The organism is Cupriavidus sp. GW822-FHT02D05 (assembly GCF_058802485.1).
In genome coordinates this window covers 57672-115342 of sequence record NZ_JBXAOE010000005.1, presented here as the reverse complement: position 1 = coordinate 115342, position 57671 = coordinate 57672, and the positions used below count along the sequence as shown (strand labels likewise).

The following is a 57671-nucleotide window of genomic DNA, read 5'->3' as shown; positions in this document are numbered from 1 at the left end:
CTGGTGTTCAGCATGCACGACAGCGCCGCCATCGTTAGCCAGGCCATGCGGGCCGGCGCCGCCGGCTACCTGACCAAGAGCAGCGCGCCGGAGTCCTTGGTGGATGCGGTGCGCAAGGTGGCCAACGGGCGACGGGCGCTGTCCGACGATGTCGCAGGCCTGGTCGATGCCGGCAGCCAGCTGCCACCCCACCTGGCCTTGTCGCCGCGCGAGTTCGACCTGTTCCGCCTGTTTGCGCGCGGCACGGCGATCGAGGAAGTGGCCGCGCAGCTCTATCTCAGCACCAAGACGGTGGCGAACTACCAGACGCTGATCCGCAAGAAGATGGGCCTGGCCAACCGCGTCGAAATGCATCGCTATGCGGTGGAGCACGGCTTCGGCTGAGCCTCTGTGTCAAAACGGGACAGCGCTGCCCCGCGCGCGCAAGCCGTGTTCCGTGGCGGTACAACGCTCGCCAGCGCACTGCACAACGCGCGTCCCTGCTTGATTGGCAGGTGCCCTCCAGGACGATGCGGGAGAAGGCCTGGCGGCGCACAGCGCTCATGCTGCACCGCAGATGGTATCGGCCTTGCTCCTCTAACTGGCATGAACACTTCCACCTCCTGCCACGCCATGCTTCGTCGCCTTGCTTTCGCGCTGCTGCTCTGCCTGGGGTTGTCCCATGGGCTGGCCAATGCGCTGGCCGCGCCGGCGGAGGACGCGCAACGCTTTCCGGTGCGCCCGATCACGTTGATCGTGCCATGGCCGGCGGGCGGTGCCACCGATATCTCGATGCGTGTGCTGGCGGAGCTGGCCGGGCGCGAGCTCGGCCAGCCCATCGTGGTAGAGAACAAGCCAGGTGCCGGCGGCACGCTGGTGGGTGGCGTGCTTGCCGCCGCGCGGCCGGATGGCTACACCATCGGCCAGTTGCCGCTGACGGTCTATCGCTTCCCGCATCAGCAGAAAACCGCATGGCAGCCGCTGCGCGACATCCAGCCGGTGCTGATGATCTCCGGCTACACGTTCGGCATCGTGGTGCCCGCGGACAGCCCCTTCCACACGCTGGATGACCTGATTGCCTGGGGCCGTGCCCATCCCGTGGCGCTGACGGTGGGTTCCACCGGCATCGGCACCACCGCGCACCTCGCCATGGAGGATGTGCTCGGGCGCAGCGGCGTGCGCTACGTGCACGTGCCTTACCGCGGCACCGCGGACCAGATGCTGGCGGTGGCCAATGGCTCGCTGATGGCGGGCGTGAATTCGACCGGCTTCGCACCCTTCGTGGACAGCGCTCGGATGCGCCTGCTGGCCGTGTTCAGCGCGCAGCGCTCGGCGCGCTGGCCCGAGGTGCCGACCGTCAGCGAGCTGGGTTTCGACCACGCGATCCACAACTCGCCCTATGGCATCGGCGTGCCGCGCGGCACCGACCCGCTGATCGTCAGCCGCCTGCACGACGCGTTCCGCATCGCCATGTACCAGCCTCGCCACGTGGCCGAGCTGGCCAGGTACGACCAGGAACTGACCTACCTGAGCACCGCCCGGTACGAAGCCTACCTGCAGCGCGCCTGGGACGTTGAGCGGCGCTTTGCCGAGCGGGTGGGCACGGCGCTGCCGAAGGCACACCTGTGATGGCCCCGGAATCCCAACTGGCACTGCGCTGTGAGGCCGTGCGCAAGCGCTTTGGCAACCAGCATGCGCTGGACGGCGTTTCGCTCGACGTGCGGCGCGGCGAATTCGTTGCGCTGCTGGGCCCCAACGGCGCAGGCAAGACCACGCTGTTCCAGATCCTCAGCGGCTTGTTCGTGGCCGACGCGGGGCGGGTCACGGTCATGGGGATGGATATGCGGCGCCACCCGGTGCGCGCGCTGGCCCGGCTCGGCATCGTGTTCCAGCAGCCGGCCATCGACCTGGACTTGTCGGTCCTGTCCAACCTGCATTTCCATGCTGGCCTGCACGGGCTGCCGCGCCGCGTTGCCGCCGGGCGGATTGCCCGGCTGCTGGAGGATTTCGGCCTGGCCGAGCGGGCCGGGGCGGCCGTGCACGAGCTCTCGGGCGGCAACCGGCGCAAGGTGGAGCTGGCGCGCGCGCTGTTGCACGAGCCTGCCGTGCTGCTGATGGACGAGCCCACTGTCGGGCTCGATCCGGCCTCGCGCGCGCAGCTCGTTGCCGATGCGCGCCGGCTTGCCGCGCAGGCGCAAGCCGGCGTGCTGTGGGCCACGCACCTGGTGCAGGAGGTGGAGCAGGCGGATCGCGTGATCGTGTTGCATCGCGGCGCGGTGCGCTTCGATGGCACCCCGGCCGCGCTGCGCGGCGCAGCCGAGCGCGACAGCCTGGAGCAGGCCTTCCTGGCCTTGACTACCTTCCCCGCATCGCCTGTCCGTGCCACCGCGCGCGCCACCGAGCGCGTCCCCGCATGAACAAGCCGCCCACCCTTGGCTTTATCGCCTGCGCCACCGTGGCCGCCATGCTGCTGCTGATTGCCGCCGGCGTGGCCGGTGCCGCCGAAAGCCGCAATGCCACCGGGCAGGTCTTCGTCTCCAGCGAAAAAGACGATGCCGTGGCCGCCTATAGCGCCGCCAGCAGGCAACTGATCGCCGTCTGGCGGCAATGCAAGCGCCCGCGCCACCTGCAGCTGTCGCCGGACCGGCGGCGCCTTTACGTGGCCTGCAGCGACGATAACCGGGTGGACGTGGTCGACGTGGCGAGCCGCAAGACCGTGGCCTCGCTGCCGGTCGGCGACGATCCGGAACTGTTCGACCTCAGTCCCGACGGCCGCACGCTCTACGTCTCCAACGAGGAGGACGGATTGCTGTCGGCCTACGACATCGCGTCCGGCAAGAAGGTGTTTGCCATCAAGGTGGGTGAAGAGCCCGAGGGCGTGAAGGCCAGCGCGGATGGCAAGCGGGTGTACGTCACCTCGGAAGTGGCCAATCTGGTCCATGTGATCGACGTGGCATCGCGCAAGCTGATCAAGAGTATCCAGGTCGGCAACCGCCCGCGCCGCCTGCTGCTGGCCATGGACGGCAAGGAGCTGTGGGTGACCAACGAACTGGCCGCCAGCGTCAGCGTGATCCGCACCGATACGCTGGAAGTGGTGCAGACCATCGCTTTCACGCCCAAGGGCTTCCGGGCCGAGGACGTGACCCCGGTCGGGCTGGTCGCCAGCAGCGATGGCAAGCGCGCCTATATCGGGCTGGGCCGCGCCAATCACGTGGCCGTGGTCGATGTGGCTTCGCGCCGGGTGCTGGACTACATGCTGGTGGGCCGCCGCGCCTGGGGCCTGGCGCTGACACGCGATAACGCCTTGCTCTACGTGGCCAACGGGCTGTCGGATGACGTCAGCGTGGTCGACACCGCAAGCCGCAAGGCCGTGACCACGCTCAAGGCGGGCAGGGTGCCGCATTCGGTGGCGATCGATGACTAGCCCGGCGACCGGGCTGCGCTGGCTGGCCGTGTTCGCGTGGCTGGCGGCCACCGCGCACGCGGCTGACGTACGGGTGGCCGTGGTTTCCATGGCCGACGATGCGCGCTATGCGCCCAGGCGGATGGAGCAACGCTATCCCGGCCAGCCGCAAGGCCGTCCCGTGGACGGCGCGCGCGTGGCAGCCGCGGAATCGCGCTTTGCGCTGGAAGCCGCCGGGCAGGTCTTGCGGCTCGATGCGCAGGAAGCCGGCAGCGAAGCCGAGGTGGGGCCGATGGTAGCCGCGCTGGCGCGCCAGGGCACGCGCTTTATCCTGCTCGACCTGCCGGCTCCGGCGGTCAGGCTGGCGGCGCGCGCGGTCAAGCCCGGCGAAGCGCTGCTGTTCAACGTTTCCGCCGCCGACGATGAACTGCGCGGCGCCGGCTGCGCTGCGCACCTGCTCCACACGCTGCCCAGCCAGCGCATGCAGGCGGATGCGCTGATGCAATACCTGGCACTGCGAAAGTGGCGCCGTGCGCTGTTGCTGAGCGGGCCGTCGCCGGAAGACGCGGCGCAGCGCGCCGTGCTCACGCAGGCAGCCCGCCGCTTCGGCATTACGTGGTCGGCGCAGCGCGCGTTCAAGCTGTCGAACGATCCGCGCGAGCGCGAGCTGGGCAATCTCAGCCTGCTGACCACCGGCGTGGACTACGACGTGGTGGTGGTCGCCGATGCCGACGGCGAGTTCGCGCGCGGCGTGCCCTATGCCACCCAGTTGCCGCGCCCGGTGGTGGGTGCCAGCGGCCTGACCGCTCAGGCCTGGCACTGGGCCTGGGAGCGCAACGGCGGGCCGCAGTTGAACCGGCGTTTTATCAAGGCAACGGGCCGCCCTATGACCGGCTACGACTGGGCCGCGTGGGTGGCTGTGAAGGCGATCGCCGAAAGCGTGGCGCGGCAGCCCAAGGGCGGCTTTGCCGGGCAGGCCGAGGCCCTGGTCACCGAAGCGGTGGTGGTGGATGGCTTCAAGGGGCCGCCGCTGTCCTTCCGGCGCTGGGACCGCCAGCTGCGCCAGCCGGTCCTGCTGGCGCATCCCGACGGCGTGGTCGGCGTGGCCCCGGTGGAGGGCGTGCTGCATCCGAAGAACAATCTCGACACGCTGGGCGCCGACGCCGCCGACACCGCGTGCCGGCCAGGCAAGTAAGGAGGCGACGCCCGAGCCATGACTACCACCCTGATCCACGCCTGGCGCGCCTTGCGCGCGGTGGCCGGGCGCGAACTGCACAAGTTCTTCCGGCAGCCTGGACGGTTGTTCTCGTCCCTCGTGCGGCCGCTGCTGTGGCTGCTGGTCTTCGCGGCCGGCTTCCAGAACGCGCTCGGCGTTGCCATCGTGCCGCCCTATGACACCTATGTCGAATACAAGGTCTTTGTCACGCCCGGCCTGCTTGGCATGATCGCGCTGTTCAACGGCATGCAGTCCTCGCTGGCGATGGTGTACGACCGCGAGATGGGCGTGATGCGCTTGCTGCTGACCGCGCCGCTGCCCAGGGCCTGGCTGCTGGCCTGCAAGCTGGCCGCCGGCACTTTGCTTTCGTTGCTGCAGATGATCGCCTTCTTGCTTGTCGCCATGGCCTTCGACGTGACCTTCGCGCCGGCATGCCTGCCCGGCGCGCTGGCGGTGATGGTGCTGGCCGCGCTGATGCTGGGGTCGTTGGGCTTGCTGCTGTCGGTGCATGTGCGGCAGCTGGAGAACTTCGCCGGCACCATGAATTTCGTGATCTTCCCGATGTTCTTCATCAGTTCGGCGCTGTATCCGCTCTGGAAGCTGGAGGAGTCCGGTGCCACCGTGGTCTACCAGCTCGCGCGCTTCAATCCCTTTACCCATGCCGTGGAAGCGATCCGCTTCGCCTTGTACGGGCAGGCCGCGCCGGTCAGCCTCGCGGTGGTGGCCGGCTGCACGGCAGTGTTTTTCGCCTTGGCGCTGCTCGGCTACGACCCGCAGCGCGGGATGGCGCGCCGCGTGCGCCAGGCTGGGGGGGCGGCATGAGGCATGCCGTGCCGCTGGCAGCTTGCCTGGCGTTGGCCGCAGCGGGCGCGTGGGCATTGGAGAGCCGCGATCCGTTGCAGTCGCCGCAATGGCCGCTGGTGCGCAAGGAAGCGCTGCAGCAGGCGCCGTTCGTGTTCGACAGCCGCGTCAAGGTCACCGGGCCGGCCTTTGCCGAAGATCCGATGCGGGTGCCGATCGCCTTCGATGCATCGGCGCTCGGCGAGGTGGATCGCATCGTGGTGATGGTGGACCGCAACCCGATCCGCAAGGTGCTGGAGTTCGAGCCGCTCAAGGTGCGTCCCTCGCTGTCGTTGCGCTTCAAGCTGGAGCAGGCCTCGCCGGTGCGCGTGGCGGCCCGCACGCCGGACGGCGTGTGGCATGTGGGCGGGGTGATGGTGGATGCCAGCGGCGGCGGCTGCACGGTGCCGGGCGCGACACGCCGCGACGGCTCATGGAGCACCACGCTGAACCGGGTCGAATCGCGCGTGTTCCCCGGCCTCGGCGGCGCCGGTGGCCGGGTGCGGCTACGTGTGATGCACCCGATGGACACCGGGCTGGTGGCCGGTATCCCCGCCTTCCATGTGGAGTCGCTGAACCTGCTCGACGCCACCCGGGAGGCGATGCTGCGGCTGACGCTATACGAACCGGTCGCTGAAAACCCGATCTTCTCCTTCGACCTGCGCGGGGCCAGCGAGCGCGGCATGACGGTGACCGGGCGCGATAACAACGGCAACCGGTTCGCGGCGCAGGTGACGCCATGAAGCGCGTGCTCGGCATCCTGCTATGGCTGGCAGCGCAGGCGGCGCTGGCGCAGGCAGGGGACTATCACCTGGCGCCACGCCAGGTCGCCGCCGACGTGTGGCTGCTGGAAGGGGCGAATGCGGATTTCGCGCCGGACAACGGCTGCAACATCATCAACACCGCCTTTATCGACACGGGTGATGGCGTGGTGGTGATCAATACCGGGCCGTCGCGCCAGTACGGCGAGCAGCAGCGCCGTGCCATTGCTTCGGTCACGGCGGCGCCGGTACGGCTGGTGCTCAATCTCAACCTGCATCCGGACTACTTCTTCGGCAACCAGGCCTATGCCGACGTGGGCGCCAGCGCGCTGGCCGGCACCATCGACGGCGCCCGGCGCGAAGGGCCTGCTTATGCCGACAACCTCTATCGCCTGTGCGGCAGCTGGATGCGCGACACCGAACCTGCGCCGCCGCGCCACGTGCTGACCCCGGGCCGGCGCACGATCGGCAGGCACACCTTCGATCTGATCCGGATGGACGGCCACACCGCCGACGACCTGGTGATCGTGGACCGCAGCGCCGGCATTGTGTTCGCGGGCGGCGTAGCGTTCCGCGAGCGCGTGCCGACCACACCCCACGCGGATCTCAAGCGCTGGCTGGCCAGCCTGGACCAATTGCAGGCGCTGTTGCGCGACAGCGGCGCGCGGTTGCTGATCCCCAGCCACGGACCGGCGCTCGGCAGCGCGGATGCCGTCGCGCAGACACGCGGCTACCTGCAGTGGCTGGATGCCCGCATGACCCAGGCGGCATCGCAGGGGCGCGACCTGGCCGAGGTGATCGCCATGCCGGTGCCGCAGGCCTACGCCCACTGGGGCGCCATGCCGGCGGAGTACTTGCGCAATGTGACGCACCTCTACCCGGCGTATGAGGACGCCGCGTTGGGACGCTGAGTCAGGGCACGTGTGCTGTTCAATTGCGCAACAACGGCAACGGAGTGTTCCGCGCTGGTACGCCATTGAGGTATCGGCAGGCCGCGATGGGGCCGCTGAGGGCCCGGATGCGGGTGTTTTCCATTGGCATGGGAATTGCCAAGAGTCTGTCTGGTGTGCGTGGCACACCGGCGAGGATCGACAACGATCGACAACAAGAGAGAGGAGCAGACAATGAGAACGTTACGCGTGATGATGGTGCTCGCGGCGACAACCGCGAGCCTGGTGGCGCAGGCCGCGGTGACCGATGCCATGATCGAGAACGACGCGAAGTCGCCGGGCGACGTGCTGTCGTGGGGGATGGGCCCGCAAGGCCAGCGCTTTTCCACGCTGAACCGCATCAACACCAAGAACATCAGCCAGCTGGTGCCGGCGTGGTCGTTCTCTTTCGGCGGCGAGAAGCAGCGCGGGCAGGAAGCGCAGCCGTTGATCCACGACGGCAAGATGTTCGTGACCGCCTCCTATTCGCGCATCTACGCGCTCGACCTGAAGACAGGCACCAAGCTGTGGAAGTATGAGCACCGCCTGCCCGAGGGCATCATGCCCTGCTGCGACGTGGTCAACCGTGGCGCAGCCCTGTACGACAACCTGGTGATCTTCGGCACGCTCGACGCGCAGTTGGTGGCGCTGGACCAGAAGACCGGCAAGGTGGTGTGGAAGGAGAAGATCGAAGACTATGCTGCCGGATACTCCTACACGGCGGCCCCCCTGATCGTCAAAGGCATGGTGCTGACCGGCGTCTCGGGCGGCGAGTTCGGCGTGGTGGGACGGGTCGAGGCGCGCGACGCCAAGACCGGGCAGATGGTGTGGTCCAGGCCAGTGGTGGAAGGCCATATGGGCTACAAGTATGACAAGGACGGCAACAAGACCGAGAACGGTGTGACCGGCACCCAGAACGCCAGTTGGCCCGGCGAGACCTGGAAGACCGGCGGCGCGGCCACCTGGCTTGGCGGCACCTACGATCCGCAGACCGGACTTGCCTACTTCGGCACCGGCAACCCGGGGCCGTGGAACAGCCACATGCGCAAGGGCGACAACCTGTATTCGGCCTCGACCGTTGCCCTCGACCCCGCCACCGGCAAGATTGTCTGGCACTACCAGAACACCCCGAACGATGGCTGGGACTTTGACGGCGTCAACGAGTTCGTGACCTTCGACCAGGACGGCAAGCGCCTGGGCGGCAAGGCCGACCGCAACGGCTTCTTCTACGTCAACGACGCCACCAGCGGCAAGCTGGTGAACGCCTTTCCCTTCGTCAAGAAGATCACCTGGGCCAGCAGCATCGACCTCAAGACCGGCCGACCCAACATGATCGCGGAAAGCCGGCCGGGCGACCCGGCGGCGGGCAGCGATCCGAAGAAGGGCCAGTCCGTGTTCGCCGCGCCGGGCTTCCTCGGGGGCAAGAACCAGCAGCCGATGGCCTACAGCCCGCAGACCGGCCTGTTCTATGTGCCAGCCAATGAATGGGGCATGGATATCTGGAACGAACCCGTGGGCTACAAGAAGGGCGCCGCCTTCCTCGGCGCCGGCTTCACCATCCATCCGCTCAACGAGGACTACATCGGCTCGCTGCGCGCGATCAATCCCAAGACCGGCAAGATCGAGTGGGAAGTCAAGAACTACGCGCCGCTGTGGGGCGGGGTGATGACCACTGCCGGCGGGCTGGTGTTCTGGGGCACGCCGGAGGGCTACCTGAAGGCCGCGGATGCCAAGACCGGCAAGGAACTGTGGAAGTTCCAGACGGGCAGCGGCGTGGTGGCGCCGCCGGTTACCTGGGAGGAGGGCGGCGAGCAGTATGTGGCGGTGGTGTCGGGCTGGGGCGGCGCCGTGCCGCTGTGGGGCGGGGAAGTCGCCAAACGCGTGAATTTCCTGGAGCAGGGCGGATCGGTGTGGGTGTTCAAGCTGCACAAGAGCTGAATGTTGCCGCACACCATGTAGCGTAGCTGCCCTGCGCGTGCCGGCATCGCACACCGGCGCCGGCACGCGCAAGGGCGGGTCGATGATCAAAGCATTGGGACGTAGATATGCAGAAGGCGAAAGGATTCCTGCCGTTGACGGCCACGGCCACGGCCACGGTCGCGATGGTGGCGATGGTGCTGTGTGCCACCCGGGTCGAAGCGGCGCCCGATATGCAGGCGCTGGCCGACAAAAGCGGCTGCTTTTCTTGTCACAGCATGAAGACCAAGGTAGTCGGGCCAGGCTTTGCCGAGGTAGCGGGCAAGTACAAGGGCGACGGGGAAGCACCCGAGCGGCTCGCGAAAAAGATCCGTGAGGGCGGGAAAGGCGTTTGGGGACGGATTCCCATGCCGCCACACGATCAGCTCAGTGAGACGGATGCCAGGAAGCTGGCAGAGTGGGTTCTGAGTATCGGATGAGCATTGGAGGAGACCGGTGTCAGACCTGACGGTCGGATAAAAACCGGAGACGAAGGAAGGATTCGCAAGGACGTTTCACATCGGCCCGCATGGCTGCCCAGGCACGGTGTGAAACGTCTTTGATTTTTCTGTTCTCGATTTTCTATTTACCTCTTTCACTACCAGCGCAGTCCGCTTCGCTGCTTAGCCTGAGCGAATTCCCATCGCTGCGGAAGACCATCCCGTGCTCCCGGCCGCGCGCCTGTGCCTCGGCCAGCCTGCCCTGTAGCACGATCTCCATGACCTTCCCATGGTCTCCCGACCGATCGCACACCGGATCCGTGGCGGCGGCATCGCCGGTCAACAGGAACGCCTGGCAGCGGCACCCGCCATGGTCTTGCGCCTGCGAGTCGCAGGAGCGGCAAGGCTGCGGCAGCCAGTGCGTGCCGCGAAAACGCTGGAAGGCGTCGCTGTTGCGCCATATTTCACGCAGCGATTGCGTGGTGACGTTCGGCAGGTCGAGCCCGGGCAGCATGCGGGCCGCGTGGCAGGGCAGCGCGACGCCGTCGGGCGCCACGCCAAGGAAGGTGGTGCCCCACCCGTTCATGCATTTCTTGGGCCGTTGCTCGAAGTAATCGGGCACCACGAACAGGATCTTGCACCGGTTGCCGATGCGTGCGCGGTATGCATTCACGACCGCTTCGGCTTCGCGCAGCTGCTCATGCGTGGGCATCAACGCCTGCCGGTTCTCCCAGGCCCATCCGTAATATTGGGTGTTGGCCAGTTCCAGGTATTCGGCGCCCATCTCCAGCGCCATCTCGATGATGGCGCCGACATGGGGCAGGTTATGCCGGTGCAGCACGCAGTTCATCACCATCGGATAGCCGTGCGCCTTGATCAGGCGGGCCACGCGTTGCTTCAGGTTGAAGGTACGGGTGCTGGAGAGAAAATCGTTGAGTTCGCGCGTGGAGTCCTGGAACGATAGCTGGATATGGTCAAGCCCGGCGACGCGCAAGGCGGCCAGCCGCGCATCCGTGAGGCCGATGCCAGAGGTGATGAGGTTGGTGTAAAAGCCCAGCCCGTGGGCATGTTCGACCAGTGTTTCCAGGTCTTTGCGCAGCAGGGGTTCGCCGCCCGACAGGCCCAGTTGCACGGCGCCCAGTGCGCGCGCTTGGGTGAAGACGTCGCGCCACTGGGCGGTGTCGAGCTCGGCATCATGCCGGGCATAGTCCACCGGGTTCGAGCAGAAGGCGCAATGGAGCGGGCAGCGGTAGGTCAGTTCCGCCAGCAGCCATAGCGGCGGCCCCGGCGGCCCCGGCGGCGCCATGGCTGCTGGCGGCTCAGACCAGCCAGCCGCGTTCGATGGCATGTTTGACAAAGGCGTGTACCTCTGGTGCGATGCCCTGCACGCCGAAGGCGGACTGCAGGTCGTCGATCAGCATGTCGAGAGTGTGGCTGCCGTCGCAGCGCTGCAGGATGGCAGCCGCGCTGTCGTTGAGCGTGACCATGCCTTCCGGATACAGCAGGATCCAGCTCTGCTGGGCGTCTTCCCACTGCAGGCGAAAGGTCCGGTGCAGCGTCGGCTTGGTCAGGTCGGCTTCGGTCGGGGTCATGGGTGGGCGAGTTGGATGGCGTCGAGCATCGACCACAGGATGTCGAGCTTGAATTGCAGGATGTCCAGCGCGCGCTGCTGCTGCTCCGGCGTGCGGAAGTAGCCAAGCGTCACGCGCAGGCCGTGATCGACGTCGCGCTGCGCAAGCGGAATGCGCGAGCGGAAATAATCCAGGCCTTGCGCTTCGATCCACGGATAGTGCCCGGGCCAGCCGGCCAGGCGCTCCTTGTGGATTTCCGGGGCGAACATCTCGGTCAGCGAGGAGCACACGGCCTCCTGCCAGGGCGAGCGCCGCGCGAAGTTCACATAGGCGTCGACGGCGAAGCGCACGCCGGGCAGCACGTGCCGGTGCGACCACAGCGCATCCCGCGTGAGTCCCACCGCCTGGCCCAGCCGCAGCCAGGCTTCGATGCCACCTTCCTGGGTGTCTGTGCCGTCATGGTCCAGGATGCGCACAACCCACTCGCGGCGCGTGGCGCGGTCGGGGCAGTTGGAGAGCACGGCGGCGTCCTTGAGCGGGATGCTGGTCTGGTAGTAGAAGCGGTTGGCCACCCACGCGCGAATCTGCGCCGGCGTGCATTGCCCGGCCGCCATGCGCAGGTTGAACGGGTGGTGGATGTGATAGCCCGTCTCTTTCGCGCGCAGGCGCGCTTCGAATTCGGCGGGGCTCCAGGCCGTGGCTTGTGTCATAGCGAGATTTCCATGCCGTCGTAGGCCACCTCGATGCCGTGGTCCGCCAGCAGGCCGCGCTGCGGCGAGTCGTCCACCAGGATCGGGTTGGTGTTGTTGATGTGGATCAGGATCTTGCGTGCCTTGGGCAGGCGGTCGAGCGTCTCGATCATGCCGCCCGGGCCGGACAGCGCGAGATGCCCCATGTCCGCGGCGGTCTTGGCGGAGAAGCCTAGCTGCTGCAGCTCATCGTCGCGCCAGCAGGTGCCGTCCACCAGCACCACGTCGGCGCGCTGCAGTTCGTCGAGCACGCGCGGCTCGATGCGGCCCAGCCCGGGCGCATAGAAGGCGCGCCGGCCGGTGGCGGCATCGACAATGCGCAGCCCGATATTGTCGCCACGCTGCGGCGCGTTGCGGTTGGGAGAATAGGGCGGCGCCTTGCTCTCCAGCGGCACCGCCGTGAGCATCACACTATGGAGCGGTGGCACCGTGAAGGGCGCGTCGTCCAGGGCCAGCGTGTGCGTGTCCAGCCCGCAGTAGTGCGACAGCATGCGTGTCAGCGGGAACGCTGTGCCGAGATCCTGCAGGACCGCCGCGGTGGCGTAGACCGGCAGCGCTTGCCGATGCTCGCGCAACATCAAGAGGCCGGTCACGTGATCGATCTGCGCATCCATCAGCACCACCCCGGCAATGCCAGTGTCGCGCGGCTGGCGCGCCGGCTGCAGCGCTGGCGCCTGGCGCAGCTGCTCGAGGATGTCGGGGGAGGCGTTGACCAGCACCCAGTCCTGCCCTGCGTCGCTCAAGGCGATCGACGACTGCGTGCGTGGCGTGGCGCGCAGCGTGCCGTTGCGTACGCCATCGCATTGGCGGCAGTTGCAGTTCCACTGGGGAAAGCCACCGCCTGCGGCCGATCCCAGGACCCGGAGTATTGTCATGGCGCGTATCGATAGGGTTCGTGACAGAGTCGAAGAGCAAAAAGCCCGCCAGCGAGAAAAAAGGCCCGCGGGGAGCGGGCCTTGCCAGGTTGGCGCGTTCAGGCAAAGAGGCTCAGCGGTTGGCGATGTACATCGTGATCTCGAAACCCAGGCGTAGTTCTTTGTAGGCGGGGGTGGTCCAGTTCATGTCTCCTCCTCAGGGGTGGCATAGTTAGTGAATGCATCGTGTTGTCTTGCGGCGGAGATCGCCGCGTTCTTTCCGAGGCAACATCCATGCCCGCAGCGCCCCCGCCGTCCCACTGTTCTTTCCTCTGTATGCGGGATGGCCATCGCATGCATGTGCGACAGGCTGGCCCGGCCACGGGTGATCCTTGGCTGGTGCTTCACGGCGGGCCGGGCAGCGGCTGCAGCCCGTCGATGGTGGCGTGGTTCGATCCGTTGCGGCACCGCGTGGTGATGCCTGACCAGCGTGGCGCGGGCCGTTCGCGGCCCGCCGGGACGCTGCGCCGGAATACGGCGGGCGCGCTGCTGGCAGACCTGGAGCAGCTGCGCCGAGCGCTTGGCGTCCAGCGCTGGAGCGTGGTGGGCGGATCCTGGGGTGCTGCGCTGGCGCTGGCCTATGCCGCGCGCTATCCCGACGCGGTGGCGGCCCTGGTCCTGCGGGGCGCTTTCCTGACTGGCCGCGACGATATCCATCGGCTTTTTTCTCCGCGCGGCGGCGCAATGTTGCGGCGCGTCATGGCAAGGGGCGAGCGGTCGTCCGATGCCCGGGCCCGCCTGCTCACTGTGTCGCGAGTGTTGCAAAGTGGTACGACTGTTCAAAAACTGGACACTGCCGGACAGTGGCAGCGCGCCGAACGGCGGATGCTGGGTCTTGGCCGGACGCAGCTGGTGCGCCAGCCGTGGCGCGAGCGCATGGCGACGGTGGACAAATACCGGGTCCAGGCGCATTACCTGCGCCGCCGCGCCGGGCTGGGCAAGCCGGCGCTGCTGAAGGCAGCGGCGCAGATCGGCGCGCGGGACGTGCCGGTGACGTTGCTGCATGGCCGTGCCGATGCGGTCTGCCGGCCGGCCAACGCCGTGCGTTTGCAGGCGGTCATGCCCCAGGCGCGGATGGTCTGGGTGCCTGGCGGACACTTGCCTGTCGGTGCCATGGCCGAGGCCCTGCGGGCCGCCATTCGCGCGGCGGGCCGGCAGCGGTGACGGATCCCACCCGGCGCGGATTCATGGGCGGCCTGCTGACGATGGCGCTCGGCGGCGCCGGGCCGGCCGCGGCATTTGGCCGCGTGGTGCTGGTGAGGTTGCAGCCTGGTGTGTATGTAGCCAGCGCGGCCAATGCCGAGGTAGCGCGGGCCAATGCCGCAGAGGTGGTGCCGACCCTGGTCCATGTGACCGGAGCCGGGGTGCTGGTGGTCGACCCGGGCCCGCATCTGGCCTGGGGGAACGGGCTGCTGGCGGCGATCCGGGCCGTGACGCCCGAGCCGGTGCGCTGGGTGGTCAATACCCATGCGCATCCCGAGAACGTGCTGGCCAACGCGGCGTTCGCACGCTTGCGGCCGCGCCCCGCGTTCCTGGCCTCTGCCGCCACCGCTGGCCTGATGCGGCAGCGCTGCGAGGCGTGCCTGGCCCGGCTGGCCGCGCAACTGGGGCCAGCGGCGATGCGTGGCACGCAGATCGTGTTGCCTGAACCCGGCTTGCGCCATGGCGAGCGCCTGCAGACCGGCGCCACCGCATGGGAGGTGCAGGTCCACGCGGGGGCGCATAGCGCTTCGGATACTGTGCTGTATGCGCCGCGGCGGCGGCTATTATGCGTGGGCAGCCTGGCCTACCGCGACCGCGTTCCGGAGATGCAGGAGGCTTCCCTGCAAGGCTGGCGGCGCGCGCTGCGCGCCGTGTCCGCGCTACCCGCCGATATCGTGGTGGGCACCGCGCCGGGCACGCCTGCGCAAACGCTGGCGCCCACGCTGGCTTACCTGGACGCGTTGGCCGGCGGTGTTGCCGCCGCACTGCAAGCAGGGGGCGATGCGGCGCGCGTGCTCAGCCCTGCCGCCGCCGAGCCGTACCGCCATTGGCGCTATTTCGCTTCGCGCCATCCCTTGAATGTGCAGCACGCCTGGCGCGAACTGGAAGACCTGTGGATGAACGGCGAGCCGCTGGCCTGAGCGCCAGCCGGCGCGCACGGCTGCCGTCTCAGCCATCCTGCTGCGGCAGCGCGTTGGCCTCGTCCAGCTTCCGGTAGACCGTATTGCGCGAGATGCCGAGCGCCTTGGCCGCCGCGGAAATATTGCCGTGGTGCGCCTTGACCGCGGCGGCGATGGTCAGCACCTCGACGTCGGACAGGCGGGTGGGCTGGGCGCGGGGCGCTGCCCCCGCGGCGCGCTCGCCGTCCGGTGCGGCGTCTGCCGCCACCGTGGCGTCGTGCGTGGGGTGGGTGGCCTGGCGCGCCAGCCGGTCTTCCAGGAAATCGTCGGGCAGGTGGTCCTCGGTGATCTCCGGCTCGCCTTCGGCCATCAGCCGCGCGGTGCGCAGCAGGTTGCCAAGCTGGCGGATATTACCCGGCCAGTGATAGCTGCGGAACATTGCCATGACCGCATCCTTGATGCGCGGTCCCCCGCTGGCCTGGCCCTCGCGCAACAGCTTGTTGGCCACCACATCGAGGTCGCTGCGCTCGCGCAATGCCGGCAGCCGCACCACGAGGCCGTTCAGGCGGTAGTAAAGGTCTTCCCGGAACAAGCCATTGGCGACCTGTTCCCGCATATTGCGATTGGTGGCGCAGATCACGGACACGTCGACGTGGATCACCTTGCTGCTGCCCAGCGGCGTGACCGCGCGCTCCTGCAGCGCTCGCAGCATGCGCGCCTGCAGGTGCAAGGGCATATCGCCGATTTCATCGAGGAAGAGGGTGCCGCCATTGGCCAGCAGCATCTTGCCGATGCCGCCCTTCTTGCGGGCGCCGGTGAAGGCGCCTTCCTCGTAGCCGAACAGTTCGGATTCGATCAGCGTCTCGGGTATCGAGGCGCAGTTGACCGCGATGAAGGGCCCGGCATGGCGCGGGCTGTCGGCGTGGATGGCGCGGGCCAGCAGTTCCTTGCCGGTGCCGGTTTCCCCCAACACCATGATGGGAATATCCTTGCCGATCACCTTGCGCAGCTTGGTGATGACACCTTGGATCTGGGCGTCGCCGGTGTCCAGGTCGTCCAGCCCGGGCTGGGTTGGCTGCGTGGCAGCACGGTGGGGCAGGGAGGTGGCTTCAGGCCTGCATTGGGCCTGCGCGCTGCCACGGTCGATGGCCACCGCCGGAACGGAAGCGGCGGGCGCTTTCCACTCGATGCGTGCGCTGACCTTGACGCCGCTTGGCAGCGGCAAGTGCACGACGCCCCCCTGGACCTTGCGCTCGGCGTCGAACAACTGCGACAGCGACAGGCCGAACAGCGAGGAGAAGGTGTGCGCGTGCAAGGCGCCGACCGACATCCCAAGCTGGAACTGCGCGCTGCGGTTGGCCGACAGGAAGCGTCCGCCCGGCGTAAAGGAGGCGATGCCCTCGACCAGGGTGCCGATAAACTCCGCGCGCGAGTGGAACCGGACACACACCATGTCCTGGAAGGCATTGGCGAACAGCTGGTTCTCGATCATTTGCGCCGACATCCGCACCAGCGCCATGGTGTGCTTGTGGAACCCGCGCTGGTCACCCGTCACGTCGAGCGCGCCGACCGTCTTGCCGTAGGCATCGAGGATGGGCATGCACGAGCACGTGAGGAAGCGGTTGGCCTCCAGGAAATGCTCCGCGCCGTGGACCAGCGTGGCCTTGTTCTCGGCCAGCGCGGTGCCGATGGCGTTGGTGCCCCGGCTTTCCTCGGACCACAGGGCGCCGGGCTGCAAGGCCACCTTGCTGGCCTTGGCCAGGAAATCGTCATCGCCCAGCGAGTGCAGGATCAGGCCGGCAGCGTCCGTCAGGATCACCATGCTCTGCGTGTTGACGATCTGGTCATAGAGTGTCTCCATGACCGGCAGCGCGTAGGTAAACAGCGACTGGCTGCGCTCTATCTGGGTTTTCAGCTCGTTCTGGAGCACCGGGCAGAAGTCCGGCGATTCATAGGGCCGCAAGCCATAGGATTCGGAGCGCTGGTGGGCCTGGGCGATCAGGCCGGGCCGGTCGCCCTCCGCCGGGTTGCCCGTTACCGCCGGCGAGACGCCGGGCACATGCGGGCCAGCGGCCGCTTGGAATGTCATTTTTTCTGTCTCCTGTGGAAGTCGCCCGCGATCTGTGCGCGGGTCGTTCCGGGGCCTGGCGTGATCGACATGGCCCGGAAGTGTTGCGTCATGAAGCAAAACGCTTGCCAGGGTGTTGCATTCCAGGGCACTGGTGTTGGCCTGCTGTGTCACACGCTAACCATTTGCCGGGGCCCGGCCCGGTTTTTGGCCCACTTTGCGCTTGGTATGGCTTTTGCGGAAGTCACCTTCAAAACGAGTTCAACAACTGGAACTGGAGGTGACACTGATGAAAACACCACGCCGCACACTTGCCCTGATTGCCATCTGCACGCTCCTGGCCGCAGCGCTACCCCAAGCCGCATCGGCTCATGGCGACGTCACGCCGCAAGCTGTGGACACCAAGACACTACCGCAACTCGGCGAAGAATGGCGTCCGGATAATCCATACAGGACCGGCGATGCGCAGCAGGAAGCACTGCGTATCGGCTCCTCGGCCTACAACCAGAACTGCGCGCGCTGCCATGGGCTGGAAGCGGTGTCCGGCGGCATCGCGCCGGATCTGCGCAAGCTCGATGGCGATTGCACGGCGCTGGCCAACGCGAAGAAGAAGCAGGAATGCATGGGCGAGGTCTCGCAATACTTCACCGCCACCGTGCGCAAGGGGCGTACGCGCGACGGCCGGGTCTACATGCCGCCGTTCGACGGGGTGCTGAGCCAGGAAGCCGTCTGGTCCATCAAGACTTACCTCGAATCGCGCCACGAGTAAGGGGAGGAGGGGGGCTGCCCGCGCTTGCCCGGATTCCCGTACCCCCGGATTCACAACCACAAAGATCAAAAAAACAGGAGACCTCCCATGCGCGCCAGCTCTTTCCGCGGCCTCGCTCCCTCCATGCCAGTCCCGGCTGGCCCCCGTCGCCTGGCCGGCGCACTGCTGGCGGTTGCCGCGCTCGCCTGCGCCCAGCCGTCGCTGGCCGATATGGCCAAGATCCGCCAGAGCGGGACCTTGAAGGTGGCCGTCTATAAGAGCCTGCCGCCATTCTCCACGGCGGCGGGCAACCCGTTGCCGGGCATCGACGTGGCGCTGGCGAAGGCCCTGAGCAAGCAGATGGGGCTGGCGGTGTCGCTGCTGCCGTTTGACGCTGACGAGAACATGTCCGACGACCTGCGCAACATGGTCTGGCGTGGCCATTACCTGGGCTATGGCCCGGCGGATGTGATGCTGCATGTGCCGGTGGACCGTGCGTTCATGCGCGCGAACGACAAGGCGCTGATCTTTGCGCCCTATCACCGCGAGATGTTCGTGCTGGTACACGACCGTGAGCGCGTCCCCGAGGTCCGCCAGCTAGGGGATCTGGCCGGGCAGCCTACCGGCGCGGAAGCGGGCTCCGCCGGTGCCAATGCCCTGTTGTCCGGAGCGCAGGGCGCGCTGCGCGACAAGGTGAAGATCTATGCCGGGCCAGACGAAACGCTGCGCGCGCTGTTTGCCGGCGAGATTGCCGCGGCAATGGTCACGCGCTCGCAATACGAAAGCGCGCTCAAGGCGGCTGGCCAGTCCGCCGCGCGTTTCGCCGCGGTGGACGTTGCCTCGCCGCTGCTGCCGGCGCGCGGCTGGGCCATTGGCATGGCGGTCAAGGCGCACGAGAGCGAACTCGCCGAGTCACTGCAGAACGCGCTGGACGCGATCCGCCGCAGCGGCGAGCTGCAGCAGATCTTCGCGCAGTACGGGGTGTCGCTGCAAACGCCGTGAGGTTCTCCAGCCGGAGTATCGGCATTGACCGCGATCTGCATGGTGGATCGCAGTTCGCACACTCAACGGCCATCGACATCAACGCATGGGCTTCGCCCGTCGAGCGGGATCATCCAACTGATGGTGGCGCCAGTGCATCGGCAAGCGACTTCACTCGAGCTGAATCTCGCCGTCGAACTGGACCTTGACCTGCAAGGCGGCTAGTTCCAGCGTGACCACGACCGGGAAGCGTTCGGTTCCGGTGATGGTGCCGGCGGCGATCGCCTTGGACACCGCCAGCTCGATTTCCCGCTGCGAGCTCACGCCGACGACTTTGAGGAACTTGCGGATGCTGAGGTTGAAGGTTTCTTCGTTCATTGCGCTCTCCTGGCTGCTGCCACAAGGAAAGACTAGGCGCTGGGATGCATTTTTGCTGCCTGAAGTGGATCCGGCCTGCGTGGCCAACCAGGAGACCACGTCAAAAATGGCGACTGCCTGGCGCAACGGCGGCTGGCAAAGCGGGTCTAGTGGTGCCGGCCGTACCTGTAGTGTTCCTGGCAAAATTGGCCGGCATTGGCCGGCACTGTCTCAAATTGAGACGGTGTGCCGCTCGTTTCGTGGGCGGGGAGCCGGCCTCGTGCTTGCGCGCTAGGTGAAAACCATGTTCCGCACCGTCATGCGCTTGAAAACGGGGGGTGCCTCACTTACAGTTCCTCTCCAGCGCGCGCCCCCCGCCGCGGCAGCAGCGGCAGTTAGCGCCATCAGAACAAGACCGTACGGAGACGACTGAATGAGGCATGCATCGATTGGCCCGGCAACAGACGTGCAGCTTGCGAGACGGAATTTTTTCGACGGGAAGCGCATTCCTCCCGGGACCGTATCCGACCTGATTGCCAGGAGCTGGCAACGCGCCTCTAACGCTGGCATGCGGCCCGAGGATCAGGCGCTGTTCAGCACTGCTGTCTCGCGCACGCAGCTGCAGTGGATCGAGGATGAACATCGGGTGCTGATCGAGGCCTCCGGCGAGGACATGGAGATTCTGGCGCGCGCGTTTCCCGCGCAGCACTGGCTCGTGTTCTGCACCAACGCCGACGGCATGATCGTCAGCTCCAACGCGGGCGCCCGTGCCGGGATTGGCCCGGCTGCCGCGGCCGTGCTCCGGGGCGGCAAGCGCGTATGCGAGAGTTCGCTCGGCACCAACGCGCCGGCCTGCGTGCTGATCGAAGGCGGCGGGGCGGTGGAGATTCGGCGCGGCGAGCATTATCTCAATGAGCTTGTCGACGTGGTATGCGCGGCGGCGCCAATCTACGACTGCCACGACCAGCTGATCGGCGTGATCGACATCACCGGTTTCGGCGTGGACCTGCCCAGCTACGCGCTCAGCCTCGTGCAGTCGGCCGCCATGTCGATCGAGAACCGGCTGTACGCCAGGCTGCATGGCTGCCGCATCCTGCATCTGCATCATGACCATCGCATGCTGCACACGCCGGCCGAGGGCATTGTCGCGATCTCGGGCGATGACGTGATTGTGGCCGCCAACCGTGCCGCGCGGCAGATGCTGAAACTGCGCGGCGCTGGCGGTGCCGGTACTGAGTTGCGCCAGGTCTTCGCCAGCGGTCTGCATGGCACGGTGGTATCCAGCCATGGATCGCTGAGCGCGCTCGGCGGCGAGCGCTTCTTTGTTTCGCTTGACCAGCCAACGGCGCCCAGGCGCGGGCGTCAGCAGCATGGCAGCGATGGCGCCAAGCCGGCCGACAACGGGTCATGCGTGATTGCCGATGCGGCGCTGTCCCGCACCGTCGAGAAGGCCGTGACCGTGATCCGCGAGCAGGTGCCGGTGATCGTGCTGGGCGAGACCGGTACCGGCAAGAGCATGCTGGCGCGCGCCCTGCACGAGGCCAGCCGGCCGGGCGAAGCCTTCGTCTCGCTCAACTGCTCGGCGATTCCCGAAAGCCTGGCCGAAGCCGAACTGTTCGGCTATGCCGACGGTGCATTTACCGGCAGCCGCAAGGGCGGCAGCGCGGGCAAGATAGAACAGGCAAATCATGGCACGCTCTTCCTCGATGAGATCGGCGATATGCCGCTGGCGCTGCAGACCCGGCTGCTGAGCGTGCTGCAGGAGCGCAGCCTGACCCGGATCGGCAGCAGCAAGCCGGTGCCGGTCGATATCTCCGTGATCTGCGCGACCCACCGCCATCTTCCCGACCTGGTGCGCGAGGGCACCTTCCGGGAGGACTTGTTCTACCGCCTGAATGGCATGTCGGTGCGCATGCCTGCCCTGCGCGAGCGCACGGACATGCCCGAGCTGGTGGCGTCCGTGCTGCAGTCGCTCGCGCGCGGGCGGTCCAAGCGGCTCGACGCCGATGCCATGGCCCTGGTCATGTCGCACCACTGGCCCGGCAATGTACGCGAACTCCACCAGGTGCTGCGCGCAGCCATTGCCTTGTCCGGCGATAGCGAAATCGTGCGGCGCGAGCATTTCGACGACTGCTGGGTGGCGGCGGCGGCCGGCACACCGGCGCTGGAGGCGCGGCCAGCCCTTGGCCACTCCACCGTCATGGCGGATGTGCAGAACGAGCTGATCCACAGGACCCTGGCTCAGCTCAGTGGCAATCGCTCGCAGGCTGCGCGCGCGCTGGGCATCTCGCGCGCCACCCTGTATCGCAAGCTGGCGCGCCACAACCCCGGCTGATCGCAGCCGGACTAGCATCCTCTCTCAGGGCCCCCGATGATCGCGTGCGCGGTTATCGGGGGCTTTTTCTTTTCCCTGCGTGTCTCAGTTGTGTCGAGACACCGGCGCAGTTTGAGACAGCAATACGGCGCCGCTTGCACGTACACCCACATCCATTGGGCCTGGGGAGCGGCCGCAACGCGCGGGATGGCGTGGATGCGACGGCAAGCGCGCACACGCACGATGCGCCGGGCACGCCCTTTGCAGTTAGCAGTACGAGCGCATGAGCGCTACCTGCACAGACAGAGGAGACAGACAATATGCCAAGCAATGCAGCACTGGTGATCGGCGGCAAGCTGGTCGAGGGCGGGGCCCTGCTGGACGTGATCAATCCCGCCACGGGTAAGGTGTTCAATACGGTATCCCGCGCGACCGAGCGCGATGCGCACGCGGCGGTGGCGGCGGCCAAGGCGGCCCAGCCGGCCTGGGCGGCGCTCGGCCTGCCAGCGCGCCGGGCCTTGCTGCTGCGCTTCGCTGACGAAATGGCGGCCAACGCGGAAGACCTTGCCGCGTCGCTGGTGCTGGAGCAGGGCAAGCCGCTGGCCGAGGCACGCCAGGAGCTGCAGTTCGCGCTGGCGTTCGTGCGCCATATCGCCGGCATGGAGCTGCCGGTATCGGTGGTGCAGGACGATGCGACCCATCGCATCGAAGTCCATCACAAGCCGCTGGGCGTGGTCGCCGCCATTGCCGCGTGGAATTTCCCGGTGCTGATCGCCGCCTACAAGATCGCGCCCGCGCTGCTGATGGGCAATACCGTGGTGCTCAAGCCCGCGCCGACCACGCCGCTGGCTTCGCTGCAGCTCGGCGCCATCGCCAACGGCATCTTCCCAGCAGGCGTGCTCAACGTGATCACCGATCTCAACGATCTGGGCGGCCTGCTGACGTCGCATCCCGACGTGGCCAAGGTCTCGTTTACCGGCTCCACCGCGACGGGCAAGAAAGTGATGGAAAGCGCCGGGCCCCGCCTCAAGCGCATCACGCTGGAGCTTGGCGGCAACGACGGTGCGATCGTGCTCGACGACGCCAACGTGGCGCAAATCGCGCCCAGGATCTTCGGCAGCGCCTTCTACAACTGCGGGCAGGTATGCCTGGCGCTCAAGCGCCTGTACGTGCATGCCTCCATCCATGACGCGCTTTGCGATGCGCTGGCCGAACTGGCCAGGCAGGCCGTGGTTGGCAACGGCGCCGAGCCCGGCGTGACCCTCGGGCCGTTGCAGAACGCCATGCAGTTCGACAAGGCCGGCCGCTTCCTGGCCGCGGCCCGGCGCGACGGCAAGGTGCTGGCCGGCGGCGCCGCGCTCAAGGGCGACGGCTACTTCATCGCGCCCACCATCGTGCGCGACCTGCCCGACACCAATGCGCTGGTCGCCGAGGAACAGTTCGCGCCGATCCTGCCGGTGCTCAGGTACGAAGACCTGGACGATGCCGTGGCGCGCGTAAACGGCTCGCCCTACGGCCTGGGTGGCTCGGTCTGGTCGTCCGACCAGGCGCGTGCCTATGCCGTGGCGCAGCGGCTCGACGTGGGCACTGCGTGGGTCAACCATCACCTGCATTTCGGCCCGCACATCCCCCTGGTGGGCGCCAAGGAGTCCGGCGTGGGCGTGGAGTTCGCCGCCGAGGGCCTGGCCGAATATGCGCAACTGAGCGTGATCAATATCGCGCGCCAGCAGGCAGCCTGAGCGCCTGCGGCATCCTGCCCGTCAGACCCGGCACGGCCCTCTGGCTGTGCCGCGGCATGGGCACACAACAAAAAATGGAGGAGACATGCAACAACAAGGACCGGCCATGCGCCGGAGGACGCGTTCGGCCCTGCGCCATGGCAGCGTCATCGCGGCCCTGCTGCTGGCGGCAGCGCCCGCGCACGCCATCGACGTGGACGCCGGCGACTATACCGCGCTGCCGGCGGGCACCAACCTGGGCATGCTTTACTACCAGCACGCGGAGCGTGACAAGGTCTACGCCAGCGGCAGGCAGGTGGCCGGCGGCAACCTGAACTCGGATATCGGCATCGCGCGCTATGTGCATTTCATGGACATCGCCGGTTTTACCGTCGACCCGCAGATCTTGCTGCCGTTCGGCAACCTGCGCGGGCGCGACCAGCTGAGCGGGCTCGGCAGCAGTGGCGGCATGGGCGATCCGATCCTGGCCGCGACCGTATGGCTGGTCAACCAGCCGCAGCAGAAGCGGTACTTCGGCATGACGCCGTTCCTCTACGTGCCGGTTGGCAGCTACGACAAGGAACGGGCACTCAACCTTGGCGAGAACCGCTGGAAGTTCGCCTTGCAGGCAGGCTACATCACGCCCCTGGTCGGCAAGTTCACCCTCGACCTGATCGCCGACGTGACCTTCTATGGCGACAACAACAAGTTTGGCGCGGCCTCGGCCACCCTGAAGCAAGCCCCGCTGTTCCAGGGCCAGGGCTGGCTGCGCTACAACTTCACCGACACCTTCGACATCCGCGGCGGGCTGTCCTACACGGCCGGCGGCGAAAGCAAGGTGAACGGCGTCTCCCGCAACGACAACACCAATAGTTCCAAGTTTTCACTGGGGATGGCGTGGTTCCCGACGCCGACCGTACAGGTGCTGGGCACCTATGGGCAGGACATCTCGGTGCGCAACGGGCCGATGGAAGGCAGCCGTTTCAATCTTCGCGTGCTCAAAGTATTTTGACCGGACCTGACAAGGAAAGCAGACCATGATGAGAAGAAGCAGGAGCAAGAGCAAGCAGGACAGGGCAGCCGCGCTGTGGCTGGGAACGTTCGCGGCGGTTGCGCTGGCATCACCGGCGGGCGCGGCGCTCGGCGCCGACGCCGCGCCCGCCAGGGCACTCACTGTGCAAAAGGTGCGTGCCATCACCGCAGGTATCGACGGTGCGGCGATCCGCGCCAATGAGCGCGGCACCGCCAACTGGCCTTCCTACGGGCTGGACTACGCGGAAACGCGTTTCAGCCAGCTCGACCAGGTCAACACCGGCAACGCCGCGCAGCTGGGCCTGGCCTGGTCCTATGACCTGGAATCGACGCGCGGGGTCGAGGCCACGCCGCTGGTGGTCGATGGCGTGATGTATGTGACGGCGCCGTGGAGCGTCGTCCATGCCATCGACGCGCGCACCGGCAAGCGGCTCTGGACCTACGATCCCAAGGTGCCGCGCAATCTCGGCTACAAGGGTTGCTGCGACGTGGTGAACCGCGGCGTGGCGGTCTACAAGGGCAAGGTCTTCGTCGGTGCCTTCGACGGCCGGCTGGTGGCCATCGACGCCGCGACCGGCAAGAAGGCGTGGGAGCAGGACACCGTGGCGGATCACAAGTTCTCCTACACCATCACCGGCGCGCCGCGCGTGTACAAGGGCAAGGTCATCATCGGCAACGGTGGGGCGGAGTACGGCGCGCGCGGCTACATCACCGCCTACGACGCCGAGACCGGTGCGCAGCGGTGGCGCTGGTTCACGGTGCCGGGAGACCCCGCCAAGCCGTTCGAGAACGAGGCCATGGCCCGCGCGGCCGGCACCTGGGACCCGAGCGGCAAATACTGGCTCAATGGCGGCGGCGGCACCGTGTGGAACACCATGGCCTTCGACCCCGAGCTGAACCTGATGTATATCGGCACCGGCAACGGTGCGCCCTGGAGCCGCAAGCTGCGCAGCCCCGGCGGCGGCGACAATCTCTACCTGGCCTCGGTGGTGGCGCTCAATCCCGATACCGGCGAATACGTCTGGCACTACCAGGAAACGCCGGGCGACAATTCCGACTACACCTCGACGCAGGACATCATCCTGGCCGACCTCAAGATCGACGGCCAGCCGCGCAAGGTGATCCTGCACGCGCCAAAGAACGGCTTCTTCTTCGTGATCGACCGCACCAACGGCAAGTTCATCTCGGCGAAGAACTTCGTCGACGTGAACTGGGCCACGGGCTACGACAAGGATGGGCGGCCGGTCGAGAGTCCGCTTGCCAATACCAGCCTCAAGCCGGTCGACGTGGTGCCTGGCCCGTTCGGCGCGCACAACTGGCATGCCATGTCGTTCAACCCGCGCACCGGCCTGGCCTATATTCCGGCGCAGCACGTGCCCCTGACCCTGGCGGACGACAAGGCGTGGGCGCGCAACCAGAAGGACTCTCAGGAAGCGCACAGCGGGGTAGGATGGAATCTCGGCATGCTGGTCAATGCCGAGCCACCGACGAGCAAGCCGTTTGGCAGGCTGATCGCATGGGACCCGATCGCGCAGAAGGTGGTCTGGCACCAGGACTATACGGGGCCGTGGAACGGCGGCACGCTGACCACGGCCGGCAACCTGGTGTTCCAGGGCACCGCGGACGGCCGCTTCATCGCCTATAACGCGGCTAATGGCGAAAAGCTATGGGAGGCGCCGGTCGGTACGGGGGTTGTGGCCCCGCCGGTCACCTACCTGGTCGACGGCAAGCAGTACGTGTCGATTGCGGTAGGGTGGGGTGGCGTGTTCGGCCTGAGCGCACGCGCCACCGACCGCAAGGCACCCGGCACGGTCTACACGTTTGCCGTGGGCGGCAAGGCCAAGGCCGCCGAAGCGGCAGCATATCCGATGGCCGAGTTGTTGTCCGGCGTCAAGTACAACCCCGCCCATGTGCAGGAAGGGCAGAAGCTGTACGTCAACAACTGCGTGTTCTGTCATGGCGTGCCGGGGGTGGACAAGGGCGGCAATATCCCCAATCTGGCTTACGTCGGGTCCGGCTTGATCGAGAATCTGGGCAAGATCGTGTTCAACGGTCCCTTCGTACAGCAGGGCATGCCGGATTTCACCGGCAAGCTGACCGCGCAGGACGTGGAGAAGATTCAGGCTTTCATCCAGGGTACGGCAGACGCAGTACGGCCAAAGAAGCCCTGAGCTGAATCGGGGCGCGAAAGCACCAGGGAAGGCCGCCGGCCGCAAGGCCGTCGGCAGCCTCCGGGCCCAGCCAGTGCGCGGCGTCACAGCGGCTCAACCAGCCGCCTGTTGCTGTTGCGGCAGTATTCCGCGCAGGCCGCGCGTGCCGAGGTGGCTGCGCCGTGCACGAATAGCGGCGCGTCGGCACGCCGCGACATCGACACCACGATGGACGGAGGCGCGGGCTGCAGCGGCAACTCCACGACTTCGCCGCTCTCGATCAGCTTGTCGACGAACAGGCGCGGAATCGCGGCCACGCCGAAACCATCGCGCACGAGCTGGACGATCACGGCAATCGACGGCGACCCGGTAATGCGGGTTTCCGAAAGCGGCACACCGTGGGCTCCCGCGAGTTTGGCCACGATGTCCTCCAGCGCGCGATGCGGCGCGGTCCCCCGGCCGAACGTCAGGATGGGATGTTGCAGCACCTGCCTGGCAAGCGAGCCGCGCGTGTGCGACAGCAAGCCTGCGCGCGCCACCCAGTGCACGGGATAGTTGGCGAGCGCATTGCACACCACGTTGCTTTCGTCACTGCCTTCGACGCGAATGATGAGATCGAGCTCGTCGGCAATCAGCCTGCGCTGGAGCACCACGCTCACATCGGCGGTCAGTTCGACTTCCAGCTGTGGGTAGTCCGCGGCGAGCCGTCGCATGTAGTTCGGCAGCCAGCTGTGCACCACGGTCTCGATCACGCCCAGGCGCAGGCGCCCGCGGATCTTGCTGTCGCCAGAGGCGGCGGCCTGCAGCCGCCGTGCGGCCTCTACCACTCCCTTTGCGTACCCGAGCAGGTACTCGCCATTGGGCGTCAATCGAAATTCGCGGCTCTCCCGGTCGACCAGCGCGGTTTGCAGCTCATCTTCCAGTGCCTTTATCCGTTGGGAAATGGCAGCTGGCGTCGCATGCAGCGCGGCTGCCGTTGCACGAAAGCTGTGCAATTTGGCTAGCGTGACGAAGGTTTCGAGGAATCGCGTATTCATCCGGCTGTGGAGTGAATCGGTGCAGAAGGCGCAAAATTGCTTGGGATATCCCGACAGTTGGCGTTAATCCCGGTTTGGCACCAGCTCGGTGCGGGTAGGGGGAAACCCGTAAGGTTGTTAAGAAATTCTATACATAGGTGCCAACAAAAAGTCGTTGGCGATAAAAAATTTTACTCTCTATCGTTCAAGGCAACCACGACGACGTCATAACGCCATGAGAACGCAGATGCCCGAAGACCTGATGCCTTTCGACTTTCGCCGGACCGTGCGCAGCGGGCAGTTCCGTGGCCCCACCGCAGGCTATTGCGGCGACTACGCCCAGGCCAACCTGGCCATCCTGCCGTCGGCGTACGCTAGCGATTTCCTGCGCTTCTGCCAGGCCAATCCGAAGCCGTGTCCGTTGCTGGGCGTCGGTGAGCCGGGACAATGGCATGTGCCGGTACTCGGGCGCGAGGTGGACATCCGCAACGATGTGCCGGCTTACAACATCTATCGCGACGGGCGGCTGGCCGAAGAGACCGAATCGCTGGCCGACCTGTGGCAGAACGACTTCGTGGTGTTCGCCATCGGCTGCTCGTTCTCGTTCGAGCACATGCTGGCGCAGGAAGGCATCCCCTTGCGGCATGTCGAGCAAGGCCGCAACGTGCCGATGTACCGCACCAGGATTGCGAACCGGCGCGCGGGCGTTTTCGGTGGCGAGCTGGTGGTGTCGATGCGGCCCATGCGCGGTGCCGAGGCGATTCGCGCCGTGCAGATCACCAGCCGTTTCCCTGCCGTCCATGGAGCGCCAATCCACATCGGCGACCCGGCTGACCTGGGGATCGAAGACCTGGCCAAGCCGGAGTTCGGCGATCCCGTCACGATCAAGCCGGGAGAGCTGCCGGTCTACTGGGCCTGCGGCGTCACACCTCAGACCGCGATCATGGCCGCGAGGTTGCCGCTGGCGATCGCGCACAAGCCCGGCCACATGTTGGTGACCGATATCAAGAACGCCTCGCTTGCCGTGTTCTAGTCCACCGGCGGCCAACGAAAGATCCGCGCGAGTCCGAGGGCTGCGTTCATCCATCGATGGGCGATGGGCAATGGGCCGGCCCCGGTAGCCGCGCGAAAGACCGTTCAACCCACGCGCCCAGGAGCGTTTCATGGACAACAAGACCCCCGCGGCGGCGGCCGCCGCCAATCCCGCAATGGTTTCCTCCGTTGCACCAACGGCGTCTGTCGACGCCGGCGGCAACCTGTTCTCCTGGTACGGCGATGCATCGTCTCGCCAGAAGCGCGCCTTCTGGAGCTGCAAGGTCGGCTATATGCTCGACGGCATGGATACGCAGATGCTCTCCTTCGTCATTCCGACGCTGGTCGCTACCTGGGGTATCAGCCTGGCCGACGCCGGCTTCATCGGTACGCTCACCTTGCTGGCTTCGGCACTGGGCGGTTGGGCCGCCGGCATCCTGTCGGACCGCATCGGCCGGGTGCGCACGCTGCAATTGACGGTGGTGTGGTTCGCGGTCTTTACCGGCCTGTGCGGGCTGGCGCAGAACTACGAGCAACTGCTGGCCGCGCGCGCACTGATGGGCTTCGGCTTCGGCGGTGAATGGACCGCCGGCGCCGTGCTGATCGGGGAGGTGATCCGCGCCAAGGATCGCGGCAAGGCCGTCGGCCTGGTGCAATCGGGCTGGGCGATTGGCTGGGGTCTGACGGCCATCCTGTACTCCGTGCTGTTCTCGGTCCTGCCGGCCGAACTGGCGTGGCGCGCGCTGTTCCTCATCGGCCTGCTTCCGGCGCTGCTGGTGGTGGTCATCCGCCGCTACGTGAAGGAGCCGGACGTCTACGAAAAAGAGAAGGCGGCGCAAGGCAAGGCGAGCGATCGTCCCCGTTTCACGGAGATCTTCAGCCCGAAGCTGCTGTCGACGACGGTGCGCGCGGCGCTGCTGGCGACCGGCGCACAAGGCGGGTACTACGCGATCACGACCTGGCTGCCGACGTACCTGAAGACCGAGCGTCACCTGACGGTGATGGGGACGGGGGGATACCTGGCCATGATCATCTTCGGCTCGTGGATCGGCTACCTCGTCAGTTCCTATCTGACCGACAGGCTTGGCCGCAAGCCGAACTTCATTCTCTTCGCGGTGGGTTCGATGACGGTTGCCTTTGGCTACACGATGCTGCCGTTGAGCAACGGCGCCATGTTCTGGCTGGGCTTCCCGCTCGGGTTCTTCGCTTCGGGCATTTTCAGCGGCATGGGCGCGTTCCTGACCGAACTGTTCCCGACGCGGGTGCGTGGCTCCGGCCAGGGCTTTTGCTACAACTTCGGCCGGGCTGTCGGCGCACTCTTTCCCTTCCTGATCGGCGCGCTGTCCAAGCAATATGGACTCGGCGCCAGCATCGGCATCTTCGCCGCGGCGGCCTATGGCGTGCTCATCATTGCCGCGCTGACGCTGCCGGAAACCCGTGGCCGCGAGCTCGAAGCCGCTGGCATGTAAGTCCCCGGCAACTGCCGCTCTGGCGCTCTTGAGCTGGTGTGAGGTGTCGCCGTGGATGAAGCGGGTCTCCCGCGGCGACACGACCGTCGTGTACGTCCCTCCGGTTTGCACCAGGGCCGCTTTGGCAACGGTTGCACTTACGCGCGCAGAGTGTAAACATGCGCGGGCGCCCGGCGCGCGCCTCAATCTCCTTCGGTGCCACTTTCCAGAGCCGGGCCAGCGCCGCCCGGCCGTTGAACACATAACCCGCACCTGCGGAGTACGTCAGGTCATAGGCCGGTGGCAGGCTCCATGTTGCGCCCCACTATAACGGCGCCAACGGTCTGACCGCGCATGAGGACATGGGCGCTCGCGGGAACGCCTTGTACCGGACGGGCGCGCCGCGGCGAGCGCGGCTTCCCTTGCGTCACCAAACTATCGTTCCTTGGGCTTGTAGGCGCGCTTGCGGACTTCGCCTCGCGCAGACAGCGCTTCGCTTGGTGGCAAGGTATCCGGGAAGGCTGCGTCCAGGCTGCCGATCATGCTCAGCGCTCGCATCACCTTTACCAGTGTGGATACGCGCACATCCCGTCCGGCCTCCAGGTCGCCCAGAGCGGTCCGGCCGACCCCGGCGCGTTTCGCCAGGTCCTCGATCGTGACGTTGCGTTCTATGCGCTTGGAGCGCAGGCGGGCACCGATTTCAGCAGCGATTTCATCGCCTGTCGATGTGCTTCGAATAGCAGGCATAACGTATGCTTTTGTGTCACTGCGCCCGGAAAGGCGATCATATCGTATGGTCCGGCATCCAGGGGGCATGTCAAGATACACGTCGATAAGCTTGCTATAGCAGTCGTAATATGCCTATCAGGGCTTGGTTGATCTGTTGCGCCCCCCGGCCTAGGCTTGCATGCCCTCGTTGACCATCTGCATGCGCGGCGCCAGCGTCAGGCTGCATTTCTGAATGCTGACAACTGCTTCGACAAGTGATTATCATGCTTCTTGCTGCACAGCGACGCAACGGGATAAAGACGTGTCATCGAAATTCCGGCGAGGAGGTCCCGAATGACAAATGCAGACTCCGGACGGTTTCAGATCCTGGCGCTGTCAGGCGGAGGCTTCCGAGGCCTTTATACGGCCAAATTGCTAGCTGACTTCGAAGAAGAGATTGGCGCGCCAATCGCCACTCGGTTCGATCTTGTCACGGGCACATCGATCGGTGGCATCCTGGCATTGGCCATTGCGATGGAAATCCCTGCGCAGCGCATTGTCGAACTTCTCGCCAGTCATGGGGGATTGATCTTCAAGCGGCGCTGGTCTCTGGCGGGAATCTGGCGCGCACCATTTTCTTCCGCACCTTTGCAGTCGCTGCTTCGTGACAAGATGATATTTGGTGATCAAGTCCTCGGAGCATGCAGGCATCCGGTCATCATACCGGTGATCAATTACTCGACAGGCAGGCCGCAGATCTTCAAGACGCCGCATCATCCGGATTTCAAGCGAGATCATAAATGCCGGCTGGTAGATGTCGCCATGGCGACTAGCGCGGCGCCCGCATACTTTCCACGATATACGTTCAACAACAATCAATATGTTGACGGCGGTCTGTACGCCAATGCGCCGGGCATGCTCGCGGTCCACGAAGCGCAGTCGTCCATGGGGCAACCGACAGACCGCATTCACGTGATGGCGGTCGGTACCATGTCATCGAAATTCACCGTCAACCCACGTCGAAACCGAGAGGGTGGGACATATGACTGGGGAGGCGTTAATCCGGCAAACATGCCGAAGAGAGTGTTTGGCTTGTCGATATCGGTACAGGAGGCACTGAGTGACTTCATGCTTTCGCATCTGCTCTCAAAGCGCTATTTCCTTGTCGATGACGATCTCACCGACCAGCGCGCACGGGCCGTCGCCCTTGATCGGGCCGACAGCGCGGCGAAGGAGGTATTGCTTGGCGCCGCGACGGAACGCTCCAAGATCTGCATCGGAGACGAAGACTGCCGATCCTTCCTAACTCACACAGCCCGCTCGGCAATGTTCTACTACGGCGAACACACCAATCAGAAAAGCTAGGCCGGCAAAGCGCATGCGCCGCGCAAGCAGGTCGCGGTGGCGCAGGAGCGGGCCAGCGCAATGTGGAAGAATGGAAGCATCCAATGATCCAATATTCTCAACCACGAACGGGTCCATATGAAACTCACGATCACCCTTGAGTTCACCCCAGCCGCGCAAGCCGCGGCAAGAGACATCGACTTGGATCTGACTCCCCACACCGGCGCGATAACACCCGTGATCGGCGACCTGATTCAGTTCCCAGGACAGCCAATCATCTTTGTGGTCATCGGTCGCGTTTGGCAGCCGCGCAATCCGGACAACGTCGAGCTTCGTATCATGCTCGATCTGGCGCCTTCGCCGCTGTCTGTCGTCTGAGGGCATTCTGAGTCGCGCAAGGCGTTTGCGCGATGGTCATGCGATTGCTTGATGGAGAGATCCATCGCAACGCCGCTCATGCTCGCCATTTAGAGGCCATTTCAAAAAGATTCTGGCTTGCCATGGACATGCTGTCGACGCGCGAGGAATCACACTTGCTGAAATGAACCAGGACGCGACAAGCGTCATGCCGCGACATGTTCCTGTGTGCCTCGCCAGGTCGCGCCGAACAGCACCAGCAACAGGATGCTGATCAACGCAAAAGGTGCGTGCGGCAGCAGGTCATAGAGCACCGTGCCGAGTAGCGGCGCTACCACCATGCTTAAGCCTTGCGCGGCGGACATGGCTCCGGCGCAAGCGCCTTGCTCGGAAGCGCAGACAGCATTGCTAGCCAGCGCGGCAACTGCCGGGAGCGCGGCGCCCATGCCCAGAGCGGCCACGGAATAGCTCAGGCACACGGCCATCGGCTGCGTTGGTCCGACCAGCAAGACGGATGCAAAGCCCGCCGCACCTGCCAATGCACCCCATCGCAGCCATTGCTGGGGCGCGACATGCGGCAGCCTGCCAACAATCGCTTGCATCAGGATCAAGGCCAGCCCCGCGCAGCCCAGGGCATAGCCTGCAACGGCGGCCGCTTGGTGGGCCGGGACGTCCAGGCGGTCGATAACGAAAAAGCCCAGCGAGCTGTTGGCCATCGTGATGACGCTGAACAGCGTAAAGGAACTCAGCCACGGCAGGCGGATGCGCATGTCGGTGATCTTCAGGCGTTGCGGAGCGCGTAGAGCTTGTGGTTTGTGCGTGTCTTGCAGGCGCCCCAACCATGGCAGTCCGGCGAGCGGGAGCAGCGCAAAGACGAGCAGCGCAACGGATAGGTTGTATTGACCAATCCAACCCGCCAAGGGCGGAGCGAATACCATGCCAATGGCGCCAGCTGCGCCAAATCGTGCTATGGCGGCAGCCCGTGACTCGGCTGCGGTGTGGTCGGCGATCCAGGCGGTGGCCGCTACGGGCAGGCCGGCAAAGAAGCCACCCATCGCCGCGCGCGTGAGCAGTAGCGCCGCAATATTCAAGCCCATGGCAGGAACGTGATGCGTACCACCTTGCAGTGCCCACCAGACGTAACACGCCAACAGTACGTAGGAGACGGTGAAGCCGACGATCGCCATGCGAAGCACTGGCACACGGCCCCGTGCATCCACGGCTCGGCCCCAGAGGCGGGCGGTTACGATCCAAACCAGACCGACCATGCCGATGATGGCGCCGACATGCCAGGCCTGCAGATGCATCAGGCGGGCCATCGGGCCCGCCACGGCGATAAAGGCGTAGCTGCCGCCCATGGTCGTGAGATTGGTGATCAATAGCGGCATCAACTCTGCGACGGGCAGAGTGGCTGCGGACGTTGTCTGGGTAGATTTGGTGGACATGGCGGTCCTGAAGGGAGAGGTACTGGTGGGGGAGCGATAACAAGCGAAGTCAGTCACTACGTTTTGATTGAGTGACTGGGGCGCTGACGAGATTCGGCTGGAGTCACACGCCCAACGTGGCGCCGCCGTCCACGCACAAACTGTGCAGCGTGACGTGCCGAGATGCGTTCGATAGCAGGAACAGCACGGCTGACGCGATGTCTTCGGGATCTGCAATGCGGCCCAGTGGGATGCCCGTGCGATATGCGGGCAACGAACCCGCAATGACGCCTTCCTTGCTGTTCCTATCCGTCCATAGTTGGCGCTGCATCCGGGTGTCGGTCGAGCCGGGCGCGACGATGTTGCAGCGAATGCCGTGCTCGGCGAGCTCCAGGCCAAGACATCTGGTGAACTGATGCGCAGCCGCCTTGGATGCCGCATAGGCTGCCATCTGCATGCGTGGCACGAACGCCGCGTTCGAGCCAACCGTGACGATGCTGCCCGCTCGGCGCGGCATCATCCGTTGCGCCACTGCACGCGACAAGTGGAACACGCCGTGCATGTTGACGGCAAAGCTGCGGTGCCAGTCTTCGTCGCGCAGGACGTCGACGCTCGCGACGCGCAAAATGCCCGCCACGTTGGCCAGCATGCCGATCGGGCCGATCTGCGCGTCGATGCGATCCACCGCAGCGCGCACGGCGGCGCCATCGGCGATATCTAGCCTAACAGGATGAATCCGATACCCGGCTGCGGCACCGTCGGCCGCTAGTTGTTCCAGCACTTCCGCCTGGATGTCGAGCGCGGCGACGGTCACGCCGCGCGCGCAGAGCGCGCGAACCACGGCCGCGCCTATGCCTTGGGCCGCGCCGCTTACCACGGCAACGGATTCCGGGAAATCGGAGATGGTGCTATCCATGCGATAAAACTCCTGTAGAACGAGGGGATGCGGCAGCTGTCGCCGGCCGGCCCGGCTATGCCAGGCGCGCAGCCAGCGTTGCGCCGATGGCGGCCATGGGCGCTGGGTCGGACATGCCGTCGTGCGAGCAGTCGAGCACGACGCTTTGCAAGCGGCCTGGCCGCAGATGCGGCCGCCAGCTGTCGGGGCCAGGTAAGTGGCCGGGATTAAGCGAGGCCCGGAAGAGCAGCAAATCACCGTCATACGATGGCGTCTGGCTCGCGCGGAACAACTGCATCTGGCGCAGCGTCTGCCGCGCGAACGCGTCGAGCCCGGACCGGCCCAGCGCGGCGAACGGGCTATTCGTGCGCAACAGCCGCTGACGCAGCGTTTCGTCCGCCAGTCCTCCCGTATCGAAATCGCCGTTGACGGTGAGCAGTATCTGCAACGCGTCGCGCAGGATAGGCTGCGGGTGCCCCGCCCAGGCCGAGGCGGGATAGCTGTCCATTAGCGCCAGCAAGCCAATCGCGTGGCCCTGCCGCGCTAGCCTGGCGGCGACGGCATGGGCCAGCGCGCCGCCCAGAGACCATCCCAGCAGGTGGTACGGCCCGTCAGACTGCAACGCACGCACACGCTGCATGTAGCCCTCGACCAACGCGTCGAAGTCTTGCGCCTCCAGCGTTTGCGCCATCGACATCTGCAGGCCATGCACCGTCATATCGGGCAGGTGGCGCGCCAAACGCAGATAACTCCAGGCGAGCCCGTCGGCCGGATGCAGGCAGAAGAGCGCCGGTGCGGCGGACGAGCCGGTCTGGATGGGAAGCAACGGCGCAAAGGCATCGTGCAAGGCCTGTGGCCGGTAAGCCTGCGGCGCCGCCAGCGCGTCGGCAAGCGCCTGCACCGTCCCGTGGCGAAACAGCATGGACACCGGCACGTCCCGGCGCAGCTCCAGCGCGAGCTGGCTGGCCGTCTGCATCGCCTGCAACGACTTGCCGCCCAGATCGAAGAAATTCGATGCTGTTGTCAACGGCACGTCGCCCAGCACCTGACGCCAGATCCGCATCACCTGCCGCTCGAGCGCACCCGCGCCGTCCGCATCGAGATCCGTGTCCGCGATCCGGCCTGCGGCGTGGGCCAACAGGGCCTTGCGATCCGTCTTGCCGTTGGGGTTGCGCGGCAATTGCTCGAGCACATGCCAGGCGTCCGGAACCGCGGGCGCTGGCAATGACTGGGCCAGCATCGCCCGCAGCGCCTGCACGTCGCCCGTGCCCGCCACGAACGCTGCCAGCGTGCATATGCCAGGCCCGCGCTGCACCGGCACCACGGCCGCTTCGCGCACAGCGGGTGCGCCGAGCAGCAGGTTTTCTATTTCCAGCGGATCGATGCGCAGTCCGCTGATCTTGACCTGATGATCCATGCGTCCCAGAAAGCGCAGTTGCCCGCCTTGCAGTTGCGCCAGATCGCCGGTGCGATAGGCGCGCTGGCCGCAATCGGGCAAGCGGACAAAGCGCGCTGCCGTGAGTTGTGGGTCGTGCAGATAATGCAGCGCCAGCGCGTCGCCGCTCAACACGAGTTCGCCCGGCACGCCTGCCGCCACGGGATACAGGCGATCGTCCACGATGCGCGCTTCGACGCCGGGACGAGGCAAACCGATAGGCACGGCATCGCCGGGCTCCCATGCGGCTTGCGGACCGCACAGCCGCGCGGTGGTCGCGATGATGGTGGTTTCGGTCGGGCCGTAGGTGTTCAGCAGCACCTGTCCGGGCAGCAGGTCTCGCCAGCGCGCTACCCGCTCGGGCAGGGCGGCTTCGCCGCCAATGATGGTCAGGCGCAGGCGATCCAGCTTACGTGCCGTGTCTGGATCCAGGGCATGCGCCAGCACATGCCAGTACGCGGTGGGCAGATCGAGTACGGTGATGCCGAGGCGTTTCACCGACGCGGCGAACACCGTCACCGAATCGAGCATCGCATCGTCGCGCATGACTAGCGTAGCGCCGTGGCAAAGCGTGATGAAGATCTCTTCAAGACTGGTGTCGAAATGCAGCGGAGCGAACTGCAACACCCGGTCCGCCGGCTCGATGCCGTACACCGCACGGGTGCTGGCCAAAAAATGCGCGAGCGCCCCGCGCCCGACCAGCACGCCATTGGGCTCGCCGGTGGAGCCCGACGTGTATAGCAGATACGCCGGATGTTGCGGTTGCGGCGAACAGCAACGCGCGGGGCCGTCGATCACGACGCCGGCCTGATCCAGATCCAGCACGGGCAGCGATCCGGCCAGCCCTTGCCACGGCATACGCGTCAGCACCAAGTCGGGCGCCGCGTTGGCCAGGATGCTCGCCGTGCGCTGCGCGGGCCCCTCGGGATTCAGCGGCACGAATACCGCGCCCACCCACAGGACAGCCAGCATCGCGACGATAGCGGCCGGCGAGCGCGGTGCCAGTACCGCGATCCGGCAGTGCTCGCTCATGCCGCGCTGCGCTAACGCGGCAGCCAACGCCTCGACCTGTTTCAGGAGGCTTTGGTAGTCCAGGCGAGCGCCGTTCGATTCGATGGCGATCTGGTTGGGGTAGCGCGCCGCCATTCGTTGCAGCAACGCGATCACGTCGAGTGCCGGCTTGGCCAGCGGCTCGCCCCGGCAGATCGACAGCGACGGCATATCGCCCAGCAACGGCGCCAGGGCCGCATCGGGCGCGTGGCTGGCCAGCGCAAAGAGCCACTCGGACAGACTGCCGGCCAGCGCCGTCAGCCGCGTCACGTCATAGGCGTTGGGATTGGCTTCCAGTGTCACGTGCCATGCGCCGTTGCGCACGGCCAGCGTCACGTTCAAGTCCTTGACGGGCCCCCCGCTCACGGGGCGCGTTTCGCTGGACAGATGAGCGAAGGCTACCTGCCGATCGAACGGCATCAGGTTGACGGCCTGGTTGAACAGGAACTTGTTGCTCTCCAGCAGTCCCAGGTCGCCGCGTATCCATCCGTAGCGATAGTACAGATGGGGTTTGATCGCGCGCAGCCTGCCGACAGTTTCGGCCACCAGCGCCTGCAGCGACGCCTCGGCGCGCACATGCGCGCTCAGCGGCACGATATTCATCGCCATGCACGGCACACTCAGCGCTGGCGTGCCTAGCCGGTTCAGTACCGGCAGGCCGAACGTCAGGTGCCGCTGGCCTGCCTGCTTGCCGAGCCACATGCCGATGGCCGTGAGTATCCATGCGGCCCAATCGGCCCGAGCGGCTTCGGCGGCGGCGCGCAAGACCTTGACGTGCGCCGGATCCAGCAACAACGTATGGCGGATCGCCGTGTTGCCGAAGTCTTGCTCTGGTGCCAATCGTGCGGCAGAGGGCACCTCACGCAGGTGTTCACGCCAAAATGCCCGGTCGATGTCGAACTTGCCTGTTTGCCTGTAATGCGCTTGCGCGGCCACGACGTTGTCCAGCTTCCAATCGGGCAACGGCGGCAGGGGTGCGCGCGTTACGCGGGCGTTGTAGCGGGCAGCCACGGCCTGCTGGATCAGGCTGTAGCCGAAACCGTCGAGTGCGATGTGGTGTACCTGCAAATACCACCAATGGCATTGCGCCGAGAGCCTGAACAGCGCCGTGCGATACAAGGCGTCCGACGTCACGTCGCAACAGATGGACAGGGAGGTCTGCATCCAGTCCTGTGCAGCCCGCACCGGATCGGCCTGCGCGCCGAAATCCACCAGCGGCATTTGCGTGCAGGCCGGCTGGCGGCGTTGCCACAGGATGTCGTCATCCCACTCGAAACGCATGTGCAGCGCATCGCAGTGGTCAAGCACCTCTTGCACGCTGGCCATGAACGCAGCCATGTCCAGGGTGCCGCCGAGTTTGATCGTTTCCGCCGTTAGATAGCCAGGATCGTGGGTATCGACTTGTTGTGCTACCCAGATGCCGTATTGCGCGGAGGTAGTGTGCATGCGTTGACTTGTTTGCAGCATGAGGTGGCGTCCCACGGGAGAAATGCATAGACGGCGAAGAGAGCGGGCAGGGGATCAAGCACGCTGCCAGTCGATCACGAGTTGCTTGTTGCGTGCCATGAGCGCCAGATGTTCGTCCATGACGTCCTGAATCTTCTCCAGCTTTTCCGCTGACTCGGCTTCGCAACGCATGCTCAGTACGTCATCCGTGCGCGTTATATGGCATCTGCCATACGGAAAATCGATGGCGGCGGCCTTCTCGTCAAACTTGACTCTCACCTTGATGGCGTAGTGCTTGCACATCTTGAACAGGATTCTGTCGGCTTGCGCCAAGGCGATTGCGGCGGTACTGACAAGCATGGCGTTCTCGTTCGCTCGTGAGATTGGGCGTTACGTGTATAGGAACACTCGCTTCATGCGCGCGTGTGGGTGGCGCCTTGCAGCAATCGCCACCAGGCGGCGAGCGTCGGCTCCTGCGCCAATTGCACGAAGCTGACGTCCGCGCCAGCCTGGCGCAATTCCTCGACCCAGGCCATGATGCGCACCGAGTCCAGTCCCCAGTCCATCAGGTTGTCTTGCGGCTGTAGTTCCGTTTCCGCTATCTGCAGGCTGCGCGCGACCTGTGCCGTCAGCGCGGCGAGCGACGGCGGCTTGACGAAGCCACGCGCGGCGACTCCGGCGGCCAGTTCTTCCGTGCGCACGACCTTGCCGCAGCGCTGCGCCACATAGTCAAGCGCCATACGGTGCGCCTCCGGTGAAAAATCGGCCAGCGCATCGGCGACAAAGAACGGCTGGATGTCTCTCATGAACGCCTCGCAGGCTGTCATCAAGCAGCCGATGTGCGCATAGACGCCGCAAATGGCAAGCTGGTCCTTTTGTTGATGGCGCAGCATGGATTCGAGTTCTGAACGCTGAAACGCGCTGTAGCGCCATTTGTCGAGAATATGATCGCCAGGCGCGGGGGCCAGGCTCGGGCAAATGGCGCTGCGGGTTGGTTGCGCCGTCAATCCCGGGCCCCACATGTCAGTCAGCAGGCCTCGTTCGGTTGCCGTCTGCTGCGGCAGTTGCGCGGTGTAATACACCGGCATGCCGGTGGCGTGCGCGATATCGATCAGGCGCCGTGTGTGCGCCAGCAGATCAGGAATGGGAGCCGCCTGACGGTCATAGAAATCCAGGAAATAGTCCTGCATGTCGTGCACCAGCAAAGCCGCGCGGCTGACGTCGAAACGCCATGCCACCCGATTGGCAGGAAAATCCGCAGGCATGGTGTAAGAGGAGATCTTTGGGATTGCCATATCAACGATAAGAGTGTTTACCTGATGCGATGAATGACGCGTTATAAGCTGTTCATTCACCGTGATTTATCTGACCGCCACCTCAGCGGCAGCCAGCCGATTCGCAATGTCCCGGCGCAATGCCTGCTTGTCGGTCTTTCCGACGGCCGTCTTCGGGAGTACGTCGACGAACTCGACCCGGTCAGGAATCTTGTAGGCGGCAATGCCTTGCGCGCGCAGAAAACGCAAAAGGCCCGCCGCGTGCAGCGCCGGATTGCCGCGGATCACATAGGCGCAACTTTTCTCGCCCAGATAGGCGTCGGGCATCGGCACGAGCGCCGCATCGACGACCTCGGGATGTGTCATCAGAAAGTGCTCCACTTCTTCAGCCGAGACCTTCTCTCCGCCGCGATTGATCTGATCCTTCGCGCGGCCTTCCACCACCAGATAGCCCGCTTCCGTCATGCGCACACGGTCGCCGGTGCGGTAAAAGCCGTCCGGCGTAAAGGCGCGCGCGTTATGCGCATCGGCCTTGTAATAGCCGCGAATGGTGTAAGGGCCGCGGGTCAGCAGATGCCCCACCTCGCCCGGCGCGACGGGCTGATCCTCGTCATCCACGATGCGGATTTCATCGTCCGGCGAAATCGGGCGGCCTTGCGAGCGCACCACCACATCAACAGGGTCATCGAGCCGCGTATAGTTGACGAGTCCTTCGGCCATCCCGAACACCTGCTGCAGCTTCGCGCCCAACCCGATCTCCAGCCGCTGCGCCAGCGTGCCGCCGAACCGGGCGCCTCCGACCTGCACCACCTGCAAACTGGCCAGCGCATCCCGGCGCCGCCAGGCGGCCGAGAGCCAGACCGGTACGAGTGGCGGCACCAGCGCGGTGATGGTCACCCGTTCCCGCGCAATCAACAGAAAGGCCGCATCAGGGTTGCCGCTGTCGCTCAACACGACGGTACCGCCCGCATGCAGCGTGCCCAGTGTGCCGGGCGAACTCATTGCATAGTTGTGCGCGACGGGCAAAACGCACAGGTAGACGCTGTCCTCGGTCAGGCCGCAGATGCGCACGCTTTCGCGAATGCTGTAGAGATAGTCGTCATGCGTGCGCGGGATCAGCTTCGGGGTGCCGGTGCTGCCGCCGGACAACTGTAGAAGGGCGACGTCGCTGGCGGCGGGAGCCGCGGGCAATTCGTCTACGCGTGCAGGCAAGCTGTCCAGCGCGATGTGACCTCCTGCATCGCCGGCTATCAGCACATGCTTGAGCGTCGGCGCTTCCGCTTGCACGCTCTTCGCCAGTTCACGGTAGTCGAATCCGGCATGACGGTCCGCCGCGATATAGGCCACCGCTTCGGCATGCCGGCAAAAATAGCCGATCTCCTGCTTGCGGTGGGCCGGCAGTGCAAAGACCGGCAGCGCACCGATTCTGAACAGCGCGAAGACAACGGCGAAGAACGCAGCGCAATTCGGCAACTGCAGCACAACGCGATCGCGCGGGCGAATCCCCAGTGTGACGAAACCGCCGGCCAGACGCTGTGCCTCATCCGCGAGTTGGCGGTATGTCCAACGCGTCTCGCCTTGCACCAACGCGGTACGCGTGCCATATTGCTCGGCCAGTCGCGCCAACCACTGTGGAAAGGACTGACCCTGCCAATATCCCTTCCTGCGATACTCATTCGCGACCGCATCCGGCCAGGGCGTGCAATGAGCCTGCATCATGCCGCTACCTCCGTCGCCGCACCGCTCGCGGCATCATGCGCCACACCCATTGCGTCGAGCATCGTGCGGAACTTGGCCGTCGTTTCCGCCAGCTCCCCATCCGGCAGCGAATCCCTCACCACGCCAGCTCCGGCAAACAGACGCAAGGTATTAGCGGCGACTTCCGCGCAGCGGATGGTGACGATCCACTCGCCGTCGCCGCGCGCGTCCACCCAGCCCAGCATGCCGGCGTAAAAGCCGCGATCGAACGGTTCGGTTTGCAGAATCAGTTCCCGCGCGGCACTGCGCGGATAGCCGCACACCGCGGGTGTGGGATGCAATGCAAGTGCCAGCGTCAATGCATCGGCCTGTGTCGTGCCACCGATTTCAGTCGACAGATGCCACATCGTCTCCGTATGCATCAGCGCTGGCCGCCCGGGCACATTCAGCGTCTTGCACAGCGGAGCCAGGCTCTCCTTCACCGCATCGACAACCACGCGGTGCTCTTCCAGATCCTTAGCGGACTCCATCAGCGCTTCTGCGCGACGGCGATCTTCAAGCGGGTCGCTGCTGCGGGGGGCAGATCCAGCCAGCGGATTGGCCCGCACTACGCCTTGGTAGCGGCTGACCAGCAATTCGGGGCTGGCTCCGAGCAGCGTGCGTCCTTCGCCGACCTTCACCGAGAAGGTGTAGCCGTGGGGATTACGCGCCGCGAGACGGGTGAGCAATGCGCGCACATCTACCGGGTGCTCGCCGGACAATTCCAGCACCCGCGCCAGCACGACCTTGTCCAGATATCCGGCGTGAATGTTCGCTATGGCCTGCGCCACCCCAGCCGCGTAAGCGTCGCCCGGGGGAACTGCACGCGTCGCGTAGCGTTCGGCTGCGGGCAGCGGCGCCTGCGAAACGGTCAAGGGCCCGGCACGCAGCAACGCGCGGACGACACCAAGCGCTGCGCGCTTGCCAACATCGAACGGGATCGCGCCGGCCGCCACCGCGTTCGGATGCCCCGTGTCGCTGGCTCGGTTCAGCGCAAGCTGTACACGCTGTCCTAGCGGATCATCCGAATGAGGCACTTCGTCGATGACATCCTGGGCCAGCAACGTATGACTGGGGCTGGAGAGAAAAAGACGGGAATCTGGTCGGTATAGGTCCAGGAGGATCTGTGTCGTGAGCGAAGATTCCGCGCGAGGAATTGCATTCATTCTTTCTGCCCCAACTTAGGTTGACGTGGAAGGATTCGCATACCGGTCCCCATGTTTCTTTTCACCTATCCCGGCCATGCGCAATGGGCTGCTTTTCATTGTGCTGGCCATGGCCAAGCAATGACGAACGAGCCAATCGTCATGCGAACAATCTAAATGGACCGCATCATTAATGAACTCATGGGAAGTAGCGCCGTGAGTACGATTGAAGCTCTTCACATCTGAGCTGTCAGGCTCAGCGCAAAGCGGCGGCCTTGATCCACCATCCAGTTGCCGCTCAAGCCGTTGGCGCGACTACGGTCGTCCACGGGTACCATCTTGTTTGTCAGGTTCAGCACGCCAAAATTGAGTGCGAGATTCTTGGATATGCGATACCTGCCGCCCAGATCGAACGTGGTGGTGGAGGGTCTTTCGCGTACGCCCCGGGCGCCATTCCGGAATGCTGCCCATTGCTCCCTGCCGATGTAGTTGATGTCGGCATAGAGATTCAGCTGGGGCAGGGGTGTCCAATCCACCTGCATATTGAGCTTGTGTTTTGGTGTCTTATCCAATGGGTAACCGTTCAGCGAGCTGCCATCGAATGCTCTTTCCGCTTTGCCCTCGCGTCGCGATTGGGTCATCGTGTACGACCCGGAAATTTTCCATTGCGTGGCCAGATGCGTGCCGGCGCCAAGTTCGAGGCCGTACAGTTTGACTTTGTCGATATTGTTGTACGCGTAGATATTGCGGCCAGGGGAGCTGGGGTCAGCGACCCCCGTGTCATAACTGGATACTTTGTTTTTGAACAGGTTGTTGAACAGGGTGAGGCTGACTTGACTCTTGCCCTGGTCGTAACGCACGCCCAGCTCCTGCGTGAGGCTGGTTTCGGGCTTGAGGTTCGCGTTCCCGCACAAGGTGCCGGGGACAGCGCCCGCCACGCCGCCGGTTGTCATGCAATAGCCAGCAGTGCTCTGACGCAGGGTAGGGGGTTTGAAGCCAGAGGACACGCCGCCGCGCATCGTCCATGTCGGGCTGAGTTTGTATACGCCGTAGATGCGCGGGCTGACATGGCTGCCATACCGATCGTCATGGTCGAGCCGCAAGCCCGTGGTCAGCGTGAATTTGCTGTTGACGAAATAATCGTTCTCGCCGAACAGGGCCCAGGCATCGCGCTTGATGCTGTCCGAATTCGGCGCATGCCCCTTCGGCACCGCATCCTGCCTTCCCACGCCGGACAGCCGGGACCAGATATGCTGACCACCCGCGGTCAGGATATTGCGCTCTCCTGCCCATGGCACCTCAAGTTTGCCTTCGAGCACCGTGTCGGTAATCGCCGGCTTGACCGGAGTCCGGCCCGATGCTGTCCACTGGTCCTGCGTGCCCCGCTCTCCATACAGGGACAAGGTGGAGTTGCCGAGGTCCCATCGCCCATTGTGCGTGACGCCCCAGTACTCGCGCGCATGGCGAGTCTCAACGATGGTCGTCGGCACATTGCGTGGTGTCGCGACCGCGATGCTCCGTCCAGGCGTGCTGAGATAGGTCAGTTGCTCTCGTCCCGCATTCAGGCTGAGATCCTGATTGCGCGCCGGCTTGACCGCCAGCTTGATGTCAAAGCTGAGGTCGCGTTGACCATTTGCCCCGCTGGTGCCATTGAGCGGGTAATAGATATTGTCCTCGCCGCGATGCAACGCCTTGCCCGACACCTGCAAGCCGACCACATCCTTCTTGATCGGGCCGCCGACCCAGAAATCGACGCTCCGGGTGTCGCCCTGGTTTTTCTCCTGCTGCAACACGCCGCCGACGGTGACCGTGCCGCCCCATTTCTCGGGGACCTTGCGCGTGATGACGTTGATCACGCCACCCATCGCATCCGCGCCGTACAACGACGACATCGGGCCCCGCACCACCTCGATGCGCTCGATCGCGCTCAACGGAGGTAGCAGATTGCCTTGAACGCCAGCCGTGCTCCGATTCATCGTCTCCCGGGTATTCTGACGTTTGCCGTCCACCAGTATCAGCGTGTATTCGCCTGGCATTCCGCGGATCGAGATGTCTTGGTCGTTCGGCCCGGCGCCCACCACGCTGACGCCTTCCACGGAGCGCAGGATGTCGGCCAGCGAGTTGTATGGTCTGGCCTCGATGTCCTTGCGCGTGATCACGGAAATGCTGGCCGGCGCCTCCTTGATGGCCTGCTCGCGCTGGCTGGCAGTCACGACCACGGCCTCCAGCGTTACCTCGCCATCTGATGGCTTCGCCGGCTGTATCTGCGCCCAGGCACCGGATGCCCCCAGGACGCCGGCAGCCACTACGGACTTGAGGGCAAAACAGGGTAAGGAATGTGACATGGTTTCAATTTAGGTAATGAGAGTCATTCGCGTTTTCATTATCTGCGTTGAAGGCATGTGAAGTGTTTGTGCAAGAAACGAACTTGTTTGCGCGACTGTCTTCAGCGCTGACCGCTGCGCCGGGCAAGTTTCGGTGTCACCCCGAAGCGCCGTTTGTAGGCAGTTGCGAAATTTGCAGGGCTGGTATAGCCGGCTAGTGCTGCAGCTTGCTTGATGCTGAGGGCGTCGCGCTCCAGCGCCAGCCGGGCTCGCTGCAGGGAGTTCTCGCGCAAAAAGTCGAATATGGTCGTGCCGTAGGCGGTACGGAATTGCCGCTGCATGGTGTTGGCGTTCATGCCCATTTGGCGCGCCATATCCTCGAGCGAAAGCTGGTTGGCTGCCGCGCCGCTAAGGAATGCCCGCAGCTCCGCCATGCGGCAATACCCTCTTGAGCTAAGGCCTGTCGCATTTGGCTGCGCGATATTGTGGATGATGCTCTGGCTGCCCCGCGGCGGTGCCAATGCCTCTGCCAGCAGGTCCAGCATGCGGCTTTCCAGGTAAATCGCCTGCAAGATCGGTTCAAAGGCTGGCGGTCGGACGATCTGCTCGGCCAAGGCTATCGCGCGTGGCGTAGGTTGCCAGGGCTGCGCCAGCAGGTGAGAAGACAGCAGAGAACGCAAGCGCGCGGGCATCGCTGCGCAACTGGCCTCTTGGAGGTGCTGCAGCCATTCGCCGGAGACGACGGCACTAAGTCGTCGCGCATAGGTTCCTTTGCTGAATCGACGGCTGAAGGTTTCGGGTTCGATGGCGTTCATCAGGAACGCCTTCGCGTAGCCCGGTGGCCGCTGGGATAGCTCGTGTGCGTTGCGTGGGCAGGCGGTCGTCAGTACCACGCGCCGATTGCCATACGACAGGTCCAGATTTCCCTCGAGCAGCACCACCAGGTGCAGGCCGGGGGCGCAGCATCCGGAGACGGTGCCATTGAATTCGTCCGTCGCGTCATCGGCGTGCATGCGCAGGCCCGGTCGCATCTCACGGATCTTGGCGATGTGTGTAGCCAATCCTGGCTTGCCGGGATCAAGAAGACGGTCTTCGCGCGCATCCATGCTGCCTACCCCTTTGAGCTTGGCGGCGCCGACTGCTTATCCGGCGGGGCAGCGCAAACCATTTCGTTGCTTTGCCAAACAAACGGCGCCACAACACACATCCTTTCCAGGATAAAATGAAATGAGAATCATTAGCATTATCGGAGTCGGCGTGAGAAAGACAAGCAAATTTTTGTTGCGGCTCTGCGCGGTCGCGCTGCAGGGCGAATACTGGACGAGCCTCGGGCTTTGACATGCCGATATCCGCAACCATCACGCGCCGCACGCTGCTGTTGGCGGGCCTGGGCGGCGCGCTCTCCGGCTGCCTCACGGCCATGAGATCCGGCGCCTCGTCCCGTGACTTGCCGAGCCTCGCCGCTTCGCCGCCCGTTCAGGTCCCTGCGAGCCGGCAGCTCGACGTGACGATCGCCGGGCAACGCCGGCGCATTTTCGTCGCATTGCCGCCGGAGCCGGCGCCGCAGCAGGGATATCCCGTCCTGTACGCGCTGGACGGTAACGCGTCGTTTCCCCTGCTCGCGCAGTTGGCGCGCAACCGCGCGGCGCGCCCCGATGGAGCGCGGGCCAGTACACCGGTAGTGGTCGGGCTGGGATATGCGACGGACGGGCCTTACGACATGCAGGGGCGCACCGACGATTACACTCTGGCCGCGATGCCGGGCCCGACGCCCGGAGCGAGCCGCAGCGGCGCAGATCGCTTCCTGGCCTTTATCGAGCATGACGTGCAGCCGTGGCTGGCGCGGCAGCTTCCCATCGACCCACAACGGCAGATTCTGTTCGGCCATTCCTATGGCGGATTGCTGACCTTGTACGCGTTGTTCACCCGCAGCCGCATGTTTCAGAACTACGTTGCGGCCAGCCCGTCGATCTGGTGGGGCGATCGCGCCATCCTGCCATTCCGGGACCACTTCGTGCGGCAGGCGTCGCCGCTTGAGCCACCCGTCGGCTTGCTGATCACGGCAGGCAGCCTCGAAGAAGGCGTGCCGAACGCGGATCCGGAACGCGCGCGCCGCCAGCAGGCGCGCAAGCAGGTCGGCTCTGCCCGCGCCCTCACGCAGAGCCTGCAGGGCGTGCAGGGATTGCGGGCCGAGTTCCGTTTGCTTGAGGGCGAGGACCACGGCAGCCTGGTTCTCCCCAGCGCTGCCTTGGCCGTCAGCATAGCCTGCGCCCCTCCACTAGCTGGGGCGCCGGCATGAGCACTCAGCTCCGGGCCTCGCATCCATTCGTTGGAAACGAGAAGGCAGCTGACAGGGCGGAAGCGAGTGGATTGAATATGCATTGTAATGAGAAGCATTAGCAATTATATTGGACTGTGGAACCGTTTGCGCGAGGGTATTGCTGCGCTTGTCGAGTCTCCAGTTGGATTAGCGGGGCGATGATCGTCATCAATGTCATATGTGGAGCAATCTGAATGGAAGGGTGAGACCATGAATCGCGAGCAGCAGGAGATTGATCTACTCGATATCAAGGCCGAGTGTGTCGAGTTGCAGCGCGGCCTGATCATCAACCTCGTTTCGTCTAGCCGCCAGTCCGAACCTGTGAAGGCGGTTTCCTATCAACACCAGAGCGACTACATTCACTTCAATTACTTGATGCAAGGGCGGTTCGAGGCCAAGGTGAGGGGCCAGACCATCGCGATGTCGCCTGGCGACTTGAACGTGGGGTTCGCGAATGGTGAACGATTTGACATAGCGCATTGCTGCAGTTTGCTTGATGTCGAACTGATGGTTGATTTCGAGTTGCTCATGGAGTTGGCCGGTGGCGACGGTCCGTTGGTGGACGACATCACCGTCGACCGCTTCTTTACACGTAGCCGCCGTGGCTGCCATCGTGTGAGCGCGGCGGCGGGACAACTGGTCCACTGTTTTCAACAGGCCCGCGATGCCAAGCTCTTGCTGTCCTCCGCCTCGCTCGAATTTCTTTATTGGCATCTGCAGGCATTTCACGCAGACTGCGGGCATGGCGATATCTGCCTGCGGGAGCGCCGCAGACTGCTGGAGGCGAGGGACTATCTCTTGCACGATCTCAGTGCGCCGCCCACCATCGCCGAAATCTCCCGCAAGGTGGGACTGAATCAATTCAAGTTGAAACAGGGCTTTAGGAGTCTGTTCGCTAGTAGCATCTATGCCTGTTTCCAGGCGGAGCGTATGCGGCAAGCGAGGCAGTTTTTGCGCAAGCACAATGTCACGGAAACGGCGATGATGCTGGGGTACAGCAACGTCAGTCATTTCAGTTCGGCTTTTCGCAAACATTTCGGTATGTTGCCCAGCGCCGTGCGCAACGCCTAGGTTGGCAAACGGTCACCAGCATTTCCACCCCCTTCGTGCCTTAGCAGCGCGTTGCGTGACGGTCAGTTCATAGCGGCGGACACGCTTCCTCGCCCGTCGTGCGCCCACGTGCTTCGGTATCGGCAAGCGAGGCCGTTTCGATGCGGATGCTGGCCCGTCCGTACTCTTCCTGGCGCCAGTCTATGCGCACCCGCGACGCCGATGCCATGTACGTCAACGCCTCGCACTCCATCTCTCTGACCAGATTGCCGAGTTCGGGGCACTCAAGTTGGCCGAACATGTCTGCATAAGCGCAGTACGCGACGTCGTAGCCTTGGGCGGTGCTGTTGCCAGACAGCAGGCCGAGTTCTCGACAGCGTTCGGCGAAAGCTTGCCAGTACGCCCGGATGCCGACCTCTGGCGACGCGCTTTCCGCGACCACTTCCGGCATTGGCCAGAGCCAGCGCATTTCCATGCGCCCAGTGTCGAGAAACATGCGCCGGTACAGGGTGAACGCCTGTTCCTGGCCCAGCAGCGCGCGAGCCTGGCTATAGCCGGCGGTGAACATGCTGATATCGCGCGTAATGCGTGCCCAATGCCCAGCTTGCGTGGCGTGCCGCTTGCGCATTGGTGCCAGGGCGATGTAATGGCGGCGCCAGTGGAGCATCACCCGAGCCACGAAGCGGGCAAGGCCCAGCGGCGACAGGCTGGCCTTGAGCTGACGCCACAATGCCGACTCGGTGAGGTAGCGGGTTTGCAACGCGCTCATGCGCGGATGGAGGGCTATGTCATACCAGCACTGTGCATAGTGCGGCCAATCTTCCCCCTTGTCGGCGACGATCTGGCACCAGCCGAAATGCAAGGGATCGCGTTGGTACTGGAGATCACTGGCCCGCCGATAGGTGACGCCGTGGCTGCGCAGCGCGGCGCTCAGCGCCGCATGCGCCGTGTCTGGCAAATGTTCGACCGCATGCGCCCCGGCTTGGACATCGAGCGCGCGGTCGAGCATCGTTTCGACGGCAGCGCAAGCCATCGCGGCGGTGAAATCGTAGGACGAAATGCCGCCGTGCACTAACAGGCCATCCTGCGGCCGGTCGTCGGGGTACACCCATAGGCTGCAGTCCGGGTCGGCGTTCTTGCGTCGTTTGATCGACTGTCCGTTGCTGTAGAACAGGCGTGCCAGTCGCTGGCGCATACCGCGCCCGCGGTCGAGGCGTGCGAACAGGCTGGCCATGCCCGGTGACAGAAACTGGATGTGGTAACGCGCGTCTAGCGTGGCGATGGCGGCGCAGCCGGTCCTGCCGCGCGCGCTGGCCAACCCGGCGATTTCCGGGCTCGAGTAGGGGATCAAGGGCAGCGCTTCGCGCTGTCCGGGAAAATGGAACTGATGCCGAGCATCGCGGCGTGGTGTGCTTTCCTGGCAGCGCTGGCCCTGTGTCAAGCAGGTGCGCTGGGAGCGGAAGCTGTCCAGGATCGCATGGGGGCTGGACTCGCCGCCGCCATAGGCCGCGCCGGCGTAAAAGCGGCTGCGGTAGGTGCCGCTGGGCGAAGCCAGTTCCCGCGCCAACTGCATCAGCAATAGTGTCGATAGCCCGGGTGCTAGCCCCATGCCCGTGAGAATGCGTCGGCCGGCGCGACTTGCTTCGCTGTCCAAGGCCAGGATCGCGTCTGCGGCGTCCAGGTTGTCGTTGATGTCAATGCAATCTATGCCCGCTTGCAGGCATAGCGCATGCGGTGTGGCGGCGAACGCGTTCATGGGGCCGAGAGCGAGGATGGCCAGATCGAACTGGCGTAGCACTGCGATGGCACTATCAGAGTCGCGCATGTCGATAGCGATGTGCCGCACGTCAGGGGGAAGGTGGTCCCCAATGGCGGCGCGGCGCGAGGCGCTGGTCAGGATTAGCGTCGGGTGCCGGGCGCGCAACATGCGCAAGATGCGGCGACCGGTTTCGCCACTGCCGCCGATGACGACAATGCGGGCTGGCGGCAAGTTCGAGAATGGCTTCATGTCGCAGACTCCTGCCTGACGGGGCTTACGGATTGCGTCAAGCCATCGATGACGATCAGCCCTTCGACCTGCAACAGCGCAACGAAGCGCTGGCAGTCCATGGCCTCATGCAATAGATGCACGCCGGGGGGAATGGCGGGGCCTTCCAGCAAGCAGCGCGCGGCAATCGCGATGGTGGCACCAGTGGCCCGGTAGGTGTCAGAGATCATCAGCGTCGCGTTAGCGCTTTCGCCGTCTTCGTAGCGCACTTCCGCTTTGAGGCCGTATACCGGCGGCAAATGCCGCATATCCTGCCGCGCGGCGCGGACCAGCCATTTCGCGGCGCACGCGATGGTTTCATGGCGACGATAGAGCGCGAACAGCTTGGCCAGCAGGCAGACCATGGCCGCGCGCGGCCCGATATTGCTGCCGTAGGCGCGCGCCTGCGGGATGTTCAGCTGACGCGCCAAGCGTGCTAGCTCCTCGGCCGGCATTAGCAGGGTGGTGACCCGGCCCGCCGGCTTGGGGAAGCAGGTTCGATGGCTAGCCCGGTGCAATGGCAGCCGTTGATGGTTGCCATTGCGAATTTCGGGGAAACCGCGTCGCTGGCCGAAGTCGCCGAGGCCATGAATGATGTCCCAGGCCGAGTTGTAACTCCATGCATCGCGGCCGATGCAGTAGGTGCGCAGGCTGAGCGGGCTGCGCCCAAGCGCGCTGCGCTCGATCAGGTATTTGGGGAATAATCCCGACAGTCCCGGTAGCAGGCCGACGCTGATGATCAGCGGAACCGGCGACGGTTCGGCAGCCTCCAGGGCCTGGAGCAGGGGGTCGTAGCCCCCGGCGTCGATCAAGGGAGTCGCCACTTCCCGGCAGACGCTGGCGATGCGGTCGCCAATCAGGCCGGACGGGCCGACGCAGGAGACGACCAGCGCGGCATCGCACAAAATGGCTTTGAGCGCCTCGCGGTCAAACGCGTCCAGCCGGATCCAGGAAAGCCGGGACGAGACCGGCAGCGAGCTGGTGTCATCTGCGGGAGCGCCCTGTCGCGACGCCAGGACCAGAGCGTGGTGGGTATGCTTGAGCAGATAACGTGCTGTTTCGCGCCCGACCCGCCCGTTGCCGCCCATGATGACAATGCGTTGGGCAGAGTTTATGTTTGCTGTTGTCATGAGTGCTGGTCATTTGAATATTTAGAAAGAACGGAAACAAGCACGCTGCAGTCGGCTGCGGCGTTTAGCGTTGAATGATGCGATCTATCTGATCAGCGACCTGCCGATTCAGTCCGGGATCTCCCAGCGTATGAAAAAACCCGAGCTGCAGGCGATGGGCGGGCGACAAGCGGAAGGACAGGACCGGCCGGTTGTTTAGCCGTGCGCCGATCAGGTCCTTGGGGTTGCTGTTGGCGCTCGCCACATAGTCGCGGCACTGCGCGCCGGCAAGGCAGTTTGGATGCCGGTCCAGTTGGTAATTGGAAAAGTTGGACAGGGTGCACGAGGTCGTATCGTTGAAACCGCCGGCCAAGCCACGGGCGAGGGCGAATTCAAGCATCTTGTACAGGCTGAGATGGGCGCCCATGGCTTGCCAGGCAAGCAGCAGGTTCTGGATCTGCCGTCCGATCTGGTGCAGCGCTTGTCCGCCGGCGACCGTTACTGGCAGATAGGCGATGTAATTGCCGATGCAGCATTGGCGCAGCGCGGGCGGCAGGATATCCATCAAGATTCGCAGACTGATCGTGTCGGTGTGCGCGATCTTGCGCGAGCCGTGGTTCAGCTCATACAAGGCCTTGGCAATCAACGCACAGACCAAACTGTTAGGCGTGAGGTCAGGGTCTTGTCCCTGGCATTGGCGCATCAGTCGGGAGAGATCGAAGCTTACGCTCGCGCATTGCGCCATCTGCGGAGAGTGCCGTGCCAGCTGGCCGGCCATCGCTGGATAGGGGGTGGCATACTGGCCAGCGTCTGTCGTGCGATAGGCGGCAAGCCGGCAGAGATTGGCGAGATGCCGGACATGGCCAAGCCGGATCAAAGTCTTGCCGCGACCGAAGGCGTAGATAGCGTCGGGGGCAGGCGAGGTCAATCGACGCAGGCTAGCTTGTATGCCTTCGATCACCGGGCTATCCCCGGCGCATAGCGCATTGTAGTAGCGGATCACCTGGTTGAAGAGCAGCGCGACACTGCCGCCATCACAATGGCTGTGATCGCCGCACTGGAGAATCATGAACTCGTCTGGCGACAACGCGGTACGCATCAGAATGAAGAACATCGGGGCGCAGCGGCGCTGCGACTTCAAGGCGAAGACATCGCGGAATACTTGGCGATAACCGGCATCCAGGTCGGAGACCATCATGGTCCAGAAGTACTCGCTGGCGGCTGGCGCCGCTTGCCAGTGTCCGCGTCCGCGCGCATCGCTGCAGATCGAGCGCGCTAGTCGGGACACTTGGCTAAGGACGCCGGCGATGCTCTGATGTAGTCGCTCCGCGTCAATGGCGCCGTGGAAACGGTAGCCGCAGACGAAGGTCACGCCGCAGCGTGCCATCGAGGCGTCCAGACGGGAGAGGGCGATGTCGGCGGGCATGCGGGCGGGCCAGTTAAGGTGTGCTCGGCCACGGCGCGGATTGTGGTACCGACACACCGGCCTCAAGCACAGTGGCGAGCACCGCTGCTTGCTGCGGGACCAGGTAGAAATGGCCGCCAGGAAGACGCCGCAGCGTGAAGGCGCCAGTGGTCTCCTCGGCCCAAGCCTGGGCGTCGCAAGGAAACAGTTCCGTATCGCTGTCACCGACTAGTGCAGTAATCGGCGTCGTCAGACATGGGCGGTCCGGGCGCGGCGCATAGGTTTCGATGGCCTGGTAATCCCCGCGCAACGCTGGCAGGATCAGCGCGACCAATTCGGGAGAGGACCCCGCCGCGGCTCGGGTGCCGCCTAGTCGCAGCACCTCCTGGATTAGCGCTGCATCCGGGCCGGCGTGCAATCGGCTTGGCCGTCGGCGGCTGGGCGCTTCACTAGCCGATAGCAGCAGGTGACCCGGCAGCTGGCAGCCGGCGCGCCATAGGGCCAAGCTCAGCTCGTATGCCAGCGCTGCGCCCATGCTGTGGCCAAATAGCAGATAAGGCCGGTCCAGCCATCGCGGCGCGGCCTGCAATTGCTGGGCGATCTGCGCGGCCAATGCTGGCAGGTCACGCACGGGTTCCTCGTTGATGCGGTCTTCGCGGCCCGGATACTGGATAGCCGACATTTCGATCCACGCCGGCAATGCCAGGCTCCATGGGCGGAAGAAGCTGGCTGAGCCGCCGGCGTGGGGCAGGCAGAGCAGGCGCACCCGGGCCTGGGGGCGTGGTAGCCAACAGCGCAACCACGCTGTAAGGGGCGCGGCCGGCGTGCCGGCGCGTTGCGTGACGGTAGCTGAGTGAACGTGATTCAACATGGGGAACCCTGTTTTGGCGCGTCAGTAGCGCAGTGTCAATGTGGCGCCAATAGTGCGAGGGCTGCCGATCTCGGCCAGCGGCACCAGTCCCTGCTGCGAGATCACGGTGGCGTAAAAGCGGTTGGTCAGGTTCTTCACCCAGAGATAGGCATCCCACCTTTGTGCTTCAACGCCGAGCTTGAGGTTGACCAACGTATAGGCGTCCTGTTTGAGGGTGTTGGCGGCGTTGAAATAATGCTTGCCCTTGTATTGCAGATCGACCCGGGCCAGCACGTATAAGGCGTCGTTCAGCGGGCGTCGGTGCTGCAGCGCCAGGTTGGCGCTGAACTGCGGCGCGAAAGGGAAACGATTGCCGGCATAGTCGGTGGCCTGGTCGAACTGGTACTGCAAAAAGCGCGTCTGCGTATAGGCGGCGCCTGCACTGAGCATCCAGCCGCGTGCGGGAAGCGCGCGGATTTCGGCTTCCAGCCCACGGCTGCGGCCGCGGCCTGCATTGTCGGTGACGACATTGAAGGCGGTGGCACCGGGGATGATGCGCTGCACTTGCTGGTCTTTCAGGTCGGTCTGAAATAGCGCGGCGCTGAATTCGGCGCGCTGTTCGAACCAGGAAGCCTTGTAGCCCAATTCGTAGCTGGTGCTCTCTTCGGGCCGGAACGTTGGACGCTCACGATCCAGGTACAAGGTGTCGAAGCCGCCCGCGCGGTAGCCTTTGGCAACAGTGCCATACCACAGTGTGTTCTTCGCGGGGGCATACGACAGCGTGGCTTTGGGTAGCCACTTCCGGAACGACAGGCGCCCCTGCAGTGGGTAGTCGGTGCCCATGCTCTGGCGGTTGACTTGCGCGTCAAGCTTGCGGGTTTCGTCATCCATGCGCAAGCCACCGCTAAGGGTGAGCGTGTCCGTCAGCCGGTAGTTGATCTGCCCGAACAGGGCGTAGCCGAAACTGTCTTTGTTGTAGGCATAGCGGTCAGTGATCGGGCCGCCCAGCACCACGCCGGTATAGTCGGCGTTGCTGACCGAGCGGGAGCGGGTCGTGGTGTCATAAGCGTATAGGCCGGCCAGCCAACCCAATGTCGGTTCGCCCTTGGAGGCTAGGCGCAGTTCCTGGGTGAGTTGCGTCAGCGTGTCTCGGCTATGACTGTCGTAGAAGCCGTAGGACGCACTCAACTGGTCGATTCGGTTGTTGGAGCGCCAGTCGCGCCAGCTGGTCACCGAGGTGAGGTCGACATCATCACCCGCCCAGCGGATATGCAGCGCACTGCCGAGTGACTCGCGCTGGTCATTGCCGCTCAAGACGGTGGTCGAGGTGTAGCGGTCCCGTTTCATATCCTCCAGCGGACCGTAGGTATAGGAGCCGCCGGAGAAACTCTCCGCGTCCAGGCTCCAGTTCAACGTCAGGCGAGGGCTTGCCGTCCAGCGCAATTTGGAGCGTAGCGAGTAGTCTTCGCGCGCGTTGAGCTTCTTGCCGGTGATGCCGCTCTTGACGTAGCCGTCGCCCTCGGTGCCGGCGAAGGCCAGGTTCCACGCCAAGGTGTCTGCGATCAGCGGCACGTCAAGCACGCCTTTGACGCCGCGCGTGGCGCGATCGTCGGCTTGCACCGACAACTTGCCTTGCGGCGTGTCCGCAGGAGGACGGGTGACGATGTTGATTACGCCGGCCAGTGAGTTACCGCCATAGAGCGTGCCCTGCGGGCCGCGCAACACTTCAATGCGTTCGATGTCAAGCAGGTCGAGGTCGAACAAGCCGTTGCCGAGGTAGTTGACGCCATCGACATAGAAGCCGACCGTGGGTTCAGTAAACAGTCCCGGGCCGATGCCGCGGATGAAGACGTTGGTGTCGCGCCGGCCGCCCCAGGAAAAGAGGTTCAGATTCGGAACCAGGCTTGAGAGTTCGGCGAGGGAGCGGATCTCGGCATCTTCCAGGTCGGCACTGGTTTTGACCGACAGGCTGACGGCTACGTCCTGGGCTCTGGCGCTCCGCTTTTCGGCAGTGATTTCGATGGCGGGCAGCGTGACGGGATCTACGCTGGCCTGCGCCCATGCCAGTGACGGCAGGATGGCCAGCGCCACGGCAATCAGGGTCGGCTGCAGCGCGCTACGGGTGGCTGGCATTGTGCCGTGATGCGCTGACGTAGGCTTGGTCATAGGCATGCGGTCATGCTTTGAGATGATGAGAAACAAGAATCATTCCCATAATGTCGCAGCGACGGCCTGGGGCGAACTCCCCGAAACCGTCGTGTCAGTGCTCCTATCGGGAGTTTTTGTCGCTGTGCGCGTTGTCGGCTTCAGACCGCGCTCACCACCAGCAGCGTGGCCATATGCTGGCCGCATGTGCGATAACGCCCGGTGAAGCACTGGCCTTGGCGCCAGCCTGCGTTCAAGGTGCGCGCTAGCCGGACCTGGAAACGGTCTGCGTCCACGGCGAAGACTTCGGCGTCCTGGCAGTCGAAATAGGCATTGACGCTGGGATAGAGTGCTTTGAAGAGGCTTTCCTTGGCTGAGAACACCAAGGTGACGAACCGCTGCCGAGCGCACGGCGCCAACGTTGCCGCCCAGCGCCTCTCTTCCGCGCGCAGCACGCTGGCGCTCACCTCGGCCACCGTAGCGGCGCACAGCAAGCGTTCGCAGTCGATGCCGAGCGCATGGACTTGATCGTTGCGAGCAACCGCAGCCAGGGCCAGGCCTTCGGCATGGCTGATCGAACCGACCAGCCCATGCGGCCATGCCGGCGCGCGCTGCGCGCCGATTGCCACTGGCGCGGGATTCACGCCGAGAGCGGCCATGGCGTCGGCGACGCACAGGCGGCCGGCTAGGAATTCGGCACGCCGTTTTGCGACGGCGCGTCGGATACCCGGCGGCTGCTCGATGCCGTAATGGCGGTACAGCGCGTCGCTAAAGGCCCGCAGCTCGTAATGGGTGGCGCGCAAAGCGACGTGGGCCGGCCCGAAAGCGTCGAAGCCGCTATCGGCTTGCAGAAAGCCGGCGGGCGGCTCAGCGTGCACCGCGGCGCTCAACGCGCATCCTCAACCTCGGCGTCGATCTCTTCGGCATGCTGGCCGTGCCAGAGCCGCGCATAGAGTCCCTGCTTGGCGAGCAGGGCGTCGTGGCAGCCGGACTCGACCAGCCGGCCTTGGTCCAGCACGAGGATCTGGTCGGCGTGGCGTATGGTGTTGAGGCGGTGGGCGATCATGATCACTGTCCTGCCCCGAGCCAGCCGCGACAGCGCCTGCTGGATCCGGTGCTGGGCTTCGGCGTCCACCGAGGCGGTGGCTTCGTCCAGCAGCAGGACGGGGGCATCACGCAGCAAGGCGCGCGCGATCGACAGGCGCTGGCGCTCGCCGCCGGAGAGCCGTTGCCCGCCTTCGCCGATGCGGGTGTGATAGCCCTCGGGCAGGGCCTGCGCGAATTCCTCGCAATAGGCTTGCCGGCAGGCCTCGATGACCGCCTCGTCGCTGGCGTCGGTGCGGCCGATGCGTACATTGTCGAGAAGGCTGCCGTCGAACAACTGTACGTCCTGGAACACCATACCGATGCGCCGGTAAAGCGCCGCACTGTCGAGTTGGCGCAGATCGACGCCACCGAGCAGGATGCGGCCTTGTTGCGGATCGAAGAAACGCGCGATCAGGTGGGCCAGTGAGCTTTTTCCCGCGCCGGACGGGCCGACGATTGCGGTGAAGCTACGCTCGGGCACATGAAACGAAAGGGTTTGCAAGTGCCAACGCGACGCCCTGGCCGGCTGGGCATCTTGGTAGGCGAACTCGACTGCATCGAAGGTAATGTCATAGCCCGCCGGCAAGGCCAGCGGCGTTGTGTGGTCGGGCACGGCCTGCGGCAGCGGCGGCTGTTCGAGCACGGCCTGGATGCGGGCTTCGCTTTGCGCAGCGATGCGCAGCACGGTCAAGTAGACGGCAGCATCGAGCAGCGGGTCCAGTAGCTTGTAGGCGACGACGAGGGACAGGAACCAGTGCAGCGTCGGCAACGCGCTGGCACCGGCCAGGTAACCGCCGGTCAGCAGGAGCGCCACCAG

Annotated in this window: 49 protein-coding genes (2 of these 49 cut by a window edge); 24 read left to right on the top strand and 25 right to left on the bottom strand. The window is 65.0% G+C overall.

All coding sequences use genetic code 11. The features are described 5' to 3' along the window. The 10 genes from AC1RQK_RS08610 to AC1RQK_RS08565 form a co-directional block, all read left to right on the top strand. On the top strand, positions 1-384 hold the 3' portion of the coding sequence (locus AC1RQK_RS08610; protein ID WP_492808533.1) for a response regulator. The gene continues 240 nt to the left of window position 1, outside the view; the window shows 384 of its 624 coding nt (coding positions 241-624); its start codon lies off the left edge, out of view; the stop codon is at positions 382-384. Between the two features lie 228 nt (positions 385-612). After that, positions 613-1608: a tripartite tricarboxylate transporter substrate binding protein gene (locus AC1RQK_RS08605; RefSeq protein WP_492808679.1), complete on the top strand. Its 996-nt coding sequence runs from the start codon at positions 613-615 to the stop codon at positions 1606-1608. After that, positions 1608-2396 (top strand): ABC transporter ATP-binding protein, encoded by a 789-nt coding sequence (locus tag AC1RQK_RS08600; RefSeq protein WP_492808531.1) that lies wholly within the window; start codon positions 1608-1610, stop codon positions 2394-2396. The genes AC1RQK_RS08605 and AC1RQK_RS08600 overlap by 1 nt, the downstream gene beginning before the upstream one ends. Then, a complete protein-coding gene (locus AC1RQK_RS08595) occupies positions 2393-3403 on the top strand; it encodes a PQQ-dependent catabolism-associated beta-propeller protein (protein ID WP_492808529.1) in 1011 nt (336 codons plus the stop codon). Before AC1RQK_RS08600 ends, AC1RQK_RS08595 begins: the two co-directional genes overlap by 4 nt. Beyond that, positions 3396-4577, top strand: coding sequence for an ABC transporter substrate-binding protein (locus tag AC1RQK_RS08590; protein WP_492808527.1), 1182 nt, complete (start codon positions 3396-3398; stop codon positions 4575-4577). Before AC1RQK_RS08595 ends, AC1RQK_RS08590 begins: the two co-directional genes overlap by 8 nt. 18 nt (positions 4578-4595) lie before the next feature. After that, the gene (locus AC1RQK_RS08585) at positions 4596-5420 is read left to right on the top strand and encodes an ABC transporter permease (RefSeq protein WP_492808525.1); all 825 of its coding nucleotides are present in this window, start codon (positions 4596-4598) and stop codon (positions 5418-5420) included. After that, positions 5417-6181, top strand: coding sequence for a quinoprotein dehydrogenase-associated SoxYZ-like carrier (locus AC1RQK_RS08580; protein WP_492808523.1), 765 nt, complete (start codon positions 5417-5419; stop codon positions 6179-6181). Before AC1RQK_RS08585 ends, AC1RQK_RS08580 begins: the two co-directional genes overlap by 4 nt. Beyond that, entirely contained in the window at positions 6178-7110 is a 933-nt protein-coding gene (locus tag AC1RQK_RS08575; RefSeq protein WP_492808521.1) for a quinoprotein relay system zinc metallohydrolase 1, read from the top strand. The genes AC1RQK_RS08580 and AC1RQK_RS08575 overlap by 4 nt, the downstream gene beginning before the upstream one ends. Before the next feature lie 213 nt (positions 7111-7323). Further along, positions 7324-9066, top strand: a complete 1743-nt coding sequence (locus AC1RQK_RS08570) for a PQQ-dependent methanol/ethanol family dehydrogenase (RefSeq protein WP_458761615.1) — start codon at positions 7324-7326, stop codon at positions 9064-9066. A 164-nt stretch (positions 9067-9230) separates the two neighbouring features. Next, on the top strand, positions 9231-9524 hold the full coding sequence (locus AC1RQK_RS08565; protein ID WP_492372530.1) for a c-type cytochrome: 294 nt from the start codon (positions 9231-9233) through the stop codon (positions 9522-9524). A gap of 142 nt (positions 9525-9666) precedes the next feature. On the opposite strand, the gene pqqE is transcribed toward AC1RQK_RS08565, so the two are convergent. The 5 genes from pqqE to pqqA form a co-directional block, all read right to left on the bottom strand. Then, positions 9667-10872: a pyrroloquinoline quinone biosynthesis protein PqqE gene (pqqE, locus tag AC1RQK_RS08560; protein ID WP_492808519.1), complete on the bottom strand. Its 1206-nt coding sequence runs from the start codon at positions 10870-10872 to the stop codon at positions 9667-9669. After that, positions 10844-11116, bottom strand: a complete 273-nt coding sequence (pqqD, locus tag AC1RQK_RS08555; RefSeq protein ID WP_035862268.1) for a pyrroloquinoline quinone biosynthesis peptide chaperone PqqD — start codon at positions 11114-11116, stop codon at positions 10844-10846. Before pqqD ends, pqqE begins: the two co-directional genes overlap by 29 nt. Next, positions 11113-11805, bottom strand: coding sequence for a pyrroloquinoline-quinone synthase PqqC (gene pqqC / locus AC1RQK_RS08550; RefSeq protein WP_492808516.1), 693 nt, complete (start codon positions 11803-11805; stop codon positions 11113-11115). Before pqqC ends, pqqD begins: the two co-directional genes overlap by 4 nt. Continuing rightward, positions 11802-12719 carry a pyrroloquinoline quinone biosynthesis protein PqqB gene (gene pqqB / locus AC1RQK_RS08545; protein WP_492808514.1) on the bottom strand — a complete coding sequence of 306 codons (918 nt, stop codon included), beginning with the start codon at positions 12717-12719 and terminating at the stop codon, positions 11802-11804. Before pqqB ends, pqqC begins: the two co-directional genes overlap by 4 nt. Positions 12720-12831: 112 nt before the next feature. Continuing rightward, entirely contained in the window at positions 12832-12906 is a 75-nt protein-coding gene (gene pqqA, locus AC1RQK_RS08540; protein ID WP_006161450.1) for a pyrroloquinoline quinone precursor peptide PqqA, read from the bottom strand. Between the two features lie 86 nt (positions 12907-12992). Between pqqA and AC1RQK_RS08535 the strand changes: the two genes are divergently transcribed. Further along, a complete protein-coding gene (locus AC1RQK_RS08535; RefSeq protein WP_492808512.1) occupies positions 12993-13922 on the top strand; it encodes an alpha/beta fold hydrolase in 930 nt (309 codons plus the stop codon). A 23-nt stretch (positions 13923-13945) separates the two neighbouring features. Further along, positions 13946-14881 carry an MBL fold metallo-hydrolase gene (locus AC1RQK_RS08530; RefSeq protein WP_492808509.1) on the top strand — a complete coding sequence of 312 codons (936 nt, stop codon included), beginning with the start codon at positions 13946-13948 and terminating at the stop codon, positions 14879-14881. 28 nt (positions 14882-14909) lie between these two features. Here AC1RQK_RS08530 and AC1RQK_RS08525 read toward each other — a convergent pair whose 3' ends face one another. Beyond that, positions 14910-16949 (bottom strand): sigma-54-dependent Fis family transcriptional regulator, encoded by a 2040-nt coding sequence (locus AC1RQK_RS08525; protein ID WP_492372499.1) that lies wholly within the window; start codon positions 16947-16949, stop codon positions 14910-14912. A gap of 268 nt (positions 16950-17217) precedes the next feature. On the opposite strand from AC1RQK_RS08525, the gene pedF reads away from it, so the two are divergent. Continuing rightward, on the top strand, positions 17218-17697 hold the full coding sequence (gene pedF / locus AC1RQK_RS08520; RefSeq protein WP_492372500.1) for a cytochrome c-550 PedF: 480 nt from the start codon (positions 17218-17220) through the stop codon (positions 17695-17697). An 87-nt stretch (positions 17698-17784) separates the two neighbouring features. Further along, entirely contained in the window at positions 17785-18678 is an 894-nt protein-coding gene (locus AC1RQK_RS08515; protein WP_492372501.1) for a substrate-binding periplasmic protein, read from the top strand. Between the two features lie 150 nt (positions 18679-18828). On the opposite strand, the gene AC1RQK_RS08510 is transcribed toward AC1RQK_RS08515, so the two are convergent. After that, entirely contained in the window at positions 18829-19035 is a 207-nt protein-coding gene (locus tag AC1RQK_RS08510; protein WP_416048726.1) for a DUF6494 family protein, read from the bottom strand. A gap of 412 nt (positions 19036-19447) precedes the next feature. Here AC1RQK_RS08510 and AC1RQK_RS08505 point away from each other — a divergent pair, with 412 nt between their 5' ends. The 4 genes from AC1RQK_RS08505 (at position 19448) to AC1RQK_RS08490 (ending at position 26249) form a co-directional block, all read left to right on the top strand. Beyond that, positions 19448-21349, top strand: coding sequence for a sigma-54-dependent Fis family transcriptional regulator (locus AC1RQK_RS08505; RefSeq protein WP_492808506.1), 1902 nt, complete (start codon positions 19448-19450; stop codon positions 21347-21349). A gap of 299 nt (positions 21350-21648) precedes the next feature. Continuing rightward, a complete protein-coding gene (locus tag AC1RQK_RS08500; protein WP_492808504.1) occupies positions 21649-23067 on the top strand; it encodes an aldehyde dehydrogenase family protein in 1419 nt (472 codons plus the stop codon). A gap of 85 nt (positions 23068-23152) precedes the next feature. After that, complete coding sequence (locus AC1RQK_RS08495; RefSeq protein ID WP_492808502.1) at positions 23153-24058, top strand: transporter; 906 nt, start codon at positions 23153-23155, stop codon at positions 24056-24058. A gap of 25 nt (positions 24059-24083) precedes the next feature. Then, positions 24084-26249: a PQQ-dependent dehydrogenase, methanol/ethanol family gene (locus AC1RQK_RS08490; RefSeq protein WP_492808500.1), complete on the top strand. Its 2166-nt coding sequence runs from the start codon at positions 24084-24086 to the stop codon at positions 26247-26249. 83 nt (positions 26250-26332) lie between these two features. On the opposite strand, the gene AC1RQK_RS08485 is transcribed toward AC1RQK_RS08490, so the two are convergent. Beyond that, positions 26333-27265 carry a LysR family transcriptional regulator gene (locus tag AC1RQK_RS08485; RefSeq protein ID WP_492808498.1) on the bottom strand — a complete coding sequence of 311 codons (933 nt, stop codon included), beginning with the start codon at positions 27263-27265 and terminating at the stop codon, positions 26333-26335. A 238-nt stretch (positions 27266-27503) separates the two neighbouring features. On the opposite strand from AC1RQK_RS08485, the gene AC1RQK_RS08480 reads away from it, so the two are divergent. Both AC1RQK_RS08480 and AC1RQK_RS08475 read left to right on the top strand, forming a co-directional pair. Beyond that, positions 27504-28277, top strand: coding sequence for a putative hydro-lyase (locus tag AC1RQK_RS08480; RefSeq protein WP_492808677.1), 774 nt, complete (start codon positions 27504-27506; stop codon positions 28275-28277). Positions 28278-28452: 175 nt separating this feature from the next. Then, positions 28453-29745, top strand: a complete 1293-nt coding sequence (locus tag AC1RQK_RS08475; protein ID WP_492372533.1) for an MFS transporter — start codon at positions 28453-28455, stop codon at positions 29743-29745. 414 nt (positions 29746-30159) lie between these two features. On the opposite strand, the gene AC1RQK_RS08470 is transcribed toward AC1RQK_RS08475, so the two are convergent. Next, the gene (locus AC1RQK_RS08470) at positions 30160-30471 is read right to left on the bottom strand and encodes a helix-turn-helix domain-containing protein (protein ID WP_492372506.1); all 312 of its coding nucleotides are present in this window, start codon (positions 30469-30471) and stop codon (positions 30160-30162) included. Positions 30472-30786: 315 nt separating this feature from the next. Here AC1RQK_RS08470 and AC1RQK_RS08465 point away from each other — a divergent pair, with 315 nt between their 5' ends. Then, a complete protein-coding gene (locus tag AC1RQK_RS08465) occupies positions 30787-31797 on the top strand; it encodes a CBASS cGAMP-activated phospholipase (protein WP_492372507.1) in 1011 nt (336 codons plus the stop codon). A 117-nt stretch (positions 31798-31914) separates the two neighbouring features. After that, positions 31915-32154: a hypothetical protein gene (locus AC1RQK_RS08460; protein WP_492808495.1), complete on the top strand. Its 240-nt coding sequence runs from the start codon at positions 31915-31917 to the stop codon at positions 32152-32154. Positions 32155-32339: 185 nt separating this feature from the next. Here AC1RQK_RS08460 and AC1RQK_RS08455 read toward each other — a convergent pair whose 3' ends face one another. The 9 genes from AC1RQK_RS08455 to AC1RQK_RS08415 form a co-directional block, all read right to left on the bottom strand. Continuing rightward, a complete protein-coding gene (locus tag AC1RQK_RS08455) occupies positions 32340-33635 on the bottom strand; it encodes an MFS transporter (protein WP_492808493.1) in 1296 nt (431 codons plus the stop codon). A 46-nt stretch (positions 33636-33681) separates the two neighbouring features. Further along, on the bottom strand, positions 33682-34473 hold the full coding sequence (locus tag AC1RQK_RS08450) for a 2,3-dihydro-2,3-dihydroxybenzoate dehydrogenase (RefSeq protein WP_492808491.1): 792 nt from the start codon (positions 34471-34473) through the stop codon (positions 33682-33684). A gap of 55 nt (positions 34474-34528) precedes the next feature. After that, positions 34529-38383: an amino acid adenylation domain-containing protein gene (locus tag AC1RQK_RS08445; RefSeq protein WP_492808489.1), complete on the bottom strand. Its 3855-nt coding sequence runs from the start codon at positions 38381-38383 to the stop codon at positions 34529-34531. A 75-nt stretch (positions 38384-38458) separates the two neighbouring features. After that, positions 38459-38743, bottom strand: coding sequence for a DUF2218 domain-containing protein (locus AC1RQK_RS08440; protein WP_492372512.1), 285 nt, complete (start codon positions 38741-38743; stop codon positions 38459-38461). A gap of 53 nt (positions 38744-38796) precedes the next feature. After that, positions 38797-39738, bottom strand: a complete 942-nt coding sequence (locus tag AC1RQK_RS08435) for an isochorismatase (protein WP_492372513.1) — start codon at positions 39736-39738, stop codon at positions 38797-38799. A 6-nt stretch (positions 39739-39744) separates the two neighbouring features. After that, the gene (locus AC1RQK_RS08430; protein WP_492372534.1) at positions 39745-41373 is read right to left on the bottom strand and encodes a (2,3-dihydroxybenzoyl)adenylate synthase; all 1629 of its coding nucleotides are present in this window, start codon (positions 41371-41373) and stop codon (positions 39745-39747) included. Continuing rightward, the gene (locus AC1RQK_RS08425; protein WP_492372514.1) at positions 41373-42560 is read right to left on the bottom strand and encodes an isochorismate synthase; all 1188 of its coding nucleotides are present in this window, start codon (positions 42558-42560) and stop codon (positions 41373-41375) included. Before AC1RQK_RS08425 ends, AC1RQK_RS08430 begins: the two co-directional genes overlap by 1 nt. A gap of 215 nt (positions 42561-42775) precedes the next feature. Further along, a complete protein-coding gene (locus AC1RQK_RS08420; RefSeq protein ID WP_492808486.1) occupies positions 42776-44884 on the bottom strand; it encodes a TonB-dependent receptor domain-containing protein in 2109 nt (702 codons plus the stop codon). Positions 44885-44985: 101 nt separating this feature from the next. Beyond that, positions 44986-45894 (bottom strand): helix-turn-helix transcriptional regulator, encoded by a 909-nt coding sequence (locus AC1RQK_RS08415; RefSeq protein ID WP_492372535.1) that lies wholly within the window; start codon positions 45892-45894, stop codon positions 44986-44988. A gap of 308 nt (positions 45895-46202) precedes the next feature. Between AC1RQK_RS08415 and AC1RQK_RS08410 the strand changes: the two genes are divergently transcribed. Both AC1RQK_RS08410 and AC1RQK_RS08405 read left to right on the top strand, forming a co-directional pair. Beyond that, the gene (locus AC1RQK_RS08410) at positions 46203-47162 is read left to right on the top strand and encodes an alpha/beta hydrolase (RefSeq protein WP_492372516.1); all 960 of its coding nucleotides are present in this window, start codon (positions 46203-46205) and stop codon (positions 47160-47162) included. A 231-nt stretch (positions 47163-47393) separates the two neighbouring features. Then, positions 47394-48254 carry a helix-turn-helix transcriptional regulator gene (locus tag AC1RQK_RS08405; RefSeq protein WP_492808484.1) on the top strand — a complete coding sequence of 287 codons (861 nt, stop codon included), beginning with the start codon at positions 47394-47396 and terminating at the stop codon, positions 48252-48254. Positions 48255-48321: 67 nt separating this feature from the next. On the opposite strand, the gene AC1RQK_RS08400 is transcribed toward AC1RQK_RS08405, so the two are convergent. From AC1RQK_RS08400 to AC1RQK_RS08370, 7 genes are all read right to left on the bottom strand, one after another. After that, positions 48322-50241, bottom strand: coding sequence for a saccharopine dehydrogenase NADP-binding domain-containing protein (locus AC1RQK_RS08400; protein WP_492808482.1), 1920 nt, complete (start codon positions 50239-50241; stop codon positions 48322-48324). After that, on the bottom strand, positions 50238-51389 hold the full coding sequence (locus tag AC1RQK_RS08395) for a saccharopine dehydrogenase NADP-binding domain-containing protein (RefSeq protein WP_492372519.1): 1152 nt from the start codon (positions 51387-51389) through the stop codon (positions 50238-50240). Before AC1RQK_RS08395 ends, AC1RQK_RS08400 begins: the two co-directional genes overlap by 4 nt. A gap of 64 nt (positions 51390-51453) precedes the next feature. Continuing rightward, positions 51454-52794, bottom strand: coding sequence for a hypothetical protein (locus AC1RQK_RS08390; protein WP_492372520.1), 1341 nt, complete (start codon positions 52792-52794; stop codon positions 51454-51456). 13 nt (positions 52795-52807) lie between these two features. Beyond that, on the bottom strand, positions 52808-53644 hold the full coding sequence (locus AC1RQK_RS08385) for a thioesterase II family protein (protein ID WP_492372521.1): 837 nt from the start codon (positions 53642-53644) through the stop codon (positions 52808-52810). Between the two features lie 21 nt (positions 53645-53665). Next, positions 53666-55714 carry a TonB-dependent receptor gene (locus AC1RQK_RS08380; RefSeq protein WP_492372522.1) on the bottom strand — a complete coding sequence of 683 codons (2049 nt, stop codon included), beginning with the start codon at positions 55712-55714 and terminating at the stop codon, positions 53666-53668. Positions 55715-55929: 215 nt separating this feature from the next. Next, the gene (locus AC1RQK_RS08375) at positions 55930-56658 is read right to left on the bottom strand and encodes a 4'-phosphopantetheinyl transferase family protein (RefSeq protein ID WP_492372523.1); all 729 of its coding nucleotides are present in this window, start codon (positions 56656-56658) and stop codon (positions 55930-55932) included. After that, positions 56655-57671: the 3' portion of an ABC transporter ATP-binding protein gene (locus AC1RQK_RS08370; protein ID WP_492808478.1), read on the bottom strand. It continues 816 nt past the right edge of the window; the window shows 1017 of its 1833 coding nt (coding positions 817-1833); its start codon lies beyond the right edge, outside the window — the gene reads right to left on this strand; its stop codon occupies positions 56655-56657. The genes AC1RQK_RS08375 and AC1RQK_RS08370 overlap by 4 nt, the downstream gene beginning before the upstream one ends.

Bases quoted from the DNA above. Each gene is read 5' to 3' on its own strand.
- AC1RQK_RS08605 (WP_492808679.1), top strand. From the start codon at position 613: ATGCTTCGTCGCCTTGCTTTCGCGCTGCTGCTCTGCCTGGGGTTGTCC.
- AC1RQK_RS08600 (WP_492808531.1), top strand. From the start codon at position 1,608: ATGGCCCCGGAATCCCAACTGGCACTGCGCTGTGAGGCCGTGCGCAAG.
- AC1RQK_RS08595 (WP_492808529.1), top strand. From the start codon at position 2,393: ATGAACAAGCCGCCCACCCTTGGCTTTATCGCCTGCGCCACCGTGGCC.
- AC1RQK_RS08590 (WP_492808527.1), top strand. From the start codon at position 3,396: ATGACTAGCCCGGCGACCGGGCTGCGCTGGCTGGCCGTGTTCGCGTGG.
- AC1RQK_RS08585 (WP_492808525.1), top strand. From the start codon at position 4,596: ATGACTACCACCCTGATCCACGCCTGGCGCGCCTTGCGCGCGGTGGCC.
- AC1RQK_RS08580 (WP_492808523.1), top strand. From the start codon at position 5,417: ATGAGGCATGCCGTGCCGCTGGCAGCTTGCCTGGCGTTGGCCGCAGCG.
- AC1RQK_RS08575 (WP_492808521.1), top strand. From the start codon at position 6,178: ATGAAGCGCGTGCTCGGCATCCTGCTATGGCTGGCAGCGCAGGCGGCG.
- AC1RQK_RS08570 (WP_458761615.1), top strand. From the start codon at position 7,324: ATGAGAACGTTACGCGTGATGATGGTGCTCGCGGCGACAACCGCGAGC.
- AC1RQK_RS08565 (WP_492372530.1), top strand. From the start codon at position 9,231: ATGGTGGCGATGGTGCTGTGTGCCACCCGGGTCGAAGCGGCGCCCGAT.
- pqqE (WP_492808519.1), bottom strand. From the start codon at position 10,872: ATGCCATCGAACGCGGCTGGCTGGTCTGAGCCGCCAGCAGCCATGGCG.
- pqqD (WP_035862268.1), bottom strand. From the start codon at position 11,116: ATGACCCCGACCGAAGCCGACCTGACCAAGCCGACGCTGCACCGGACC.
- pqqC (WP_492808516.1), bottom strand. From the start codon at position 11,805: ATGACACAAGCCACGGCCTGGAGCCCCGCCGAATTCGAAGCGCGCCTG.
- pqqB (WP_492808514.1), bottom strand. From the start codon at position 12,719: ATGACAATACTCCGGGTCCTGGGATCGGCCGCAGGCGGTGGCTTTCCC.
- AC1RQK_RS08535 (WP_492808512.1), top strand. From the start codon at position 12,993: ATGCCCGCAGCGCCCCCGCCGTCCCACTGTTCTTTCCTCTGTATGCGG.
- AC1RQK_RS08530 (WP_492808509.1), top strand. From the start codon at position 13,946: ATGGGCGGCCTGCTGACGATGGCGCTCGGCGGCGCCGGGCCGGCCGCG.
- AC1RQK_RS08525 (WP_492372499.1), bottom strand. From the start codon at position 16,949: ATGACATTCCAAGCGGCCGCTGGCCCGCATGTGCCCGGCGTCTCGCCG.
- pedF (WP_492372500.1), top strand. From the start codon at position 17,218: ATGAAAACACCACGCCGCACACTTGCCCTGATTGCCATCTGCACGCTC.
- AC1RQK_RS08515 (WP_492372501.1), top strand. From the start codon at position 17,785: ATGCGCGCCAGCTCTTTCCGCGGCCTCGCTCCCTCCATGCCAGTCCCG.
- AC1RQK_RS08510 (WP_416048726.1), bottom strand. From the start codon at position 19,035: ATGAACGAAGAAACCTTCAACCTCAGCATCCGCAAGTTCCTCAAAGTC.
- AC1RQK_RS08505 (WP_492808506.1), top strand. From the start codon at position 19,448: ATGAGGCATGCATCGATTGGCCCGGCAACAGACGTGCAGCTTGCGAGA.
- AC1RQK_RS08500 (WP_492808504.1), top strand. From the start codon at position 21,649: ATGCCAAGCAATGCAGCACTGGTGATCGGCGGCAAGCTGGTCGAGGGC.
- AC1RQK_RS08495 (WP_492808502.1), top strand. From the start codon at position 23,153: ATGCAACAACAAGGACCGGCCATGCGCCGGAGGACGCGTTCGGCCCTG.
- AC1RQK_RS08490 (WP_492808500.1), top strand. From the start codon at position 24,084: ATGATGAGAAGAAGCAGGAGCAAGAGCAAGCAGGACAGGGCAGCCGCG.
- AC1RQK_RS08485 (WP_492808498.1), bottom strand. From the start codon at position 27,265: ATGAATACGCGATTCCTCGAAACCTTCGTCACGCTAGCCAAATTGCAC.
- AC1RQK_RS08475 (WP_492372533.1), top strand. From the start codon at position 28,453: ATGGTTTCCTCCGTTGCACCAACGGCGTCTGTCGACGCCGGCGGCAAC.
- AC1RQK_RS08470 (WP_492372506.1), bottom strand. From the start codon at position 30,471: ATGCCTGCTATTCGAAGCACATCGACAGGCGATGAAATCGCTGCTGAA.
- AC1RQK_RS08465 (WP_492372507.1), top strand. From the start codon at position 30,787: ATGACAAATGCAGACTCCGGACGGTTTCAGATCCTGGCGCTGTCAGGC.
- AC1RQK_RS08460 (WP_492808495.1), top strand. From the start codon at position 31,915: ATGAAACTCACGATCACCCTTGAGTTCACCCCAGCCGCGCAAGCCGCG.
- AC1RQK_RS08450 (WP_492808491.1), bottom strand. From the start codon at position 34,473: ATGGATAGCACCATCTCCGATTTCCCGGAATCCGTTGCCGTGGTAAGC.
- AC1RQK_RS08445 (WP_492808489.1), bottom strand. From the start codon at position 38,383: ATGCACACTACCTCCGCGCAATACGGCATCTGGGTAGCACAACAAGTC.
- AC1RQK_RS08440 (WP_492372512.1), bottom strand. From the start codon at position 38,743: ATGCTTGTCAGTACCGCCGCAATCGCCTTGGCGCAAGCCGACAGAATC.
- AC1RQK_RS08430 (WP_492372534.1), bottom strand. From the start codon at position 41,373: ATGCAGGCTCATTGCACGCCCTGGCCGGATGCGGTCGCGAATGAGTAT.
- AC1RQK_RS08425 (WP_492372514.1), bottom strand. From the start codon at position 42,560: ATGAATGCAATTCCTCGCGCGGAATCTTCGCTCACGACACAGATCCTC.
- AC1RQK_RS08420 (WP_492808486.1), bottom strand. From the start codon at position 44,884: ATGTCACATTCCTTACCCTGTTTTGCCCTCAAGTCCGTAGTGGCTGCC.
- AC1RQK_RS08415 (WP_492372535.1), bottom strand. From the start codon at position 45,894: ATGCGACCGGGCCTGCGCATGCACGCCGATGACGCGACGGACGAATTC.
- AC1RQK_RS08410 (WP_492372516.1), top strand. From the start codon at position 46,203: ATGCCGATATCCGCAACCATCACGCGCCGCACGCTGCTGTTGGCGGGC.
- AC1RQK_RS08405 (WP_492808484.1), top strand. From the start codon at position 47,394: ATGAATCGCGAGCAGCAGGAGATTGATCTACTCGATATCAAGGCCGAG.
- AC1RQK_RS08400 (WP_492808482.1), bottom strand. From the start codon at position 50,241: ATGAAGCCATTCTCGAACTTGCCGCCAGCCCGCATTGTCGTCATCGGC.
- AC1RQK_RS08395 (WP_492372519.1), bottom strand. From the start codon at position 51,389: ATGACAACAGCAAACATAAACTCTGCCCAACGCATTGTCATCATGGGC.
- AC1RQK_RS08390 (WP_492372520.1), bottom strand. From the start codon at position 52,794: ATGCCCGCCGACATCGCCCTCTCCCGTCTGGACGCCTCGATGGCACGC.
- AC1RQK_RS08385 (WP_492372521.1), bottom strand. From the start codon at position 53,644: ATGTTGAATCACGTTCACTCAGCTACCGTCACGCAACGCGCCGGCACG.